Consider the following 57,671-nt stretch of genomic DNA (forward strand, 5'->3'; position numbering starts at 1 on the left):
ACGGCGGGCGGCGCGTCGTGGGTCTCGCTGCACCACGGCGGCGGCGTGGGCATGGGCTTCTCGCAGCACTCGGGCGTGGTGATCGTGGCGGACGGCACGCAGGCGGCGCACGAGCGTCTGGGCCGCGTGCTGCACAACGATCCGGCCACGGGCGTGATGCGCCACGCGGACGCCGGCTACGAACTCGCGCAGCAAACGGCGCGCGAGGCGGGTCTCAAGCTGCCGATGCTCGGCCGATGAGCGGCGCGAAAGCGATAGGCGGCGCGGTGCAGGCCGCCAGGCTCACGCTGTTGCGTGGCGCGGCGCTCGTGGCGTCGCCCTGGAAGAATGGCGGCGGCGTCACGCGCGAAATCGCGGTGGCGCACGTGGCATCGCGTGCTGGCGCGTCACTCGACGCGTTCGCGTGGCGCGTGAGCGTGGCCGATGTCGCGCAGGCGGGGCCGTTCTCGCGTTTCGAGGGCGTCGATCGGACGCTGGTGCTGCTCGACGGCGCGGGCATGCTGCTCGACGAATCGGGTCGCACGCATGTACTCACGCAGCCCCTCGACGTCGCGCATTTCGCGGGGGAAGCCGCGATCGACGCGCGCCTCGTGAACGGCGCCACGCGCGACTTCAACCTGATGGTGCGCCGCGATGCGGCGCGCGGCACGTTCGAAGTATGGCGCGCAAACGAGCGGCGCAGCATGCATGCGCAAACGGTATTGCTCTACTGCGCGCAAGGCGGTCAGGACGTGCGCGTGGATGGCGAACGCCACGTGCGCCTCGAAGCGGGCGACACGCTGCGCATCGATACGCTCGACGCGCAATGCCCCTTGCAGATCGAAACGCGCGGCGCGGGCGCCTTGCTCGCCGTGGCGCTCGATGTGCTGGACGCGCCACGGCAAGACACTACGGAAACGGCATCGCGCGATGCTGTGCACACCTGATGAAACGCACTCTCTGGCAAAACCTCAACGTGTGCCCGCATGGCGATCCGGGCCACGTCGTCGAGAACGCGGCGATTGCCGTAGAAGACGGCAAGATCGCGTGGCTCGGCGCCGCTGGCGGATTGCCCGCGCCGTTCAGCGAGTGGCCGTGCGAGGACCTGGGCGGCGCCTGGGTCACGCCCGGGCTCCTGGATTGCCACACGCACCTCGTCTACGGCGGACAGCGCGCCGATGAATTCGCGCAGCGCCTTGCGGGCGTGAGCTATGAAGAAATCGCGCGGCAGGGTGGCGGCATCGTATCGACGGTGCGCGCCACGCGCGCGGCCGACGAAGCCGCGCTGTTCGCGCAGTCGGCAACGCGGCTCGAAGCGTTGCTTGCCGAAGGCGTAACGGCTGTCGAGATCAAATCGGGCTACGGCCTCGATCTGGCGAGCGAGCGCAAGATGCTGCGCGTCGCGCGTCAGCTTGGCGAGCGTTATCCGGTCACGGTGCGTACGACGTTTCTCGGTGCGCACGCGTTGCCGCCCGAGTTCGCGGGCCGCGCCGACGACTATATCGACGAGGTGTGCGAACGCATGCTGCCCGCGCTCGCCGACGAGGGGCTCGTGGACGCCGTCGATGTGTTCTGCGAACGGATCGGCTTTTCGCTCGCGCAGAGCGAGCGCGTGTTCGAGGCGGCCGCGCGGCGCAAGCTCGCAGTCAAAATGCACGCCGAGCAGCTTTCCAATAGCGGCGGCGCGGCGCTCGCGGCGCGCTACGGCGCGCTGTCCGCCGACCATCTGGAGTTTCTCGACGAAGCGGGCGTCGCCGCCATGAAGAAAGCGGGCACCGTAGCGGTGCTGCTGCCGGGCGCGTACTACTTCATCCGCGAAACGCAGCTTCCGCCGCTCGACTTGCTGCGGCGCTACGAGGTGCCGATCGCCATTTCGACCGACAGCAATCCGGGCACGTCGCCTGCCACCTCGTTGCTGCTCATGATGAACATGGCGACCACGCTGTTCCGCATGACCGTGCCCGAGGTGTTGCAGGGCGTGACGCGGCATGCCGCGCAGGCTTTCGGCGACGCCGGGCGTCATGGCACGCTCGCGGCGGGTCGTCCCGCGGACTTTGCCGTGTGGACGGTGCAGTCGCTCGCGGAACTGGCTTACTGGATCGGCCGTCCGCTCTGCGCACGAGTGGTGCGCGGCGGCGAGACTGTCTTTGAGCGTCGCGCATTTGAGCGTCGCGTTTGAGCGCTATTTTCACGCATGAATCACACCATCGAAACGAATCCGACTTCGCGCGCGCTCTTCGCCGAGCACGCCTGGTTGCCCGACGGCTGGCGCCGCAACGTGCTGCTCGAATGGGACGCTGCGGGAACGCTGCGCACCGTGACGCCCGATCTGGCGCAAGCGCCTCAAGGCGTCGCGCGGGCGCCGGGCCCGATCACGCCTGGCATGCCTAATCTTCATTCGCATGCGTTTCAGCGCGCCATGGCTGGCCTCACCGAATATCGCGCGAACCCCACCGACAGCTTCTGGAGCTGGCGCGACCTCATGTACCGCTTCGCCGCGCGCATCACGCCCGACGATCTCGGGGCGATTGCGCGCTGGCTCTACGTCGAGATGTTGAAAGCGGGCTACACCTCTGTTTGCGAATTCCATTACGTGCATCACGGCAAGGATGGCCAGCGGTATGCGAGCCCCGCCGAACTGGCGCAACGCGTGGTGGACGCAGCGAGCGTGACCGGCATCGGCATGACGATGCTGCCCGTGCTCTATCAATACAGCGGCTTCGGCGCGCAAGCGCCGCGCGACGATCAGCGCCGCTTCATCAACACACCGGAACAGTTGCTCGGCATCGTCGAGGCGTTGCGTGCGTGGCAGCCCGAGCACGGCGCGTTGCGCTACGGCGTAGCGCCACATTCGCTGCGCGCCGTTTCGCACGACTCGTTGCGCGCGCTGCTGGAGGGCCTGGACCGCGCGCTTCCTGGTGCGCCCGTGCATATCCACATCGCCGAGCAGACGGCCGAGGTCGAGGCTTGCATGGCGACCGAAGGCGCGCGGCCGGTGCAATGGCTCCTCGACCGGTTCGACGTGAGCGCGCGCTGGTGCCTCGTTCATGCCACGCATATCGACGAGCGGGAGACCGCCGCGCTCGCACAGAGCGGTGCGATTGCGGGCCTGTGCCTCACGACCGAAGCGAATCTCGGCGATGGTATTTTCCCCACGCGCGAGTATCTCGATGCGGGTGGCGCGTTCGGCGTGGGCTCGGACAGTCATATCGGCGTGGACTGGCGCGCAGAGCTTCGCTTGCTCGAATACGGTCAGCGGCTCGTACGGCGCGAGCGCAATGTATTGGCCGCGACGCATCAGGCGCAGGTTGCCGACCGGCTGTTCGACGCAGCGCTCGCCGGCGGCGCCAGTGCAACCGGGCGCAAGGTCGGCGCATTGAAGGAAGGTGCGCGCGCCGACTGGATCGTGCTCGACGCCGAGCATCCGAACCTCGCCGAGCAAAAGCCGCTCACGTGGCTCTCGTCGGTCGTCTTCTGCGAGCATGGCGAAACGCCGGTGCTCGACGTCTATACCGGCGGCGTCAAAGTGGTGGAAGCGCGCCGCCATCGCGACGAAGCGCGCCTTTACGCCGACTATCGCGCGGCGCTCGCCAGGCTGCTGGCTGATGATTGAACGCGGGCCCGAACGCAAGCGCCATTCACGAGACAAATTTCGATGACCGATATCTTTTCACTGGAACGCGGCAGCGCGCCGCTTATCATTTCGATCCCGCACCTGGGCACGCACATTCCCGCCGCGATGCACGGTGAGTACACGGACGTGGCCCTCACCGTCGCCGATACGGACTGGCATCTAGATCGCCTTTACGCGTTTGCGAAGGAACTGGGCGCGACCGTGCTCGGCGCGCGCGTCTCGCGCTATGTGATCGACCTGAACCGCCCGCCGAACGACGAGAGCCTCTATCCCGGCCAGACCACCACGTCGCTGTGTCCGACCGAGACGTTTCGCGGCGAGCCCATCTACCGCGACGGCTGCGTGCCCGACGCGTCGGAGCGTCAGCGCCGCGTGCAGACGTTCTGGCAGCCGTATCACGACACGCTTTCCGCTGAAGTCAAGCGCCTGCGCTCGACGCACGCTAATGTGCTGCTGTGGGAGGCGCATTCGATCGCGAGCGTGCTGCCGCGCCTGTTCGAGAGCAAACTGCCCGACCTGAACATCGGCACCCAGGACGGCCGCACGGTGAACCCGGCGGCGCAGGCGCTCGCGGAACGCGCGGCGGCGGCAAGCGGCTATACATGGATCGCGAACGGACGCTTCAAGGGCGGCTACATCACGCGCCATTTCGGCGCGCCGCAGGACGGCGTGCACGCGATCCAGCTGGAGATGTGCCAGTCCGTTTATATGAACGAAACTGCGCCGTTCGATTACGTGCCCGCGCTCGCGGAGAAAGTGCAGCCCGTGCTGAGCGGGATGGTGGGCGGCGCGCTTGAGGCCATCGAGGCGATGAACGCGACTGCGGCGTGAGATTTCCCGGCGACCGTTAAGGCTGGGCTCGACGGTACGTCAGGGAACCATTTGCATATCGCCTGGCGCTTGCGGCGGCAGCTTGATAGAAAGGACTTTGAATTCGCCGCTGGTTGGCCCGGATCCCGCATGCACCGTCCCCTTCGGGATGATGATCAGGTCGCCAGGGTGAATCTGACGCTGCTCGTTTCCGAGCCAGAAAGTGCCGCTTCCCGAAATCACGTACTGGATCTCGTCAGAACCGCTATGAGTATGCTTGGGTACGTTACCGGTCTGCCCTGCAACGGTTCCACTCGGCGTGACGACCAGACCCTTCGAGCGCAGGGTGCCCATGTTCGGAATCTGTGGGCCGAGATCGGCGTCGGTCATGGCCGCCAGGTCGATGATCTGCGCCGTCAACGGCCCATCTGACGTTTGCGCTCGTGCTGGCGTGCATCCACTCGGCGGCGCATGCCCCGAATAGTCGCCTCGGCCGCGCGCCAACACTCGTGTCCTGGCGTTATGAAAGCGCCGTCGCACCCTTCCCCTCCCCGTCCCTCCACCGAATGGTGTTTTCCCCTAGCCGAAATCGGTTGCGGTCGAAAATCGGCTGCTCTACGATTCAATCAAATAAATTTTCAATGTGAAAATTTATTTGAAAGGTCTGGATCGAGAAGAGCAGGCGTGCAGCGTAAGCGGGATGGCAATTCAGGCGCTGGGTTAGCGCCGGCGATGGAAAGTCGCGACCTCTCGCGTGGCACTTTCGTATACGCGCTCCATCTGTTCGAGGCAGGCCGTGGCAGCGGCGGCAGCGGACTGGACGCCCGAAGCCGCCTCGGCCATCTTGAGCAGTACGGCGCGGCGTAGCGCTGCGTAGTCTTCGCACACGCGTGCGCCTTCCGGTGTGGTCGAGTAGTAGACGCCGGTGCGCGCCGTGCCGTTTTTTTCTACGAGTCCGGACTTGATCAGCTTACGTAGTTCGTACTGCATATTAGCTACGTCTTGCCGGTTGGTCATATGCAGAAGGTCGCGAATGGTCTTGGGCCGTTCGTGCATGTAAATGACGTGCATCAGTGCGTTTTCCTGTCCGCTCAGCGTGGCACCGGTGACGGCGGCCATGCATTCGGACTGCCAGCGCGAAAACGACTGATCGAGCCGCATGACGGCGTATTCGAGGTCGGTGATCTCGACGCTGAAGTCGTCCGTCGCGAGGTGCCAGCGATGTTCGGACCTGGCGGTGTTTTTCGGGGTTCTGCGTGATTTTTCGGTCATTGCGGAATCGCGCGGTTGCGGCCTGTGCCGTCGACTGGGTGGGGAAGGCGGGGCCGCCGCGAGGCAGCCCGTCGTGTAGACAAATTTTACTGCGACAGGATTGATATGAGACGAATTCTGGACACCAGGGATTTCATTCTCGGCACATTCGCGACGAACTGCTCGGGCGGGATGTCGGTGACGAAGATCGGCGAGCGCTGGGAGAACTCCTGGGAGAACAACGAGAAACTCGCGGTGATGCTCGACGAAGCCGGCATCGATTTCATGCTGCCCATTGCGCGCTGGATCGGCTATGGCGGCGAGACGGATTTCCACGGCTCGGTGCTGGAAACGATGACGTGGGCGGCCGGTCTGCTCGCGAAGACGCGCGACCTCACGGTCTTCGCGACCATCCACACGGCGGCCAACCATCCCGTGGTCGTGGCCAAGCAGATCGCCACGCTCGACCAGATCGGCGCGGGCCGCGCCGGCCTGAACATCGTGGCGGGCTGGAACCGCCCCGAATACGAAGCGCTCGGGCTGCCGCTCGCGGCTGGCCACGACCAGCGCTATGCGTATGCGCAGGAGTGGTTCGATGTGGTGCAGAAGATCTGGACCCACGAAGGCCCGTTCAACTGGGAAGGCGAGAATTTCCAGCTGAAGAATGTGTATGGCCTGCCGCGTCCGTGGAACGGCGAGCGTCCGCCTATCCTGAACGCAGCGGGCTCGGGCGAGGGACGCGCTTTCGCAATCGGCAATGCGAACTTCCTGTTCACGCCGGCGATCGATCTCGAGCGTTCGCGTACGGAAGTCGCCGAGCTCAAGCAGAAAGCCGCATCAGCGAACAAGGCGGTGAACGTGCTGACGTTCTCGCACGTGGTCTGCCGCCCAACCGAGGAGGAGGCGCGTCAGTATCTACAGTACTTCGCACAGGAGAACGCAGACTGGGGCGCGGTCGACAACCTCGTGGCGCTGCAGTTCGCGAATGCGCACTCGTTCCCGCACGACCTGCTCGCGCTGATCCGCGACCGCATGGCGGCGGGACACGGCGGCTACCCGCTCGTCGGCACGCCGCAGCAGGTCGCAGCGGGTCTGATTTCGCTTGCGGAAGCCGGATTCAAAGGCACGACGCTGTCGTTCGTGGACTATGTGAAGGAGTTCCCGTACTTTCGCGACACGGTGCTGCCCATCCTGGAGGCACACGGGTTGCGCAGCCCGCGTGAGACGCGCCGTGCGGCCTGACGACGCGAACGACGCCACGCCGCTCTCCAGGCGCTTCGTGCAGGCCATGCGCGGGTTCGCCGGCGCGGTTTGCGTCGTGACGGTCGTGGACGGCGACGAGCGCAGCGGCTTTACGGCGACCTCGGTGTCCTCGTTTTCGGCGGAGCCGCCCATGGTGGTGGCGTCGCTCAAGGCAACGAGTTCGTCGGCGGGATTGCTGGCGCGAACGCGACGCTTCGGCGTGAACCTGCTGCGCGCGGAGCATCGCGCGATTGCCGAGCGTTTCACCGGCTTTCGCGGCGAGCAGGGCGCCGCGCGCTACGGCGACGACGAGTGGGTGCAGATGACGCCGGACGGTGCTCCGCTCCTCGCCGACAGCGTCGTCGCCATGGACTGCGAGGTGGAGGAAATGCTCGTGCGTCACGGGCATATCCTCATCATCGGTCGCGTGCGCGCACTCGCGCGCGATGAGTCCGCGCCAAGCCCGCTCGTCTACTGGCAAGGACAATACACGGCGCTTGCCGGGCCGCTCGCAGCAGCACGCTGAGGCTTCCGGCAGCACGACAGTGCGCGGGCGCGGCGCGAGCCGGCCTGCCGTGCGATTCCTGATCATGTTGAACGCGCAAGCGCGGTGGGTCGGCTCGCCACCACGTTTGCCGTCCGGCGCCCGCGCGGCCCGTTGTGTACCATCGCAGAAGGGCCGATTTGCAGGGTTAACAATGATTTTGGAAATATTTAGATCTAAAATAAACTTGCCTCGTGCATGACAGTGACGCGTCGTGCGCCACAGGAAGATTACGTAAAGGGACGGTCATGGCAGAGCGGTCGTTTGTCGAGGAAGTGAAGAAGTTGCGCGTCGGCGGAGGCGAGGTATTCAGCGGCGAGGGCATTCTCGCCGTGACCAAGGCGCTGCTGGAGTCGGGCGTGGCCTATGTGGCCGGCTATCAGGGCGCGCCGATCTCGCACCTCATGGACGTGCTGGCCGACGCCCAGGACATCCTCAGCGACCACGGCATCCGATTCGAGAACAGCGCGAGCGAAGCAACGGCAGCCGCCTCGCTCGCCGCCTCGGTCAATTATCCGCTGCGCGGCGCGGTCACGTTCAAGGCGACGGTAGGCACCAACGTTGCATCGGACGCGCTGGCCAATCTCGCCTCGGGCGGAGTGACGGGTGGCGCGCTGATCATCGTCGGCGAGGACTATGGCGAAGGCTCGTCGATCATGCAGGAGCGCAGTCACGCCTTCGCGATGAAGTCGCAGATCTGGCTGCTCGATCCGCGCCCGAATCTGCCCTGCATCGTGCAGGCGGTCAAGGATGGCTTCGATCTTTCCGAGGCGAGCAACACGCCGGTCATGCTGCAATTGCGCATTCGCGCATGCCACGTACACGGCCAGTTCATTGCTTCGGATAACAAACGTTCAGCGTTCACCATCAAGGACGCGCTCGAAAATCCAGCACGCGACGTCAACCGCATCGTGCTGCCGCCCGCGAGCTTCCTGCACGAGCGCGAGAAGATCCATGAGCGCTGGCCGGCTGCCGTGAAATTCATCGAGTCGCGCGGGCTCAACGAATTCTTCGGAGACGACGCCCACGATATCGGCATCGCGGTACAGGGCGGCAGCTACAACACCGTATTGCGCGCGCTCGAACGGCTGGGTCTCGCCGACGTCTACGGCGAATCGCAGATTCCGCTTTACGTCATGAACGTCGCGTACCCACTCATCGACTCCGAATGGGAGCGCTTTTGCGGGGACAAGCGCGCGGTGCTCGTGATCGAAGAGGGGCAGCCGAACTTCGTTGAACAGAACGCGGGTGCGATTCTTCGCCAGTGCGGCGTGCAGGCGGCGCTGCACGGCAAGGACATCCTGCCGCTTGCAGGCGAGTACAACACGGCGACCGTGGTAAAGGGCTTGCGCGCTTTCTTCGAGCGATACGGTGTACTCCAGCCCCAGCCTGCGCCGCGCAAGGTGATTCCGGTGCTGGCCGTGCCGGCGTCTCCCGCAACGCGGAGCGTGACAGAAGCCGCGCAGCCCGTCGCCGATGCATTGCCCGTGCTCGATGACCACGTGCACGCGCGGCCACCTGGCTTTTGCACGGGCTGTCCCGAGCGGCCGATCTTCACGGCGATGAAACTGCTGGAGCGCGAGATCGGCCCGCATCACGTGAGCGCCGACATCGGTTGCCACCTGTTCTCGATTCTGCCGCCGTTCAATCTCGGCGCGACGACGATGGGCTACGGCCTCGGCAGCGCGAGCGCGGCTGCGCTGAACGCGCCAGCGGCCAAGCGCGCGATTTCGGTCATGGGCGATGGCGGTTTCTGGCACAACGGCCTTACGAGCGGCATCGCCAACGCGGTATTCAACAAGAGCGACAACCTGACCGTCGTCGTCGATAACAGCTACACGTCGGCGACGGGCGGCCAGGACATCCTCTCCTCGACGGCGCTCAACCCGACGCGCAGCACGGGACACGAGATCGAAGAAGCGGTGCGCGGTGTTGGCGTGAAATGGGTCAAGACAGTGCGCCGCACCTATGACCTGAAAGCCATGAAAGCCACGCTCAAGGAAGCGCTCACGACGGCCACGAAAGGCCCGAAAGTGTTGATCGCGCAAAGCGAGTGCATGCTCAACAAGCAGCGCCGCGAGAAGCCGAAGCAGCGCAAGGCGATTGCAGCTGGCGAGCGCGTGGTGCGCGAGCGCTTCGGCGTCGATGCCGATACGTGCACGGGCGATCATTCGTGTATTCGCCTCTCGGGGTGCCCTTCGCTGTCGATCAAGCCCAACCCCGACCCGCTGCGCACCGATCCGGTGGCGAGCGTGCTCGACAGCTGCGTGGGCTGCGGTCTGTGCGGAGAGGTCTCGCATGCGGCGGTACTGTGCCCATCTTTCTATCGTGCGCAGATCGTCAGCAATCCTACTCGTATGGACAAGCTGCGCCAGCGCGCACGAGACACGGTGATCGGCTGGCTGCAACGCCGTGGGGCACAGCGCCGCGCGCGCTATGCATTCTGATTCAGGAAATACACGATGAAAGCACAACCGATCAAGATCGCGATTCTCGCCATGGGCGGCGAGGGCGGCGGCGTGCTGGCCGACTGGATCGTCGACCTTGGCGAACACAACGGCTACCACGCCCAGTCCACCTCGGTTCCGGGTGTTGCACAGCGCACCGGCGCCACGATTTACTACGTCGAGTTGTTCCCGCTCGAATCAGGCGAAAGCCGTGCACCCGTGCTCGCACTGATGCCATTGCCAGGCGATGTGGACGTGGTGCTCGCCTCGGAGCTGATGGAAGCGGGGCGTGCGGTGCAGCGCGGCCTCGTGACGCCGGAGCGCACGACGCTCGTCTCTTCCACGCATCGCGTCTACTCGATTGCCGAAAAGGCCGCAATGGGCGATGGCCGCGTGGATAGCGAAGCGCTGATCGCGCACGCGAGCCGGGCCGCGAAGCGATACGTGCGCTTCGACATGGCCGAGGCCGCGCAAGCGAGCGGCAGCGTGATCAGCGCCGTGCTGTTCGGCGCGCTGGCGGGCACCGGCGTGCTGCCATTCAGCCGTCGCCAGTTCGAAGAGACGATCGAGCGCGGCGGCGTGGGCGTGAAGCCGAGCCTGCGGGCGTTTGGGCTCGCCTTCGACCGCGCAGGCGCGCAGGAAGCCGCCGAGACGGCGAGCGCGCCGGTCGACCTCAAACCCGCGCCGCGCGATGTCGCGGTGGCGCGGCTCGTCGAGCGCACACGGAAGGAATTGCCGACTGCGGTTCAGCCGATCGTACTCGAAGGCGTGCGTCGCTTGATCGACTATCAGGACCCCGCCTACGCGCGCCTGTATCTGGACCGTCTCGCCATGCTGCGCGCTGCTTTGCCGGCCACTGAGACCGTCCTGTTGCGCGAGAGCGCGCGTTACCTCGCGCTCTGGATGTCGTATGAAGATACGATACGCGTCGCGGACCTGAAGACGCGCGGCGCGCGTTTCGAGCGCGTGCGCAGCGAAGTGCAGGCGCAGACGGACCAGCTGTTGGCGATCAACGAATTCATGCATCCGCGCATCGAGGAAATCTGCGAGACGCTGCCCGCCGGTTTCGGTCGCTGGCTCGCACGGCCGCATTGGGTCCATCGGCTCGTGCGGCGTTGCACGCAGTCGGGGCGCGTCGTCAAGACCAGTTCGCTGCGGGGCTATCTGATGCTCTACGCCGTCGCGAGCCTGCGCGGCATGCGCCGCCGCACGCTGCGCTACGAGCTGGAAAATGCGCGTGTCGAAGCGTGGCTGGTTCAGATTGTCGGGACTGCAAAACTCAATCCGGCGCTCGCCACCGAAGTCGCGCAATGCCAGCGGCTCGTGAAGGGCTATAGCGATACGCACGCACGCGGACTGAAGAACTACCAGACGCTCATGGCGGCGGTGCAGAAGGCCGGCGCGCGACTCGCGCCAGCGACATTGCGCGAGCTGCGCGATGCAGCGCTGGCCGACGAGCACGGCCACAAGTTGAACGCGGCGCTCGTGCGTCACGCACTGGCTTGAGCGGCCAACGAGCATGGATTGAGCAAAAGGCATGACCAACCACACATTCAAACGCAAACACAAGATCTATTTTTCACTGCGCGCCGCAATCGAGCAGGCCGCAGCGTCGCACAAGGACTGAACAGGAGCACGAGCCTCGCGGCTCGATTGGATCAGGCACTACTGGGTTACTGGAGCAGTTTTTTCAGCGTGTTTAATCATTCGCCGCCTATCCTCGCGTTTTCGAGCGTCGGCCTCAAGGACACGGTGCACAAAGGTCTGCGATGTGAAGCCGCTGCGCCGCGCGGACGGCAGCGCGCTCGACGCCTGGAAAGTGACCGGCGAGTTTGTCGGCGTGCACATTGCCCGCGCGTTGTCAGGCGAGGAGGGCTATGCGACGACGGCCGCGCGCCCGATCATGCGCGGCGCCGGTCCGGCCGACGACTTCGAGATTGGCGAGGCGGCGAAGTTCAGGATGCGCAGGGCGAAAGCCGCTTGAACCTGAACTCGCTGTGCGCGGATCAGGCCGGCGGCCGATGCAGATCGAGGAGCAGACGCAAGGTGGCCTTGAGTTCTTCGGCCTTCGCGTTGCCGAGCGGCGCCAGCACGCGCTCCTCGTGCGCTCTGGCCTGCTTGATGAGTGCGGAAACGAGCTTTTGACCTTGCGGCGTGATGCGTACGAGCGTAACGCGGCGGTCCGTTTCATGCGGGATGCGCTTCACGTAGCCCTGTGCTTCCATGCGATCGAGCAGGCGCGTGACGGTGGGCTGCTTCGTGACGGAGACCTGGGCGAGCTGGCCAATGCTGATCGCCTTGCCCTCTGAGAGCGTGGACAGCACGCGCCAGTCGGACACTTCGAAGCCGGCTGCCTGGACGATCACATGGAACTCGCCGGAGATCAGCTGACTGACTTGCGCGAGCAGCGCAGGCGTGTAGTTATCGACAAAACCGCTGACAGGAGAATGACTCATACGTGGAAAACGCCTGCAATCAATAGGGCTGCAATCGGGCTGTGCCGTTGAAACGCAAACATACCATGCTGGCGCGTCCGCCCCCTTCAAAGGCACAGACGGAAAGGGAAAGGGGGGGGGTTAATCATGATTATGGATTGGTTTAGACATAAAGATAATTAGATACAAACGGCAACCCGGCAGGGCGTGACACGCGCCACGGCGAACCGCAGCGCATTCATTGACGATTGAACCAGGAACGGAGCACAACATGACGAGCAGTCTTGAGCAACTGACCATCGATCTGGCGAGCGGCCGCGTGCGCGTCGTGGACCTGACGCAAACGCTGTCGCCGGAATTCCCGGCCCTACAACTGCCGCCCCAGTTCGGCCAGGTCTGGGCGTTCAAGATGGAGAAAATCAGTCAGTATGACGAACAAGGTCCGGGTTGGTACTGGAACAACTTCTCGTGCGGCGAACATACCGGCACGCACTTCGACGCTCCTGTGCACTGGGTGACGGGTAAAGATCACGCGCGGAATTCCGTGGACACCATCGACGTGAAAAACTTCGTTGCGCAGGCTGTTGTACTCGATGCAAGCGCGGAGGTCTCCGCGAATCCGGACTGGCTGTTGAGCGTCGCATTTCTCGAAGCATGGGAGACGAAGCACGGCCGCATTCCGGCTGGCGCGTGGGTTCTCCTGCGTTCGGACTGGTCGAAGCGCACAGATTCCGCCGCCTTCCTGAACCTGCGTGAGGACGGCGCACACACGCCCGGCCCGACGCAGGAGGCGGTGGAATGGCTCATACACGAGCGCAAGGTTCACGGCTTTGGTGTCGAGACGATCAATACCGATGCAGGCCAGTCTTACGCGTGGCCCGTGCCGTATCCGTGCCACACGCTGATGCACGGCGCGAACCGCTATGGCCTGCAGTGCCTGAAAAATCTGGATCAACTGCCGGCCACGGGGGCGGTCATCGTGGCCGCGCCGCTGAAGATCCAGGGGGGATCGGGCAGCCCGCTGCGCGTACTCGCACTCGTGCAGGAATAAGCGGCGGTGTGCGCTCCGCAACGTAGCGGAGCGCATCTTGCCAAATCGCCGAAGCGAGAACGCGCGCATTGATTATTACGTATTACGAATCAAATTTGAGGGTGGAGATCGCCAATGAAGAAAACATACGCGCTTGCTGCAGCCATCGGCCTTGCAGCCCCGCTTGCGCATGCGCAGAGCAGCGTCAGCATCTTCGGCCTGCTCGATGCGGGCGTGTCGTACATCAGCAATCAGGGTGGCAAGTCGAATTGGCAAATGGCGGACGGCATTGCCGTGCCCAATCTTTTCGGCTTTCAGGGCACGGAAGATCTGGGCGGCGGATTGAAGGCAAAGTTTCGGCTTGTCAACCAGTTTTCGCTGGGCAACGGCTCGATCATCGCCTCGCCCAGCAATAGCTCGATCACGAGCGGCGGTTTGTTCGCCCGCGAGGCATGGGTGGGGCTGTCGAGCGACCGCTATGGCAGCCTGACGATGGGCCGTCAGCAGGACTTCATGGTCGACACGCTGCTCTCCGACGTGGGCGCGGATTCCGCGCTCTACGTGGGCGGCCTCTACAATTTCCGCGACGGCCCGTTTGCCGGTCTCGCCTTGCCGGATTCGCCGCCGAACGAGGCCTACGACTTCGACCATATGAACGGCGCCGAGGCGATCTCGAACTCGGTGAAGTACACGTCGGCCGACTATAGCGGCCTGAAGTTTGGCGGCCTATATGCATTTGGCGGCGCCGCGGGCGACTTCAGCCAGAACAGCGCGTCGAGCTATGGCGTGAGCTATGCGCGGGGGCCGCTCGCCGTGGGCGCCGCGTATACGAACGTGAAATACGCCGTGCTCGAAGGCGACAGCATCCGCAACTGGGGCGCTGGCGCACGCTATGCGCTGGGCGACGCGCTGCTCACGCTGCTCTATACCAACACGCACAACACCCACAACGGAGCGGGCGTCGAGATGGTGGAGGCGGGCAGTACGTACCGCGTGACGCCGGCCTTCGGGCTCGGCGCCAACTACATGTATATGTGGGGCAACGCGGGCGTCGACAATAACCACGCACACCAGGTGAATGCCGTTGCGCAGTACAGCCTCTCCAAGCGCACGATGGTCTATGCGGAAACCTCATTCCAGATCGCGAACGAGGGGGCGAACGCGGCCATCTGCGGCACGTTTGGTCCGTCAAGCAGCAATCATCAGTTTGTGGGGCGGGTAGGCATCCAGACGAAATTCTGATCGAGCCATCGTTACTCCTGCTCGACCGGCAGGATCAGGCGTTCCGGAATGACCGCCGGCGTGAGGCGCATGGCCACGTAGTAGAGCGCGCCCGGCACGATCAGGCCGAGAATCCACGAGATGTCGGTGCCGCCGAGTGCGTCGACGAAGGGGCCCGTATAGAAGTTCGTCGAGATGAACGGCATTTGTACGAGCACGCCGAGCACGTAGATGCCGATGGCCCTGGCGTTCCAGCAGCCGTAGCGGCCATCGGGGTTCGAGAGCGCCGGCACGTCATAGCGCGAGCGCGTGAAGCAGTAGAAGTCCACCAGATTGATCGCGCTCCACGGCGTGAAGAACGCGAGCAGGAACAGGATGAACGCCGTGAATTCCTTGAGAAACGAGTGGCGGCCCGCGAGTGCGACGAGCGTCGAGATGCCCACCATGCCGATGATGTATAGGAAGCGATGGTGCGTGGAGATCGCGCGCTTCGCACGAAACGCGCTCACGATCGTCGCCATCGACATGAAGCTGCCGTAGGCGTTGAGCGTCGTGACGGTGAGCTTGCCGAAGGCGATGCTGAAGTAGAGCATCGCGGCGACCGCGCCGCTCGCGCCAAGGCTCACGATGTACGCCACCTCATGGTGCGCGAACGCGTGGCCCGCGAGCGCCGCCGCAAACACGCCGAACACCATCGCCGCCTGCGCCCCGATCACCGAGCCGAGCCCAACGGCGAGGAACGTGCGCAGGGACGAAGTCGAGTGCGGCAGATAGCGCGAATAGTCGGCAACGTAGGGGCCGAATGCGATCTGCCACGAAGCCGAAAGCGACATGGAGAGCAGGAAGCTGGCGATCGAGAAGTGGCGGTTTGCCAGCAGCGCGCCGATATCGTGATGCGTAAAAAGCTGCGCGAACATGAACACGAACGCGAGCACGCCAATCACGCTGGCAATGCGCCCGACGAAGTGAATCGAGCGATAGCCGAGCAACGTCAGCACGACGATGAGCACCGCGAAAAGGCAGATGCCCGAAGTATCGGAAACGTTGAGCAGTTGCGCGGTGGCCTGACCGGCGAGCACCGTGCCGCTCGCGGAAAAGCCGACATACATGATGCAAACGAGCACGATCGGAATGGCCGCGCCGTAGACGCCGAACTGCACGCGGCTGGAAATCATTTGCGGCAGGCCGAGTTGCGGGCCTTGCGCGCCGTGCAGCGCCATGACCGTGCCGCCGATGAGTTGTCCCGCCAATAGCGCGATCAACGACCAGAAGACGTCCCCGCCAAGCACGACGGCGAGCGCACCGGTAATGATCGCGGTGACCTGCAGGTTCGCGGAAAGCCAGAGCGTGAACTGGCTGAACAGGCTGCCGTGGCGCTCCGCGTCGGGGATGTAATCGATCGAACGCGTTTCCAGGATCTTGCGGCCATCGGTTTCGAGGTTGGCGACGGATTCAGGCATGGCCACGGACGGCTCCGAACGTTGGGGTGAGTGCATGGCGCCCGCGGATCGCGGACGATGGGAATGTCCGCATGATGTTGTATAGACAACTTGGGTGGAATAGGGGATAACCCTCTCGATGGGTGGCTTACAGGAGCCACTCGATCGGCAGGACGGAGAAGAACCAGACGCTCAGTCGCTGGTTCCATGTGGTGTTCGGCTCGGTGTCGTAGCGAATGACCGTATCGTCGGAGAGGCGCGTCCAGTAGAGCCTGCCGTTCTCGTCGAGGTGCGCCTGATACGCGAGCTGCGGCACGCGCGTCCAGAACGCTTTTTCGATCCGGCTGGCGAGCACGGGGCTGTCGATCACGAGCCCGAGTTCGGTGTTGAGGTTGGCCGAGCGCGGGTCGAAATTCACTGAGCCGACGAATACACGCTCCGCATCCACGGCGAAGGTCTTGGCGTGCAGGCTCGACCCCGTGCTGCCGAACGGACCACTGCCTGCGCCCTTGCCCGCGGCTTTGTCCGTAGCCTTGCTGGTGCCCGCCGCGCGTCGCAGTTCGAACAGCTCCACGCCGCCTTTGAGCAGTGCCACGCGGCGCCGCGCGTAGCCGGAATGGACGGCTGACACATCGGTGGCCTCGAGCGAGTTCGTCAGCACGCGCACGGTCACGCCTTGGGCGGCGAGCTGGGTGAAGTATTGCGTGCCGACCTCGCCGGGCACGAAGTACGGCGAAACCAGATCGAGTTCACGGCGCGGATCGCCGATGATCTCGTGGAGTTGACCGAGGATGAGCGTTTCTTTGGGCGCTGTGCCGAGCGCTTTCGCCGGGTCGTCGCTGACCAGTTGCGTCCTGGCCCATTCGAGCGGCAGCGTGCCGTCCAGCAGGCGGCGCACGTCGGTGGTCTTGCGCAGCGATTCGATGTATTGCGCCGCGGCGGGATCGGTGCGCGCGGCAAGCGCGGCGCGATCGAGCGTGGCGAGTGCATCGGGCGCCACATACGGCAGGATTTGCGAAGTGGGGTAAGACGAAGCGCTGGTCCAGTAGCGGTCGAAGTCGTTCGCGACATCGGTGGCGGCGGGGCCGATGGCGAGCACGTCGAGGTCGGCGAACACGACGCCATCGGTCGCGCCGAAATATTCGTCGCCGATATTGCGGCCGCCAAGAATGGTCGCCACGCCGTCAGCCGTGAGCGACTTGTTGTGCATGCGCCGGTTCAGCCGCGAGAAGTCGGTGAGAAAGCCGATGGCTTTGGGCTTGCGCGTGACGAACGGATTGAAGAGCCGAACCTCGATGTTGGGATGTCCATTGAGCGCCGCGAGCGTGGGGTCCAGTGAGGACGGAATGCCGTTGTCGTCGAGCAGCAGGCGCACACGTATGCCGCGGTCGGCGGCCTCGCGCAGTTCTTCGAGCAACAGCGTGCCGGTAAGATCGTCGCGCCAGATGTAGTACTGGACGTCCAGCGTACGCTGGGCGTTGCGCACGAGCGCCACGCGCGAGGCGAAGGCGTCGAGCGGGTTCGCGAGCGGGTCGATGCCGGTGAAGTCGGGGTGGGTGGCGAGTTCGGCCGCTACGGCTTTGCCAAGTTGAGTCGATCGCGCCTCGGCTGACGTGAGCGCCGTGGTTTGCGTGCGCTCGCCGAGCGGGGGTAGCTGCTGACACGCGGCAAGCCCTGTGGCGAGCGCGATTGCGCATAGCGGCAACGCCATGGCGCACAGTTTTCGCGACCCGTTTGCAGCCAGCGCGATGAGCGATCTTTGCATGGAGCGTTCGCTTGTCCGTGTCGATCCCGCTTCGAGGCGCGAAACGCGGGGTTTCGCGAGTGAGCGTGCAACGAGGTTAGCTTACGCGATTGGCGTGGCAGGCACCACGCCAGGCGTACAGCCCCTGGACCCGTTATTCATGTGAACAGACCCGGGAGCGAACGCGTGGGTGGTGCGATCTTAGTGCGCGTCGAGCGCGGCTTGGGCGCGGGCGCGCGAGTCTTGCGCCGACTGGTTGCGCTCGGCCCTGGCGTCACGCGCTTCCTGGTTGAAGGTCTGGCGCGCCTCCGCTGTCCGGGCCCGCTGTTGACGGTTGGCCTCGCGAACTTCCATGCGCTTCTGGACGATCGGGTCGTTATGCGTCACCGTGGTGGCGGGTTGGCCTTCCTTGTTTGCCGGGGCGGGGGGCTGTGCAAACACCTGGCCCGCAAACAGGGCGCTGACCACGATGGCGACGACGGCAACGGTGCGAGTTCTGACTTTCATGAGTTTCTCTCCGGCAAATAACTTTGTATTACTAACTAATGCTCATGCTCCGGTAAGAGCGGGAGCGCGGCCTGTCGAGCGATCAGAGGCGGGTGGCCTCGGCTGCCCTTGTTTTTCAGAGCTTTCATTTTACTTTCGAGTTGAGGCAGGTCAACCCGAGGGAGGCTCTAGCGACGTGGCAGTGCGGCCGCGATGCGCCTATTCATAGGCCATTGAGGAATTTGCATGACAGATGGTCGCAGTTACGCGTTCTGTCACCGACGCAGCATGTCTGCAATCGTTTGTGTGAGCAACGTCTGCTTGTGTGCTTTCCGGTGAATCATCCCCACCGTGCGGATGAATGGCCGCCCGGGGAGCGGCATGAGTCGCAGATTCGGATCGCTCTGCCATTTGCCGCCTTGCAGTACGGGCAACACACTCACGCCCACGTCGTTGCGCACCAGCGAGACGATCGTTTCGATCGAGTTCAGCTCCAGGTATTCGAGCGGTTCGATGCCTAGCTCGCGCAGTGCGTGGTCGATCACGACGCCCGTCGGCACGCGCCGGTCGAAGCGCAGAAAACCGCGCTCGCGCAGGATGCGGCGCGCGTCGTCGCCGGGCGTCGCGCGGCTCGTCACGAGCATGAGGGGCTCTTCGTAGAGCGGCGTCCACGCGAGTGACTCGTGAAGCGAACCGTCTGCACTGCCAACCACGACGGCGAGGTCCACGTCGCCGACTTCCACCATGCGCGCCAGTTCGTTCGAGCGCGCCGAGGTGAGGCGCACTTCGAGTTCCGGGTGGCCCGTTTTCAGATGCGCGACGGCCAGCGAAAGCGCGCCGATCACCGACACCACCGCGCCGATGATGATCGAGCCGTGCATCGTGTCGCCCGCACTGGCGGGCAACTCGTCGATCAGCGCGAGAATGTGCTCGACCTTCGCGCAGACCTCGCGGCCTTCGCGCGTGAGCGCGACCTGGCGTGCGCGGCGATCGAAGATCTGCCGGCCGAGCGCCTCTTCGAGCCCACGCATCTGCAGGCTCACGGCCGCCTGGGTGAGCGCCGTTTTTTCCGCCGCCGTGGCGAACGACCCGCTGCGTGCGACGGCCTGCAAGGTGCGCAGCATGCGTAGGGTTAGCATGTAAATAAAACTTAAGTGTCGAGAATAAAATATTAATATTTTTTTGCCTGATCCTTCAAGATAATCGATAGATCGGCATGAGCCGTGCGCGCCGCAACTGAGTGCGGCGGTGCGCGTGCCGCTGCTTTCGTTCACTACCGGAATCCGGACTTCCATGACGCGCTTCAACTGGCAAAACCCCTATCCGACGCCGCGCCTGCCGGTGTTCGCCCGCAATATCGTTTCGACGTCGCATCCGCTTGCCGCGCAGGCCGGGCTGCGCATGCTCTGGAAAGGCGGGAATGCCGTCGACGCCGCCATCGCCGCCGCGGCCGCCATCACCGTGGTCGAGCCGGTATCGAACGGGCTTGGCAGCGACTGCTTCGCGCTCGTGTGGGACGGCGCGAAGCTGCACGGCCTGAACGCGTCGGGCAATGCGCCGGCGGCGTGGAGCGTCGATTACTTCCGCCGCAAATACGGCGAGGAAAACGGTCTCGCGAAGCAGCCCAAGCGCGGCTGGGACACGGTGACCGTGCCGGGCGCGATCGCGGGCTGGGAAGCGCTGCATGCGAAGTTCGGCAAGCTGCCGTTCGGGGACCTGATGGAGCCGGCCATCGAGATCGCGGAGCGCGGCCATGCGGTGGCCACCATCGTCACGCGCAAGTGGCAGGCGGCGATTCCCGAATTGCACAATCAGCCTGGCTTTGCCGAGACCTTCATGCCGCGCGGCCGTGCGCCTGAAGTGAGCGAGCGCGTGTGCTTCCCCGGCCATGCCGCCACGCTGCGGCGCCTCGCGGAACGCGGCCCGCGCGACTACTACGAAGGCGAACTCGCCGAGCGCATCGCCGCGTTTGCGCGCGAAGGCGGCGCGGCGCTCACGCTGGGCGACCTGCGCAACTATCGCCCGGAATGGGTCGAGCCGATCGGCAAGAACTATCGCGGCTACACGGTTCACGAGATTCCGCCGAACGGGCAGGGCATTGCCGCGCTGATCGCGCTCGGCATTCTCGAACAGTTCGACATGGGCTCGCTCGCACTCGACAGCCTCGAGTCGCAGCATCTGCAGATCGAGGCCATGAAGCTCGCGTTCGCCGACGTTTATCGCTACGTTGCCGATCCGCGTTCGATGGAAGTCACGCCCGAGCAGATGCTCGACGACGCCTACCTGAAAGAACGCGCGAAGCTGATCGACACGAAGCGCGCCACGCAGTTCGACTTCGGCATGCCGCGCTCGGGCGGCACGATCTATCTCTCCGCCGTGGACGAGCGCGGCATGATGGTGAGCTTCATCCAGTCGAACTACATGGGCTTCGGTTCGGGCGTGGTCGTGCCGGGCACGGGCATCGCACTGCAGAACCGCGGCTGCGGCTTTTCGATGGACCCGGCATCGCCGAACGTCGTGGCAGGCGGCAAACGCCCGTTCCACACGATCATTCCGGCGTTCCTCACGCAGCAGGTGGACGGCCGCCAGGAAGCGGTGATGAGTTTCGGCGTGATGGGCGGCGACATGCAGCCGCAAGGGCATCTGCAGTCGGTCGTGCGCATGCTCGACTACGGCCAGCAGCCGCAGGCCGCGTGCGATGCGCCGCGCTGGAAGGTCAATCGCGACTTCACGCTCGATATCGAAGCGACCTTCAATGCGCAGACGGCGCGCGCGCTGCAAGGGCTCGGCCACGAGATCAAGGGCATCGACGATCCGTACATGGACTTCGGCTCGGGCCAGTTCATCTGGAAGCTCGATCGCAACGATCCCGAGCGCGGTTATGTGGCCGCGAGCGACACGCGCCGCGACGGGCTCGCGGCGGGCTTCTAGGCGGCGAGCCGCGTTTGCCGCGAGCGGGAACGCCGCGCTCGCGGTTCACGACAAACAATGAGTAGACCAAATAAAAATGGAGGAGACTGACATGGAGACCGGTTCATCGGCTTCGAGAGCGCCGCTCAGCCGCGGCATGGTGCGCCGCATCGTGTTCTCCTCGTCGATCGGCAATGCGCTGGAGTGGTTCGACTTTCTCGTGTACGGCTACTTCGCGCCGATCATCGCGAAGCAGTTCTTTCCCGTGCACGATGAATGGCTCTCCACGCTGCTGGCGGTCGGCACCTTCGGCATCTCTTTTCTCATGCGTCCGCTTGGCGCGATCGTGCTGGGTATCTACGGAGATCGCGAGGGACGCAAGGCCGCGCTCACGCTCGCCATTGCGCTCATGATGGCGGGCACGCTGGCCATGGCGGTCATGCCGCCGTATGCGTCGATCGGCATCGCCGCGCCGCTCTTGATCCTGCTCGCGCGCCTCGTGCAGGGCTTTGCGGTGGGCGGCGAGTTTGGCAGCGCGACGGCGTTCATGGTCGAGCACAGCCCCGCGAAGCGCGGCTACTACGCGAGCTGGCAGTTCGCGAGCCAGGGCGCGGCCGCGATTCTCGCGGCGTCGTTCGGTGGCGTGCTCGCATGGTGGCTGCCGCCCGAGCAACTGCAGGCGTGGGGCTGGCGCGTGCCGTTCTTCTTCGGGCTCGTGCTCGGGCCGGTGGGCTGGTACATCCGCTCGCATCTGGATGAGACGCCCGAATTCATCGCGAACCAGCAAGCGCACAGCGGACAAGATGCGCGCGCAACGAATGAGCCGGGCCTCGGCCGCCAATGGGTGAACCTGCTGCTCGCGGTGGGTATCGTTGCGCAGTCCACCGTTGGCGTGTACATCCTCCAGCTCTACATGCCGATGTACGCGGTGAAGCAACTCCACATGGCGGCGGCAACCTCGTTCGGCGTGGTTGTGCTCAACGGCGGCCTGCAGTTCGCGCTTTCGCCGGTGATGGGCGCGCTCTCGGACCGCATCGGGCGCATTCGCATCATGCTGACCACGTCGATCCTGCTTGCAGCGCTCACGTATCCCATGTTCGCGCTGTTGCAGCGTCACCCCACGCTCGGCTGGCTGCTCGTGCTCCAGGGCTCGGCGGGCATCTTCAAGGCGGCCTATTCGGGCCCGATGCCCGCTTTGATGTCGGAGATCTTTCCGGTGCACGTGCGCTCGGCGGGGCTTTCCATCGCGTACAGCCTTGGCGTGACGCTCTTTGGCGGCTTCGCGCCGACGATCGCCGAAGTGCTGATTCACGTAACGGGCGATACGCTCGCGCCCGCGTATTACGTTTTGCTCGCGGCCGTGATCTCGGGTGTCTCGCTCGCGATCGTCGGCTGGCGGACTATGCGGCAGGCTTCGATGCGGACCACGCTCGCGAGCTGAAAGTCTGAAGTCCGAACTGACCCGATTGTCATTGTGCCCGCAGAATCTCCCTTTAAAACAGGGCGTGAATGCGGGCGCGGTATTCTTGCACGCCTTCTTCTTGACTTCGTGCAGACCTCGCTGAAGCGTTACGAAAGTGGTGATATAGTCGCCCCCTCACCGCCGTCCGGCGGGGCGAGCATTACGTTTTGTCAGGTTTCCGGAGAGTATATGGCAGTCGAATATCGTGGCTTTCGAGTCACTGTCGAAGCGAAAGCAGACGCGACGGACATGCAATGGCTGTGCCGCGCGGTTTTGGAAGGTGTTGACGCACAAGTGGAAACGGCCAAGCTGCCTTGCGTGGAGCTTGCCATTCCCAAGCTGAAGATCGATGTGCTGATGGCGCTCAGCGTGGTCGAGCAAACGGCGAAGCAGGCCGTCGACGAATGGTGGCAAGCCAAGCAGCCGGAAATGGCCTGATGATTCAGGCGCAGGCAACCCCGCTGCGGTTGCCGCGCCTCGCGCTCAACGCGCACTGACCAGATTGCGCGGCTTGCCTTCGTAAAACGCCGCAATATTTTCAATGATTTGATCCGCAAGCGCCTGCATGGCTTCATCGCTCGCCCACGCAACGTGGGGTGTGAGGATGAACGCCGGATGCGAGACGATGGCCTGAAGCGGATGATCGGCAGGCAGCGGTTCCTGCGTCACGACATCGAAGCCCGCGCCTGAGATCGCGCCGCTTTGCAGGGCGTCCACCAACGCCGCTTCGTTCACGAGTCCCCCACGCGCCGTATTGATCAGCAAGGGCCGCCGCTTCATGCGCGCGAACGCCGTGGCGTCGATCAGATCGCGCGTTTCCGCGGTGAGCGGGCAGTGCAGCGTGATGATGTCGCTTGCTTCGAGCAGCGTTTCGAGCGGCACGTAGCCCGCTTGCGCGTCGTTGCGCGTCTTGCGCGCGGCGAACAGCGCGCGCAGACCCAGCGCGCGTCCCATTTGCGCAACGGCCTGTCCCAATGCGCCGTCGCCGATGACGCCGAGCGTCGATCCCGCGAGATTGCGGATCGGAAAATCAAAGAAGCAGAACTGTCCCGATTCGAGCCAGCGGCCTGCGCGCACGGCATCGCGATACGCGGCCAGGCTAGCGGACGAAGCCGCGTCTGGGGCGCGAGCGTCGCGCGATCGAGAAAAACGAAGTGCATGGTATTTGGCCCTGAGCGAAAGAGGGGCAGTCCATCCATTGTCGCGCACTGTGTGCCCGGTTGGTTTGCTCGATCCGCCAACTGACTTTCCGATGAGGAAATTCGCAGCAACGCCGCGCACGAGATGAAACGACACGTAATACGCAAGCGCGCGAGGCGTTCACAGAGCCTTTCCATTTGCTCAAGCCAGATTGAGCAAGCATCGATTATCAAAGGGTGCGGTCGGGTTCATCATGTCTCCCATAGTCAGTCGCAAACAGTCCGAAATAACCACTTTCATGGGACCAGAGTAAGGAGCTTTGCATGGGATCAGAGTAAGGAGCTTTGCATGGGATCAGAGTAAGCGCTAAAGCGCTAACTCTGATCGACAGCTAAAGCGCTAACTCTGATCGACAGCTTTGCCCCAACTCTGGTCGACAGGAGACACAGCCATGCCACGACCACTCGAAGGAATCCGCGTTCTGGAGCTCGGACAGCTCATCGCGGGTCCGTTTGCCGGCCGCATGCTCGCCGAATTCGGCGCGAGCGTCATCAAGGTGGAGCCGCCCGGCGTGGGCGATCCGCTGCGCAAGTGGCGCCTGCTGCACGACGGCACGTCGGTCTGGTGGGCCGCCCAGTCGCGCAACAAGGAATCCGTCACGCTCGATCTGCGCACGCCCGAAGGGCAGGACGTGATTCGCCGTCTCGTATCGGAAACCGACGTGCTGATCGAAAATTTCCGCCCCGGCACGCTCGAAGGCTGGGGCCTCGGCTGGGACGAACTCAGCGCGATCAATCCCGGCCTCATCATGTTGCGCGTTTCGGGCTACGGGCAGACGGGCCCGTATCGCGACCGGCCCGGTTTCGGCGTGGTCGCCGAAGCGATGGGCGGCCTGCGTCACCTGAGCGGCGAGCCGGAGCGCACACCGGTGCGCGTGGGCATCTCGATCGGCGATTCGCTCTCCGCGCTGCATGGCGTGATCGGCATCCTGCTGGCGCTGCGGCACCGCGAGCAGCAGGGCGGCAAGGGCCAGGTCGTGGACGTCGCGCTCTACGAGTCCGTCTTCAACATGATGGAAAGCCTGCTGCCCGAGTATTCGGTGTTCGGCGCCGTGCGCCAGCCGGCGGGCAGCAGCCTGCCCGGCATCGCGCCGAGCAACGCCTACCGTTGCAGTGACGGCAAGTACGCGCTGATCGCAGGCAACGGCGACAGCATCTATCGCCGCCTGATGGAGCTGATCGGCCGCCCGGACCTGGGCAGCGACCCCGCGCTCGCGCAGAACGACGGACGCGTCGCGCAGGTCGAGCGCATCGACGCCGCGATCGGCGAATGGACCGCACGGCACACGCTCGACCAGGTGCTCGCAGCGCTCAACGAAGCGCGCATTCCGGCGGGCCGCATCTACGATGTCGCGGACATCGCGGCCGATCCGCATTACCACGCCCGCGAGATGATCGTGGACGATACCTTGCCTGACGGCACGGCGGTGCAGGTGCCGGGCGTGGTGCCCAAGCTGTGCGGGACACCCGGCACGATCGAGCGCAGCGCGCCGAAGCTCGGCGAGCATACCGACACGGTGCTGGAATCGATAGGCGTGGACGCCGCAACGCGCGAAGCATGGCGCGCGCGCGGTGTGATCTGAATGGAGAGCGGCAAGATGACGACCGGAAATCAAGCAAACTTCAAGGGCAAGGTGCTGTATCTCAACGAAGTCGCGACGCGCGACGGCTTCCAGAACGAAACCGCCTTCATCGACACCGACGACAAGATCGCGCTGATCAACCGCCTGAGCGCCTGCGGCTACGCGAAGATCGAGGCGACCTCGTTCACGTCGCCCAAGGCGATTCCCGCACTGCGCGACGCCGAGGCGGTGATGCATGGGATCAAGCGCGTGCCGGGCGTCGTCTATACGGTGCTCGTACCGAACGTCCGCGGCGCGGAGCGCGCGCTGTCGTGCAACGTGAATGAAGTGAATCTCGTGATGTCGGTGAGCGAGACCCACAATCGCACCAACCTGCGCATGACGCGCGAGCAGTCCTTCGCGCAGTTGCGCGACGTAATCGACGCGGTGCGCGGCACCGGCGTGGCGATCAATGTTTCGCTGTCCACAGCAATGGGCTGCCCGATGGAAGGCGACGTACCCGTGGAGGACGTGCTCGGCTGGATGCAGCGTTTCGCCGAACTCGGCGTGCAGGGCGTGACGCTTTGCGATACGACCGGCATGGCGCATCCGGCGCAGGTGCGCGTGTTGTGCGAAAGCGCTGCGCAGGCGTTCGGCGCGCTCGAACTGACGCTGCACTTCCATAATACGCGCGGCATGGCGCTTGCCAACACGCTTGCTGCGCTCGATGCGGGCATCGTGCGCTTCGACGCCTCGCTCGGCGGCCTTGGCGGCTGTCCGTACGCGCCGGGCGCGAGCGGCAACGTGTGCACCGAAGAACTCGTGCACATGCTCGAACTCGACGGCTACGACACCGGCGTCAATCTCGCCGCCGTGCTCGATGCCGCCGCGCTGTTGCCCGGCCTGATCGGCCACGACGTGCCCAGCCAGATTCTCAAGGCCGGCCGCCGCCTCGACCTGCATCCGGTGCCGGAACAGGCGCAGGGCATGCCCGTACAACGCGCGTACTCATGACAAGGAGCGAAGCATGGCGTTGATCGACCACCTCGACCATCTGGTGCTGACCTGCGTGGACCCCGAGGCCACGAAGCACTTCTATACGGGAGTGTTGCAAATGCAACTGGAGACCTTCGGCGCGGGGCGGCTCGCGTTTCGCTTCGGCAACCAGAAGATCAATCTGCATGTGCGCGGCGCAGAATTCGAGCCCAAGGCGCATGTGCCGGTGCCGGGTGCCCTCGATCTGTGCTTCATCGCCGCGGTACCGCTCGATGCGGTGATCGTGCACCTCGCAGAGATGAACTGGCCGATCGTCGAAGGTCCGGTCGAGCGCACGGGCGCGACGCAGAAGATTCGCTCCGTCTATGTGCGCGACCCGGATCTGAATCTCATCGAAATTTCCGAGCCGATCTAGAGCGGTTTATCCCTCTCGCCAGTTTTCGCCGTTTTCGCCGTTGAGCCGGGGGGCGCCGGTTGGGCGGCGAGCACGCCGGCCCGCGTGGCCGGCACGCGGGCGTGCATCGCAGCACGTCCGCCTCTCCATTCCCACATCTGCACTTCCTCCCAGGCCCGCGATGCAGGACAATCGTCTCTCGCGCCGGCTTTGCCCCATTCATCATGGTCAATCCACTTCACTTCGATCTGCAGTCGCTGCGGGTCTTTCTGCTCGTCGCGGAACACGGCAGCCTCACCAAGGCCGCCGAGCACGGGCAGCTAACGCTTTCGGCCGTCAGCAAGCGCATTGCCGAACTCGAAAGCGTGACCGACTGCGCCTTGTTCATCCGTCGCGCGCGCGGCGTGGATCTCACGCCCGCGGGGCATGCGCTGCTGGAGCACGCCACGCGCGTGGTCGATCAGGTCAATCGCATGGCCACCGAAATGAGCGATTACGCCGCCGGCGTGCGCGGGCACGTGCGTATGTGGGCGAATACGTCGGCGATCGTGCAGTTTCTGCCCGTCGATCTCGCCTGCTTCCTGAACGAGCATCCGGGCATCAAGGTCAGTCTCGAAGAGCGGCTGAGCCACGAAATCGTCGAGGCGCTCGGCGCGGGCAAGGCCGACCTCGGCGTGTTCGCCGACAACGTGCCTGCGCCCGGCATCGAGCGGCGCCTCTATCGCCGCGACGAACTCGTGCTGCTCGTGCCGCGCAGTCACCGCTTTGCGCAACTCGACGTGATTCGCTTCGCCGATACGCTCGACGAAGACTACGTGGGCCTGAGCGATGGCAGCTCGCTGCTCGCGCGCATGACGGATGCGGCGTTCGCCATCGAGCGATCGCTGAAGCTGCGCATCCAGGCCTCGAACTTCGACGGCGTGTTTCGCATGATCGAAGCGGGGCTGGGGATCGGCGTGCTGCCGCGCGACGCGGTGAGCGACGAGCGCGGCAAGGCCGGCGTCGTCAAGGTCAAGCTGGCGGACTCGTGGGCTACGCGCACGCTTTGGGTCGGTATGAAGGCGGATAGCGCGCCAAGCTCGGACATCGTGAGCCTGTTCGACTACATGTCGGCGCGCGCGGCGCAATGAAAATCGGGGCGACCCCGCATGACGCGGAGGCCGCCCCGTTGATCGAGGGACGCTCGAAGCATCGGCCGGTCAGACCGGATTGATCTCGTCCTGGCTGCGCCGCGTGGTGAGCGGCCCGAGCGCCCGCAGGGTCACGGCGACGATGGCCAGCGCGACGGAGATCACGCCGAACATCGCGATCGGGCCGTGCTGCGTGAGCACCGGCAACAGGATGAACGGCAGGGCGCTGCTCATGATGCGCGAGAGCGAATAGGTGCTGCCGATCGCCGTCGAGCGCACGCTGGCCGGGAAAATCTCGGCCTGGTACACGTGGTAAGCGTTGCTGAACACATTCGACGCGCAGGTCGTCAGCACGCCGAAGCAAACGATCAGCGCAGCCTGTCCCGAGTACGCGAAGCCAAGGCCAAAAATCGCAATGGAGATGAGCGAGGCGATCACGAGCGTGCGGCGCTCGATCCAGTTGAGCAGCGGCACGGAGAGCAGCGAGCCGATCGGGTAGCCGAGAAACGAAAGGGCGACGAACAGCGTGCTGCCCGTCACGTCGATGCCGCGGCTTTTCACGACGACGCCCGCGAGCGTGCCGAAGCCGTAGTAGCCGAAGGCCTGGAACAGGTGAAACACGACGAGCATGATATAGCGCTTGTCATAGGGCGCGCGCCGCAGCACGGCAATGCGCTCGGAGAGGCGCAGCGGGTGCTGGCGCGTTTGCGGCTCGGCAAAGCGCTTCGGCATCGGCGTGCCGGCGCTTTGCGCGAAGCGGCCCAGCATCGCATAGGCTTCGTCGGCGCGGCCTTGCGCCAGCAGCCAGCGCGGGCTTTCCGGCAGGCGATGCTGCACGGCCAGCACGAACAGGGCGCCGAGGCTGCCGATGGCGAGAATGATGCGCCATCCCGCCATGCCGGCAGGATGGATCGGGTTGAGCCAAACCGCGAGGAAGCCGACCAGCGGCACCGCGACATACGAGGTGGTATAGGCCCACGCGGCCATCCTGCCGCGTTTTTCCTTCGGGAGGATTTCCGAAAGGAAGCTATCGGCCACGGGATAGATTGCGCCGACGCCCACGCCGGTCAGAAAGCGGCAGACCACGAGCATGGTGGCGTTCACGGAGAACGCGGCGAGCAGCGAGAACGCGCTGTACCACACGAGCGTGAACAGGAAGGCGCGCCGCCGGCCGATGCGGTCGGCGAGACTGCCTAGGAAGAGCGAGCCGAAAAACATGCCGACGAAGGCCGAGGCGAGCAGGAGCTTGAACGCGAGGCTGTGCGCATCGAGTCCGTATTCGTTCTGCAGTGCGGAGCCGATCGAACTGACGAGGAAGATCTCGTACATGTCGAAGAAGAGGCCAATGCCGATCACCCACACCACGAAGCGGTGCAGCGCGCCCACGGGCATGTCGTCCATGAAGCTGCTGAGCGTGACGCCTTGGGTGCTTTGAAACGGGGCTTCCGCAGCGAGCGGGCGGCGTGGCGCTTCGCCCGGCGCGCTGCCGCCGAGGTCGAGGGGGTGGCTCTTCATGCTGTCTCCAGTATTTTCGATGCCGCGTCACGAGCCACGGTCGGCGCGCAACTCCGTACGAACGGTACGGAACAGGCGTGATGGCAAGTGTGGGAGATTTTCGCGAGCGCGAAAATTGAGGAAGGGTGAAGCGTGCTTTCCCGCCGGGAAAGGCTGGGGCGGGGCGGCGCGTTCGCGGCGCGCCTTTGCGCCCGAACTGCGCCCAACTTTGCGTTTGCGAGCCCCGGACAGGCGCCGGTTCAGATCTGCAGCCGCTCGAGAACTTCGAGGAAGAGCAGCACGGCAATGAGGATGCCGATCCACCTTACCGTCAGCCTGAGGTTGAGGAGGGTCGGTCCCAGCGAGCTCACGGCTTCCGCGACGACCTTCGCCGCTCCCTCCGGGTCGCCGCTCGCCGCCGAGCCACGCAATGAAGCCGTAGCAAAGTCGATCCGCAGATGGGTGACATAGCCAGTCGCTATGTTCGGCCATTCGATCGTGTCGTCGCTTTCAGTGGGACGGAGAAAGAGCCGGGGCTGGCGTGCGGGCTCAGCCGCGGGGTCTTCGGAGGTGTAGAGGCGCCGCATTGCCAGCCCCAGCTCTACCGCGCCAAGCTGGCCGTCCGAGATTGCCTTCGCCAGCATCTGCAGGCAGGCGGGGGGAATGTGGCAGGCGAGCCACCACTGATCGGGCTCTCCGGTCTCGTCATCGGCGGGATTGAAGCCCAGCCGGGCGGTGCCGAGCGCCACATCGGACATCGAATTGCCCAGTTCGTCTTCCAGTGCGCGCAGGCCAAGCCGGTCGGCCGTGCTGACGTCGCGGGCTTCGAAGCTCACCTGAAGCATGCGCGTCGCTTGCTGGGGGACGCCAATGATCGAAAGCTCCTGGCCGTCGAGATGCGCCACCCCGTGGAGCGACGTGGACAGGACCGGCTGCCGGTCCTGGTCCAGCGGCTCGACGAGTTGCTGCGCCACCCGAAGCTGTTCCAGCTTCAACCACATCGACATGGTGGGGTAGTACGTCCGCTTCGCGCTTTCCAGCTCGACGAGTTCAAGAGTGTGATCTTTCCGTTCGACGAGGTTCACCACCGCTCTCTTTACCAGAAAATCCATGTCCCACCCCCGCCGCTAAGTACGCCAAGTTTGCGCGCATGACGTGAATACGCGGGATTGTACCCATCGGAAAGTTCGCTGCTATATGCCAAAGGGCACATAAGAACGACGTTTCAATCCTCAGATTGATTCGACGAGTCATGGCGATCTGAAATACGAATGAAAGAAATGGCGCTGCGCCAGCGTTCCACTTCCACACCGGAATCGCTTCATGACGCGTCGCTTGTGTTGGCCAGGACACACTCCATCGCCCGTCAGGACCACGACCGCGCATCGCGATGGGTTTGCCCTACTGCAAGTGTAGGGAGGTGACCCATCGCAGGCCACGCTGCCCATATCCAAAATCCACATACGGGTCAGTGTGGTGATCGCATCAGCCCGCAATCGCAGTTGAGCGTGACGTTCAGCGCCTGACGCGCTGGTTGACCCCAAGGACGGAGGTCATATGTTCAGCATCCGCATGTGTCGCAATAGCGTGGCAGCCCTGCTATGCATGATGTTTGCGATCCCCTCATTTTCCCAGTCGTTCATGGTTCAATGCCCGAGCACCACGCCGTCCCATCCGACGGCGCTGCCGGCGGGCGCCGGCGAACCGCCGTATACGGGACCGTCCTCCACGGGCCAGACCTCGGCATCGACAGGTGTCGTCAACGGCGCCATCAAGTGCCAGCAGATCTCGGGGGGCGACGGTTACGCGACGATGGCCAATGGTGTGCAGACCTATCTGTTCGCGTTCGGGCCGCTGTCCGGTCTCGCCGACATCAAGGCGGGCCTGCCCGGCACAGAGTTCGCCTCGGTGTTCAACACCGTTGGCGATCCCAGAACCGATCCGACGTATAACGGCGCAGTCGGTCTCACGCCCGATCCGGAATCGACGCCGCCTGGCCAGCTCACGGGCCATGTCGACCCGCGGCCGATCATGGACGTCGGCGTTATGAACGGCAACGAGCCCGCGCCGATGATGGCGATCGACGAGGACGACGAGTTCTTCCTCACGCTCACGAACGTCGGCATGATCATGCGCCCCGACCTGTTCGAGAAGCATACGGTGCACTTCCACGGCTATCCGAATGCCTCGTCGTTCTATGACGGCGTGCCCGACGCGTCGGTCGCGATCAACATCGGCGCAAGCTTTACCTACTACTACCTCGCGCCAGATGCGGGCACCTACTTCTGGCACTGCCACATCACGCCGCCGGAGCACCTGCAGATGGGCATGGTCGGCCAGATCTTCGTGCGTCCGCGTCAGAACCGCGTGCCCGCAGGCAAGTCGCTGTACCAGTCTCTGGTGCTGCAGCAACAGGATCTGCGCACGCGGTGCGGCACCGACATTCTGTGCACGACACCGCTGCCGCCGCAGAACGGCGTGCTGCACGTGAACAATTTGAGCGGGACGCCCACGCTCTACGCCTACAACGACGGCGACGGCTCGACCGCCTACGACGTCGAGTATCCGGTGCAGATACATGGCTTCGATCCGAACTTCCACTTCGTCGGCATGACCTTCAATCCGGAACCGTTCACCGACATGAAAGACAAGTTCTTCATGCTGAATGGCCGCAGCTATCCGGACACGGTCAATCCGAATCCGCTTTCGACGCCCGCGTCGGACGGCGTGCCGCGCTTCTCGCAACCGCTGCCGTCCCTGATCAACATTCCCGTCGGCGGCAAGGTGCTGCTGCGCATCTCCGATCTCGACGTCACCGAATATCAGACGCTCGCCTCGCTCGGCATTCCGATGCACGTGGTTGCGATCAACGCGCGGCTGCTGCGCGACATGGCCGGCAACGACATGACCTACTTCACGAACTCGATCACGCTCGGCGGCGGGGAGTCGCTCGACCTGATCCTCGACGCCAGCGACACGACGAAATATCAGTCAGGGCAGGTCTTCTACCTGTACACGCCGAATCTGGATCATCTGGCGAACGATCAGGAAAACTTCGGAGGGCTGATGACCGAGGTGCACATCTGCAGGTCGGTGGACCCCAAGACGAAGGTTTGCGCGCTATGAAACGCCTCTTGCACTCGCTAAAAACGGTTCACGGCTGCCCTGCCATGGACTCGGCCAGGAAGTCCTGCACTTAGGAGAAGAGCCGTGGGACACATCACTTACCGCATAGGGATCGCGACCCTCGCGCGCCTCGGACGGCTTGCACGGTTCGGCGTGGCGGCGCTCGCGGCGCTCTTCTACATGCCGGTGCATGCGGCCGCACCTGGCATCACGGGCACGCATTTCGATCTGCGCGCCGAGGCGAGCCGCATCAGCCAGCCGGATGGCAATAGCGTCTACTCGTGGGGCTACGGGTGCAATACGGCGCCGGCCGGATTTTCGCCGCCCAACATTGCCGGTGCGAATTGCCCGACCATGCAAATTCCCGGCCCGACGCTGATCGTCAACCAGGGCGACATCGTCACGGTGACGCTCACCAACAATCTGCCGGCAGCGGCGGGTAATACGTCGATTCTCTTTCCCGGGTTCGACGTCTGCATGGGGACCATCGATCCGACGACGAAGCTCTGCTCCGGCGCGCCAACGGGCGTGCAGGGGCTGCTCACGCGCGAGGCGTCCCATACCGTCACGGTCACCTACAGCTTCATCGCCGCCACGCCCGGGACGCACGCCTACTACAGCGGCACGCAGGGCGATCTGCAGATCGAGATGGGGATGTTTGGCGCGATCATCGTGTTGCCGACGTCGTCGCCCGGTACGGTCGCCGTGCCGACCGGCTGTAACCCGATCGGCGGAACGCGCAAGCTGCTGGATGGCCAGCCCGACTTCCGCAACGCCGCCGCGGCCTACAACCACAGCGCGGCGTGCTACGACCGCGAGTATCTGTTCCAGTTCTCCGAAATGGATCCGCGCATTCATGCGCAGGCGGAGCAGCAGGCCAGCAACGCGTGCACGAATCCGACTGGCTGCATGACCGTCGAGACGGAGCCCTATCACCCGGCGTACTTCATGGTGAACGGACGCTCGATGCCGGACGACATGGACCCGAACTACGCGGCGCAGTATCCGAATCAGCCGTACAACGGCAACCCGCACATGCACCCCGGCGAGCTGGTGCTGCTGCGGATCATCGGCACGGGCCGCTGGCAGCATCCGTTCCACGAGCACGGCAATCACGTGCGTGTGCTCGCGCGCGACGGCAACATGCTGCTCGCAAAGACGGACGCGACCAAGGTAGCCGGCCCGCTGCTGTTCACGACCACGACGACACCGGGCCTTGCGATGGACGGGATCTTCTACTGGACGGGCAAGGGGCTGAACTGGGACGTCTATGGGCATTACCCCGGCGACGGCAGCGTCTGCATCCCGGATGCGAACGGCTACTACACGCAGGATCCGACCGCGCCGAACTACTACGAGTGGTGCGCGGATCACAACAAGGCGCTCGAAACGCATCCGTTCGGCAAGGTGGGCAGCGGCGGGCCAGTGACGTTGCCGGACTCGCACGTGCTGACCAACGGCTTCTGGTACGGCGGCAGCCCTTATCTCGGACCCGATGCGACCATGCGCGCGACCTCACCCACGGGCACGACGCCGCCAAGCGGCACATCGGTGAATCCGCCGCAAACAGAAGCCGGCTTCGCATTCATGTGGCACTCGCACAACGAGCGCGAGATCACCACGAACAACATCTTTCCTGGCGGAATGATGATGATGATGCTCGTTGATCCACAGGCGTTCCTGATCGACGAATCGAATTAGAGGCGGGGAGAACGGCGATGAGATCCACCACACTCAAGGCAAATCTGTTAGGTATGCTTAAGGCATCGATTGCGGCTTCCGCGTTGCTGACCGCGAGCGGGATGGCATTCGCCCAGGCGACCGTCAACCTGACCGCGAAGGCCACCACTGCCGTGATGCCGGACGGACAGGCTGTGCCGATGTGGGGTTACACCTGCTCGTCGGCGGCCGTTGCGCCCGCCGCGTGTGCGGCCGCGAACCCCGGGGCGGGAACGAACTGGTCGCCCGTGGTGATCACGGTGCCGCCCGGGCAGCTCACGATCAATCTCACCAACAGCCTGCCGGGCGCCGTGCCGACCTCGCTTGTGATTGTCGGGCAGCTGGGCGGCGGTCTGGGCACGACGGCGACCACCATGCCGAGCCCGACGCACCCCACGCAGACCGCGACTACGTGGCCGACTGCCGCCACCGCGCCCGGCGGCGCGTCCTTTACGCCACCGGCACAAGCGCCCCGCGTGCAGTCGTTCGCGACGGAAGTGGCGCATGGGAGCACCACCGCGCTTTCGTGGAACAACCTGAACCCTGGCACCTACCTGATCGAGTCGGGCACGCACCCGTCGATCCAGGGGCCGATGGGGCTGTATGGCGTCCTGGTGGTCAGAACGGCGGCGAACGGCACGACGCCCGCGCAGGCGTATCCGGGCATCAGCTACGACACCGACGTGCCGCTTGTGCTGAGCGAAATCGATCCGGTGCAGAACGCCGCGGTCGCCGCCGCGGTCGCGACCCCGGGCTTTAGCGAAACCCTGGCCTGGTCCGGGCAGCCGGGCAGCTGCGGCGATTCGAAGTCGACCTCGTTCGGGACCTGCTATCCGCCCACAGTGAACTACGATCCGCGTTACTACCTGATCAACGGCGTCTCGTTCGACCGCACCAATCCTGGCGCTTCGACGTTCGCCGCGACGAGCGCCGCGACCACCGGGCCGGTGATGCTGCGCTTTGTCAACGCGGGTCTGCGCATGCACGTGCCGGCCGTGGTCGGCGCGCAAACGGGCACCACCCCGGTCTCCGGCTTCGCGTTGATCGCCGAGGACGGCAATGTGCTGCCCGGCAATCCGCGGATTCAGTCGGAAGTGTTCATGGCGGCCGGCAAGACGTACGACGCGCTGGTCAACATGCCGGCCGCAAGTGCTTCCGCGCTGCCGGTGTTCGATCGCGAACTGAGCTTGTCGACGAACAACGCGCGTGACGGCGGCATGCAGGGTTACATCAGCGTGAACAACGCTACCGCGGCGTCCGCTGCCGCGGTGGCGAACGCTTCGGTCACCGGTTCCACGTATTTCTTCGTGCCCGGCAAGACGCTGACCGTGGCCGACCCGGCGAGAGGCGTAGCGGCGAAGGACGCCAACGTCTACGGCGTGCAGGTTAAGACGCCACCGACTGGCGGCTCGCTCACGCTGAACCCGGACGGCACGTTCGTGTACACACCGAATCAAGGCACGACGGCTGACAGCTTTGTGTACCAGGCAAACGGCAATCCGAACGCCGCGGCGACGGTGACGCTCACTGCGTGCACGACGGGCAACGGGTGTCAGTCCGGACCGCCCACGGCCGGCAATGCCGCCTATACGAGCAACATCGCCTCGCGGCTGCAGATCTCCGAGCCCGGTGTGCTCACGTATGCCAGCGATCCGAATGGACTGCAGCTTACCGCGACGCTGGTCGGCACCCCGACGGGCGGTTCGGTCACGCTGAATCCGGATGGCTCGTTCACGGCGAGCCCGGCGACAGCGCCTGCGGGCAGCGCGGCGTCCGCCAACGTGACGTTCCAGTATCAGGCGGTGAATGCGCAGAATACGGCGAGCAACACGGCGACCGTGACGGTGACGTTCAAGGGCGGCAGCGGACTCGTGGTCAACGTGCTGGATGCGCCCAGCACGCAGCCAGGCAAAACGCCGGTGAAGATCAGCGACTACCGCTGGATTATCGAGGAAGACCGTACCTTCCAGATCGATCCGGCCTGCCAGGTGAACTCGCCCACGCGTCCAGCGACGTGTCCGCCGCTGCCGGTGCCGAGCCTCGGCGCGAATTTCCACACGAGCTACATGCCGGTGGTGGCAGCGGGCTGTGTCGGCGTCGCCGCGTGTGAAGCGGGCCAGACGGTCTACGATCCGGCGAGCCAGACTCATAAGCCGGCCGTGTGCGACGTCGGCAACGGCGTGTGCCGGACAACGGCGGCGCAACAGGTGCCGGTGGATCCGTCGCAGGTGGCGCTCGATCCGAAGAAGCGCTATTACCTTTCGATCTTGCCGGGCAACGCGTACAACTCGTTCACGAACGGTGGCGGTGTTCCGCAGCCGGTCGATCCGACCAACCCCTCAGGTCCGCAGCGTCAGTTCGACATTTCCAAAGACTGTCCGACCGTCGCGAACTTCGCGCCGGGCACGGGCAAGTGCGGCAACGGCATGGGCGGCGCGCCGATTGCCCCCGGACAGACCTCGGTCAACGTGTTGCTGGAGGAGTCGCCATTCCCGACAGCGAAGGTTTCCGTGTTCGTGTTCGAGGACGATGCACCGCTGAACGGCGAAGTGGACGTGAGCGGCGGCACCGACACCTTCGGCTCGGCCCGCGAGCCGGGACTCGGCGGCTTCGAGATCAAGCTGTGGGACGACGCCGGCGGCAGCGGCCAGCCGACCGGACAGATGACCTACGACATGTTCAACATGCCGCTGTCCAATTCGCTGCAAGGCACGATCGACCCGGTCAGCGGTCTCAACGCGTGCCCGATTTCGACATCGACCGATGGGCTCGTCGGCATGATCCCGACCTGCCCGAAATACGAGTCGGACGGCAAGACGCTATCGCCGCTCGTCGGCCAGGCCATCGTCGCCAACCTGATGCCAGGCAGGTACGGCATTATCGCGACGCCCGCGGCTGACCGCATCGCACGAGGCGAGGAGTGGCTGCAGACGAACACGCTGGACGGAGAGAAGGCCCACGACTCGTTCATCAAGATCGGCGGCCCGGCATACTTCCAGGAATTCGGCCCGGCGGGCTTCCACGTGTCGATCGGGTTTGCGAACCCGAAGATCATCAACGCGCGGCTGCCTTTGCTGTGCGCCACCTCGAGCTGCAACAACGGGCTCAAGGGCCGGGTGACGAACCTGCACTACAGCCGTCCGCCTGACGAGCACCTGTATGGCAGCCAGTCGCGCAAGCCGTTGAGTTTCACGCAATGCTACGTGAGCGTGGGCGATCCGGACGGCGAAGATTACGCGTTCACCAAGTGCAACGCGGACGGCACGTTCAGCTTCACGGGCCTGCCTGCCGGGATTACGCGCATCACGGTGTTCGACCAGTGGAACGACCAGATCGTCGATGGGCTCGCATCGGCCGTGACGCTCGGAGGCGGCGCGACAACGGACGCCGGAGATATCGCGGTGCTTCAGTGGCAGACGAATCTCTATACGCGGACGTTCCTCGACACGAACGGCAACGGCGTGGGGGATTCGAGCAAGCCAGGTCTCGCGCTATTGTCGACCAACATTCGCTTCCGTGACGGCAGCTATTCGGATTTCAATGTCACGGACGGAAACGGCTATGCGTCGTTCAACGAAGAGTTCCCGCTGTTCAACTGGTACGTAGTCGATACCGACCAGACTCGCTTCAAGCAGACGGGCGTGCACGTCGTCTATGACGCGGGCGGTCCGCCCGACGGCACGCCGGGCGGCGGGACGTCCACCATTGCCGCGAACTTCGCCAACACGAAGGAAGCGATCCATCTGCCCACGAACCTGCGGGTGCCGGGCGCGGCGTACTGCAACGACGCGGACTGCAACGACCGCTCGGGCTCGAATCCTTCGACAGGCCGGGTCGATCCGCCGTGGGTGACCACGATGGGCTGGCAAGGCTTCTCGGGTCAGAGCTCGTTCATCGAGTTCGGCAAGACGCAGTACGCGGCGAACGAGAATGGCGGCATCCACGGCGAAGTCGTCTATGCCTCCACGCGCCCGTTCGACGATCCCACGTTGCTGATTCACACGAAGTGGACGCCCGACGTGCCGAACGTCACGGTGAACCTGTACCAGGAAGGCACCGCGGCTGACGGCTCCACGAGCCTGAAGCTCGTCGACACGACGAAGACCGCGAGCTGGGACGACTGGTCCCAGGGCTTCCGTTCGGACGGCGTGCCGAACATGAACTGTCCGGGCCAGAGCACCAGCGATCCGTACTTCTTCACGCTGCAGAACACCAAAAACTGGCTCGACCCGCAGCAGCGTGCGCTGCCCAATAATTCGCAGTTCAAGTGCTATGACGGCATGCACGTGTTCAACCAGGTGCAGCCCGCGCCGTTCGACGGGATGTACCAGTTCCCGAGCGTGACGGGCCGCGATCCGCATAGCGGCCTGCCGACCGGCACCAATTGCACGATCTGCCAGGCGAATCCCACGAAGGACGGCACGCAGATGCTGCCACCCGGCAAGTACGTGGTCGAGATCATCGTGCCGCCGGGCTACGAACTGGTGAAGGAGGAGGACAAGAACATCCTGATCGGCGATAACTACATTGCGCCGGTCACGCAGCAGTTCGGCGGCATCGGCGACATCTACATCCTGCCCGACCAGGCCGCGATGAACTCCACTTACAACCGGAACAACGCGCAGAACATGACCTCGAATCTCGGATCGACCCCGCACGCCGAAGGCGACACCGGCTCCGTCGAACGCTTCTGGCCGTGTGTTGGCGAACTGCGGATCGTGCCGGACTACATCAGCCTGTTCCCGGGTTCGCAGGAAGTCTCGCCGTTCGCGGGGGCTTCGAGGAATCTGTGCGACCGCAAGGAGGTGGAACTCACCGACCAGAGCGCGGTGCTGGCGAAGTTCTGGATCTTCAGCTCGACGCACGTTGCCGCGCACTACACCGGCTTCATGCTGGACGACTTCTCGTCAGAGTTCGACCCGTATTCGCCGCAATTCGGCGAGAAGTTCGCCGTGCCGAACGTGCCGGTGTCGTTCAAGGACTTCGCGGGCAATGAAATCTCGCGCACCTATTCGGATCAGTGGGGCATCTTCAACGGGATGACCTACTCGACCTGGCAAGTCAACCCGCCGAATCCGACGGGCTACGCGCCGACGATGATGGTCGCCTGCATGAACGACCCGTACATGCCTGACCCCGCGCACTCGGGCCAGACCATCAAGGACCCGCTCTTCAACCCGGCATACAGCCAGTTCTGCTATGAGATTCCGTTCATGCCCGGACAGACGCAGTACATGGATACGCCAGTGGTGCCCGTCTCGGCCTTCGCCGACGCGTATAACCAGGTCGACTGCGCCTATCCGGATGGCACGCCGGGAATTGCCTCGGTGACGGGCGACGCGATTGCCGGCAATACGTCCGCGGGCAGCAACGGCGGCGCAGGCCCGTGGGTCAGTGGACCCTTGAAGACGCTGACGATCACCTCGGTCGGCACGCAGCAGGTGCCGAACCACGCGTACACGGGTCCGAGTGCCACCGCCGCGCCGTTCAACCAGAAGTTCATCACGCGCAACTACGGTTTCGGACAGCAACGCGGTGTCGTGACGATCGCGGGCATCCCTGCGCTGGTGACGGCGTGGAGCGACGCGAAGATCACGGTGATCGTGCCGCCTCTGTTCGGCGCCGATGCGGCCTGCACGATGCAGCAGCGCGGGGTGGCGACGCCGACCCAGTGCGGCCAGCTCGTCGTCACCGCAGCCAGCGGCAAGCGCTCGATCGACGCGGTCACCGTTACCGTCGGCGGCAAGGCGCCCACCTACGTGGGTGGCGAGAACACGGCGGGCAATGCGATCCAGACGGCGATCGACCATGCCACCGCAGGCGACATGATCGTCGTCGGTCCGGGCACCTACAAGGAGATGCTGCTCATGTGGAAGCCGGTGCGGCTGCAAGGCGTGGGTGCCACGTCCGTGACGGTCGACGCCAACCCGCATCCGTCGGGCAAGCTCGACCCGTGGCGCAGGCAGGTAGGGTGCCTGTTCGGCGACGCGCTGAACGGCGGGCTGATCTCGGCGAGCAATCCGTACGATCCGACCGGCGGGTACAGTTGCCTCGCTTCGATGCAGCGCAAGATCGACGGAATCCCGTTCGAGCCGACTTCCGGCTGGGATTTCAACCTCAACGGCAACCTCGCGGAGACGCTGATCGAGCCGACGCTGATGGGCGCGTACGAAGGCGCGGCAATTACCGTGCTCGGCAAGGGCGTGAAGGACGTGCTCGTGGGCGGTGTGTTGACACAGGACCAGAACTGCGTGGCGAACGGTATCTGCACGCCGCTCACCAACAGCGCCGCGGACTGCACTACCTATCCGAGCAACTTCCTGTGCAACCCGTCGCGCATCGACGGCATGTCGTTCACGAACAGCTCGCAAGGCGGCGGCGGTATCTACCTGCATGGCTGGAACCACTACACGGAGGTATCGAACAACCGCGTCTTCTCCAACGCGGGAACGCTCACGGGCGGGATCATCGTCGGCCAGGTCGAAGTGCCCGACGGCAACATCGCGGCGGATAACGTGACCCAACTGGCGTTCCAGTACAACGTCCACGTGAACGTGCACAACAACCAGGTCACGTCGAACGCTTCGTATGGCGACGAAATCAATTCGACCACGCCGTCTTCGGCCGGAGGGGTGACGTTCTGCTCGGGCGCCGACTACTACAAGTTCAACTACAACTGGGTATGCGGCAACATCAGCAGTGGTGATGGCGGCGGAGTCGCGCACTTCGGCTTCAGCTACAACGGCGACCTGTCGCACAACTGGATCCTGTTCAACCAGAGCAACAACCCGACGCTGCCGACATACGGCGGCGGGCTGATCGTTCAGGGTGTGCCGCCCGACGGCACCTTCTGCGAGAACTCGACCACGGACGTCGACTGCGCGCCGCAGCTTTCGGATGGCGCGGGCCCGGGCATCACGATCGACGGCAACCTGATCGTCGGCAACACGGCGGAAAGCGGCAAGGGCGGTGGCCTGCGTCTGCAGAACGTCAACGGCACCGACGTGCAACGGAGTCCGAACGACAGCTCCAGGTGGTATCGCGTGAAGGTAATCAACAACATCATCGCGAACAACGTGGCGGGCTGGGCTGGCGGTGGCGTGTCGCTGCAGGATGCGGTGGCCGTGAGCTTCATCAACAACACGGTCATGTCCAACGACACGACAGCGACGGCCGGCGTGCTGTTCAACACAGCCGCCGCGAGCCAGGCCAACGTCGGGCCGCCGAACTGCACGAATTCCGGTTCGGAAACGACGTGCCAGCCGACCACGACGTCGCAGTATGAGCCGGCCGGGCTCGAGACCGCGCGGCATACGCAGAACCTGGTGGCGGCATTCACCGTCCCGAGCGTGACGTGTCCGGCAGGCAACCCGAGCTGCACGACGTTCTCGAACCCGGTGCTGACGAATGACCTGTTCTGGCAGAACCGCACGTTCTACATCACAGTGGGAGGACTGGATCCGGGTATCGCGGGGCTGCAGAACGTGGTCACGCTGAATCCGTCGCTGAATCAGGCCGGGCACGCCTCGGGCTATTGCGATCCGAAGGCGGTCTACTGGGACATCGGCGCGTTCGGCGACACCGGAGCCGCCAACCATGGTTCGGGTCTGACGATGAGCCCGCGCTACTCGATCCTGACCGACGCCGGCGACTATCCGAACGCGAACAACAGCGGATCGAATCCGGGCGTCGTGCATCAGTACTGCAACGGTGCGCGCGTGCCGCCGGAGGCGGGTGGCATCGGCATCGCGGTGCCCCCGGGCATTGCGGACACGGTGCTGCCGAATCCGTTGTTCAGCCTGCTGCCGTCGGCGACGCCAGACGAGGGCAACAACTGGATCAACATGTCGTACGGTCCGCTGTCGCTGTTCAACGAGGCGAGCACGGGCGCGCAACTCAACACGCTGCTCGGCAACTACACGATCCCGGGGACCTCGCCGGCGGTCAACCATGCCACGGCGGCGGGTGCGCCGAATCGCGACATCTTCGGCACGCCGCGGCCGCAGCTGGGTGGCTACGACATCGGCGCAGTCGAGTTCGTGAGGCCTGGCGTGTTCGCCTCGCAGCCGTACCCGCTTGCGCTTGGGGTCAACAATCCGGCGACGCTGCTCGGATTGCTGCAGGGGATCTTGCCGAGCGCCGCGAACAGCGGTGGGCTGCCCGGCGCCGGAGGCGCACAGGGCAACCAGGGCAATCAGGGCCAGCCTGCGCTGCCGGTGGGCACGCCGCCCGCAATCACTACACCGGCGGGTCTGAAGACACTGGGAGCGTTGCCATGAGCCAGCGTTGCCACCGGTCGCCGCGGGGAGTGCTGATGGCCGGCAGTGTCTGCCTCGCCGCGGCCTTGCTTCAGCCCGCGGCGGGCGAGGCCGGTGCGAGCGCGGCGGCGAAGCAGTCGCCGTACTCGCCAGCGAGCCTGCCGCAGCGCGCGAAGGGCTACTACGAGCTGATGCAGGGCATCGACCACCTGAGCGTGCGCCGCACGGCGTCGGGCAACCTGATCCGTTTCAGCTATCGCGTGACGGACCCGGTGGCCGCGCGGCCGCTCGGCGAAAAGACCGCGACTGCCGTGATGTTCGGGCGCACGAGCCATGCGTTGCTCGAAATCCCGGTGATGGACAAGGTCGGGGCGCTGCGCCAGAGCGGTCCGCTGGAAACCGGTCAGGAGTACTGGATGGTGTTCTCGAACAAGGGCGGTCTGATCAAGGCCGGGGAGCGCGTCGACGTATTCGTGGGGTCGTTCCACGTCGACGGGCTGATAGTCGAATGATTGCGCAAGGGCTGTTCGTGCGCAGATGAAGAGGAGATGACTCATGAACCGCTTTCTTTCGCTGGCGATTCGGACCGCCTCGGTGGCGACGCTCCTGGCGAGCGCGCCCGTGGCGCTCGCGGGGTCTTCTGCGGCAAGCGCCCAGACTGCGGGTGCGGCGCACATGAGCGCCGCGCAGATCGTCGAGCGCAACGTCGCGGCGCGCGGCGGCCTGCAGGCGTGGCACGCGGTCAACGCGATGACGATGTCGGGGCAGCTCGAGGCGGGCGGCACGAAGAACACCAGGCTGCCCTTCACGATGACGCTCAAGCGCCCGCGCAAGAGCCGCATCGAGGTCCGTTTCAACGACCAGACGGCATTCCAGGTCTACGACGGCGCGCAGGGCTGGAAGGTCAGGCCGTTCCTCGGCCGCAATGAAGTGGAGCCCTACACGCCCGCGGAGGCCAAAGCGGCCGCATCGTGGGCCGAACTGGACGGTGCGCTCATGGATTATGCGGCGAAGGGTACGCGAATCGACGTGCTCGGCATGGAAATGGTCGAAGGCCATCGCGCGTATGTGCTGAAGCTGACGATGAAAGACGGCACATCGCGCCGTGTATGGATCGATGCGGCCAGCTTTCTCGAACTGAAGATCGACGGCGATCCGCGCAAGCTCGACGGCAAGATGCACAACGTCGCCATCTTCTATCGCGATTACCGCAAGGAGGGCGGCCTCGTCATGCCGCATACGCTCGAGACGGTTGTTGTCGGCGCGAGAGGCACGCACAAGCTGATCATCGACAAAGTCGCACTGAACCCGCAGGCAGACGACACGCTCTTTGCCAAGCCGCAGATCATGGTGGCGAAGGTGACGCACCCCGCGCCGGTCCTCGGCGCGAACCCGGGCCTGAGCCCGCGTCCGGCGGCGAGTACGAGCCCAGGCGCAAGTGCAAATGCCGGCGCGCACGCGAGCCCACGCCAGAGCGCAAGCCACTAGCCGCTGGGTGCCCCCATGAGGTTGACGGCCATGAAACCAGTCGCAGTATGGGTGCTCGCCGGCAGCGTTGCGGCGGTCGTGTTCGCGGGCGAGCAGATGCCCGCGCACGATCTGAGCACCGATGAGATCATCGAGAAGAACGTCGGGGCGAGAGGCGGGCTCGACGCGTGGCGCAAAGTCCAGACCATGATCTGGTCCGGTCACGTGGATAGCCCCAATGCACCTGCGCCGCATCTGCCGTTTGTCCTCGCCATGAAGCGCCCGAACAAGACACGCTTCGAGGTCACCGTGTTCAACCAGAAGTCCATGCGCGTATTCGACGGGAAACAAGGCTGGAGACTGGGCCCGAATGGCATGGGCAGCGCGACGCCGCGTCCGTATTCGATGGAGGAGGCGACCTCGGCGCGCGACGAGCAGGTGATCGACGGGCTCCTGATCGACCATGAAGCGAAGGGCATCACGGTCACGCTCGAGGGCAAGGATCAAGTGGGAGGGCGCGATGCGTATCGCCTTGCCGCGAAGCTGCCTTCCGGCGTGATCCGCCATGTGTGGATCGACGCTCAAACGTTTCTCGACGTGCAGGTCGACCACCAGGTGCGCACGCCGCGTGGGCAGTCGGTCGTCGTGGAGGTGAATTACAGCGACTTCAGAAGCGTCGAGGGGTTGCAGATACCGCTCGAGATCGAGAGCGGCGCAGCGGCGTCCGACAAAAAGGACAAGCTGACAATCGACAAGGTGTCGCTCAATCCGGCGCTGGACGATGGAATCTTCACGAGGCCCGCGGCGCCGCAGATGCACCGCAAATCGGTTTCGATCGACGTCGATGCCTCGCCGGCGCTGCCTGGCGCCGGACATCCGTCGCCCTGACCATGAATCGCGTCGCAAGCGGGCCGGCAGGCCGCACACGGACACCGTCGCTGGCGGCGCGATGGCTTGCTCCATGCGCGTTGCTCGCCGCGCTGATCATGCCCGTGCGCGAGGCGCGCTGCGCGCCTGCCGCGCCGCCGGTCGCGACGTCGAGCGTCGGGCAGGCCCTCTATCAGCAGGGCGTACTGGGTTCGGGCGAAGCGCTCGAGGCGATGCACGACGGAGGCGTGCGCCTGCAAGGCGCTGCCGCGGCCTGTGTGAACTGTCATCGGCGCAGTGGCCTGGGCTCCAGGGAGGGCAACAGCAGCATCCCGCCGATCACCTGGCGCTACCTCGTCGAGCCGCGCGCACAAAACCCGGAAGACGGCGACTTGCCATACGTTCCCGGAATGCGCGCCGAACGTGAACCGTACACGGAGGCGACGGTCGCGCGTGCCATTCGCGAAGGCATCGACTCCGAAGGCAAGCCGCTCAGCAGCCTGATGCCGCAGTACGCGCTGAACGACGCCGAGATGCAGGCGCTGATCGGCTATCTGAAACAGCTCGATCGGCGCAGGCCGACGGGCGTCACGGATACCGTGCTGCACTTCGCGACGATCATCACCCCCGATGCGGACCCGGTGAAACGCGCGGGCATGCTCGATGTGCTTACGCATTACTTCGCCGACAAGAACGTCTTTCCGCTCGGTGCGGTGCCGCCGTTGCGTGCGTCGCGCAAGATGATGTTCATGGTGAATCGCCGCTGGGAACTGCACGTGTGGGAGCTCAAAGGTCCGCCGGAGACCTGGCGCGGGCAGCTTACGCAGTTTCTGGCCCGGCAGCCTGTGTTCGCGGTCGTGTCGGGGCTCGGAGGGAAAAACTGGGCGCCGATTCACGACTTCTGCGAGCAGGAGGCCGTGCCGTGCCTCTTTCCCAACGTGGAGGTGCCGGTCGAAGACGATCGCGACTTCTATTCCGTGTACTTCTCGAAGGGCGTGCTGCTCGAGTCTGAGCTGATTGCGGCGCGCATTGTCGATGAAGCTGGCGCGCCGCCGCAGGCGCAGGGCACGAAAGAGGCGAACGCGCGGACGCACGTCTGGCAGGTCTATCGCACGGGCGACAACGGCGCACGCGGAGCGCAGTCGCTCGCCACGGCACTGGCGGCTCACGGCATTACGGTATCGAACCGCGCGCTCGCCGCCGGCGAGGGCGTTGCCAGTGCGATGCATGGAATACCGCGCTCGGATGTGCTTGTGCTGTGGCTGCGTCCGCCCGATGTTGCGGCGCTCGCGAGAATCCCTCCGGCGACGCATACGGTATTCATGTCGGGCCTCATGGGCGGGCTGGATAGCACCCCCCTGCCGACGAGCTGGCGTGGCGTCACGCGCCTTGCGTATCCGTTCGATTTGCCGGAAGGGCGGCGCGTGCGCGTCGACTACGCGTTCGGCTGGTTCTCGATCAGACAGATTCCGATGGTGGCTCCCCAGGTGCAGGCGGACACCTACCTTGCCTGCGGTCTGCTCGCCGAGACCCTGAGCCATATGGTCGATGCGTTCGTGAGGGACTATCTGGTGGAGCGGATTCAGGACATGCTCGAACGCCGCATCCTGACGGGCTACTATCCGCGCCTGACGCTGGCGCCGGGGCAGACATTCGCGTCCAAGGGCGGCTATATCGTCCGCTTTGCCGGGCCGGACCATATCAAGCTCGTGGCCGACGGGGACTGGATCGTGCCGTGAGATCGACTGCGTTTTGCGGGAGCGTGTCTCATGCATCTGCGCACTCACGACGGGAAGCTGGAATGGCTCAAATGCGACGCGTCTATTTTCTGCTGCCCACCCCACAGCGCGCACGGGCGGTCGTCGGCGAACTGCTGATGCATCGGGTCGAGTGGCGGCATATGCATGTCATCGCCAACGAGAATGTGTCGATCGACGGCTTGCCGCAGGCATCGCTCGCCCAACGCAGCGATCTGCTCGCTTCGCTGGCACGTGGCACTGCAGCAGGCTGTACGGCCGGATTGCTGATGGCGCTGGTTGCCCTTTTCTGTCCGTCCGAAGACGTTCGGATCGCCGGCGGCACTGTGGTGATCCTCACGCTTTCGGGCGCAGGATTCGGCGCAGGGGTAGCGGCGATGATCGGCGTCGAAATGCCGAATACGCGATTGAAGCGCTTCGAAGAGGCGATCCTTCGGGGCGAGCTTTTGATGATGATCGACGTCCCGAAGGAGCGCGTGGAGGAGATCGAGCAGATGATCGAGCTTCACTGTGCCCAGGCGCACAGCGAGGGAACGGGCAAGACCATTCCCTTGTTCCGGTGACGTGCGCCGGCTCGGAGTCGACACCGGTGGGAGGGCATAGGACGCAGCACCCCTGCAAGTGTTCGCGTTCTATGTCGCAGAGGGCGTCCGGCCGACTGTACTGGTCCCCAGTCGGCCGGTTCGCTATGCATGCCGTTTGGGGCGCGCAATCAGGCGATCAGCTGGCCGCGAGAAGTTGCTTGTAGCGCGCCAGCACGCGCGGAACGTACAGACGTGTTTCCGGCAGCGACGGCACACGATAGCCGGCGCGAATCACCGCGTTCTCACCGGCGTTGTAGGCGGCCAGCGTGAGTTCTACATCGTCCTTGAACAGATCGAGAAGAAAGCGCAGATAGCGGGCGCCGGCCAGCACGTTGTCTCGCGGATTGAACATGTCGCCCTGCGAGAATCGCGCGGCGGTGTCCGGCATCAACTGCATCAATCCCAGCGCGCCTTTCTCCGACACCGCCTTCGGGTTGTATCCCGACTCGATGTCGATCACCGCGCGAAGCAGTTCGGGTTGAACGCGAAAGGAGCGGCTCGCTTCATCAATCACGTCCGCGTACAAGGGAGAGTCGGCGCCGCCTGGTGACTTGCGGGACTGGCGCCTGGCGCCTGGTGCGGCAATCGGCTCGCCCGCAACGATCACCTTCAATCCGGGCTTGCCCCGCACGTTCGTCAGAACGATCGCTCCGTCGCTGCCGACCGTGCCAAAAATTTGCGCGCAGGCCGTTTCCGGCAACACCGCACCGAGCATCGCGAATGCGGCAATGATCGCGTTTCCGAAGCTGGATGAAGGGTGGCAATGCATTGTTTTTTCTCCTGCACCTGAATTGTGGTGGAAGAAAAAACCGCTCGGCAATGGGGCACCTCCCTACACTTTGAGACGCGAAAGAGCGGCAAAAAAGCCCATTGCAAAAACTTAACATTCGAAACAAATGGTAAGAGACGGTAATCAACGGAAACAACTCAGCCGTCATGCACAGTGTCTTCGTTCTTCTCACTGGATGCAATTTTTATGGAACAATTTTCATCCAATGATAAAAATGAACGAGTTTCCCCTATCCATTGCGATAGCTAACCTTCTGGAGATTTCAAAAGGGTTCGAATTTGAAACATTTTTGGGTGCTTGATGCGCTCCCGAAATGACCCGGCAAGTGGAGACGCGCGCCGTTGCGTGCTCTGCGGGAAGTGGCGTGAACCTTGCGGTGGGCAGGCGTACACAGTACCCCGAAAATAACATAAAGCTAACAGTTAGGAATTCGAATGTAAAGAGTGAAAGCTTTGCGGAAGGAAAGAATTTTCGTCAAATAGTGAATGCGGTAATGACGGCCGAGGGCACGGGCACTGGGAGACAAGACGTGAATACCAAATGTCGCGTTGTAATCGCAGAGGATCACGATCTGCTGCGAAATGGTCTACGTTCGATGTTGTGTGCGCAAGCCGACTACGACGTCGTCGGCGAAGCGCGGGACGGCAAGGAAGCCTGCCAGCAGGCGATGACGCTCGCCCCCCATCTGATCCTGATGGATCTGTCGATGCGGGGGATGAACGGTATCGACGCCAGCGCGACAATCAAACGGCGATCGCCGGGCATACGGATCATCGCGCTCACAGTGCATCAAAGCGAGGAGTACGTGAGGGAAGCGCTGCGTGCTGGCGTAGACGGTTACGTGCTGAAAGACGTCTCGTTCGAGGAACTGCTGGTCGCGATGCGCTCAGTCATGCAGGGAAAGAAACATCTGAGCGCAGACGTGTACGGCTACATGGTCGACTCGTTCGTCAGCGGCCGCGAAGCGCCCGCGCCGAAGCATGCCTGGGACGTGTTGACGGCGCGCGAGCGCAGCGTGCTCAAACTGATCGCGGAAGGACGCACCAACCGGCAGGTCGGACAATATCTGAACCTGAGTCCGAAGACGATCGAGAAGTATCGCGCGAGCATGATGCACAAACTCCATATCGCCAACCTGACCGAACTGGTTCTCGTCGCGATGAGCATGGGTTTGCTGACCTCGCTCGCCGCCAAGTGCGCTGAGCCGAACGTTGACGATGCGCACTTGCCGGAACGCACCGATCCGGCTCCGGGCTCGGGCCCAGGAGGCGAACTGCCCGAATACCGCCTGGGCGAAACGGGAACCTGAGTGCGACGAAGGCTTCACTAGCGCGTCCAGCTCGCGCAGACGCGCGTACCGGTCGCGGCGGACGACCCGATCGAAAACGCGCCGCCGTGCATCTCCACGCGGTGCTGCATGCCGATGAGGCCCAATCCGGTCGAATAGGCGTCTTCTGTAGCGAACGGGTGGTTCTCGTAGCCGATGCCGTTGTCCTGAATCGTCAACAGCAGGCCGCCCGCGTCACTCCGCAGGCTGAGGGAAATTTCCGTCGCCTCGGCATGCTTGACGGCATTGTTCAGCGCCTCCTGAGCGACTCTGAACATGTCCGCTTTCAGATGCTCGGGTACGTCCTTGTCCGCGACATCGCAGTCGAACAAGACTGAGATCGCCTCCGTGCCATGTTCGATGCGCCGGCACAGCGAACCCAATGCTGCGGGCAGCCCCAGCTTGTCCAGCATGAGCGGCCTCAGTTCACCGCATATCTGCCGCACGTCGCCGATCGTTTCGCGGACCCTGAACACGGTCGCATCCAGCAGCTGTACCGCATCGTCGACCTGCCCGCGGCGTATGCGCATCAGTGCGTCCTCTGTCATCAGTTTGACGAGGGTTAGCGCCTGGCCGAGGCCGTCGTGCAACTCCGCAGCAAGACGCTGGCGTTCCTTCTGCTGGCCCATCATCAGATACATCTGGCACATCCGCTCGCTTGCATCGAACGTGTCGGCCGGGTCGGCAGACCTGGGCTCGAAGATCAGCGGCTCTTCGAAAAGCGTCAGCAAGACGCGCGCCTCCATCTGTTTCGTGGGGACCCATTGCTGATGCAGCGCCAGCCGCGTTGGATGACCCGTTCGGCCGGTGAGGACGGCGCTGAACGAATGAAACTCGCGAGCCTTGCTCGCGGACAATTCGTCTGCCAGGTCGCTATGAGAGTCGTCGGGCGCGAGGTCGGCGAGACCCTTGCCGACGAGCTCGGCGCTCGAATAGCCGAGCAGCGCGGCGGCGCTGCGGTTTGCCGACACGAAGGTCCCATCGGGCGTGAGAATCGCGAGCGCTGCGCCGCGCGCGTCGGTGACGACGCCGGCGTCGGGTTGGCTGGCGTAGGCCGCGCTGCGAAGTTTGCGCATTGCTTCGATCAGATCGAGCAATCTAACCTGCGGTCCCCCTGGCTGGCTTTCATCCATTGGAGCTCCCCGATGCGTCGAAATAATCAAATCGTAAGACTATCGGGATTGTAGGCCGTGGTCGACGCAAGCTGCAACGGGGAATTTGTGGGGTCGTAGTGTGGGGACACCCCCCATTGCACGGTGCGGGTTTTCCATCAAGCGGGCATACCCTACCGCCGTTTGGGGTCCCTCATCCAATGACGCTTGTAGGCAAATTCATGACACTGAACTTGCGAGGAAGTGAAAGCGCCGCAACCTGCGCATCGCTAGAAGCGACCTTTTTCCTCATTTCTGGAGACCGGTATGAACAGGACTGCAAAATTAAGGATCGGGGTGCTGACGGGCATGGCGCTCGCGGCAACGGCGGCATGGTGCGCACCTTCCGACGACGCTGCGGCCGTTGCCGATCCTCACATGCATCATCACATGATGGCGGGCATGACGACGCGCACGACGGCACAATACACGCTGCCTTCGGTCGACCTCGTGCGCGATGACGGCAAGACTGTTTCGCTCGTCGACGAGTTGAACGATGGTCGTCCGGTGATCGTGACCTTCATCTATACGACCTGCACGACGATCTGCCCGATGACCAGCCAGACGCTGGAGAAATTTCAGAGCGATCTGGGCAGCGACCGGGACAAGGTCCATATCGTCTCGATCTCGATCGATCCGGAAGAGGACACGCCTGCGCGCCTCAAGGCCTATGCGGCCAGGTTCGAAGCCGGCCCCGAGTGGCAGCACTACACCGGCACGGTCGAGGCGAGCATTGCGGCGCAGCGCGCGTTCAACGTCTATCGGGGCGACAAGATGAATCACACGCCGGTTGCCTTCCTGCGCGCCGCGCCGGGCAAGCCATGGCTGCGCATCGACGGCTTCGCCACGCCGTCGGAACTGCTCGCCGCCTATCACGACGTCGTCGCTTCCAACTAGGCCTGCAGCGTCCCGCAAGGAGCGACGAAATTGGAAAAACGACATCGTGTGCTGATTGCCGAGGACCAGCATCTATTGCGCAGCGGCCTGTGTCGCATGGTTTCCGAACTGGACGACTGCTGCATCGTCGGCGAGGCGAGCGGCGGGCTCGAAGCTCATCGCCTCGCCAGGGAGACGCTGCCCGATCTGATCCTGATGGATCTGACGATGCCCGGCGGCAGCGGCTTCGAAGCGATCACCGCCATCAAGCGCGAGTCCCCGCGCGTCCGGATCATCGTCCTCACCGTTCACTGGAGCGAAGACCATGTGCGGGAGGCGTTCGCCGCGGGTGCCGACGGCTACGTGGTCAAGGACGCGTCGTTCGATCAACTGGTCCGGGAAATGCGCTTCGTGATGCAGGGCAAGCGCGCGGCCGGCGCGAACCGGATCAGTGCAGGGGCGCACGGATCGCAGGAGGACATCGCGCACAAGGCGCAGCTCTGGAACGCGTTGACGGGCCGCGAACGCACGGTGTTGCGGCTCGTGGTCGAAGGGCACACCAACCGTCAGGTTGGCGCGTGCCTGAGTCTCAGCCCCAAGACCATCGAAAAGCATCGCGCGAACCTGATGCGCAAGCTCGGCATCAGGAACCTGAATGGCCTCGTGCGCATTGCGATCGACATGGGCGTGCTGTCGTTGCCCGACGACGAACATGTGTGAAATCCCTCCAGACGGGAAGTTGCAACTGGAGGGTCTTTACCCATGTCTTTGGACGGCACTCCCTACTTCTTGCCCGTATCGACCTGAACAAAAATGCATTCAACGGCTTCAGCGGCGCTGAAGCGGTGAGTCGATACAGGGGGGAGCCGTGCATAGCGAATCGACCTCTTTCCAACCCGGTGTGCAGATGCCCGAGCCAGAGGCGCCGCGGCATTGCGCCGGTTTTGCGGCACCGGCACGCACGTATGCGCGGCGCGGCTTCACGCTGCTCGAACTGCTCGTCGTGATGGTCATCATCGGCTTGCTGGCCGGTCTCGTTGCGCCCCGATATTTCGAACAGGTCGGCAAGTCGAACGTCAAGATCGCGCGTGCGCAGATCGTGTCGCTCGGCCAGGCGCTCGATCAATACCGGCTCGACGTCGGCGCGTATCCGACGACCGAAGAAGGCCTGGAGGCGCTCGTGGAGAAGCCGCAGAATGCCGCGCACTGGAGCGGGCCGTATCTGCAGAAGGCGGTGCCCGTGGATCCGTGGGATCGCGCGTATCAGTATCGTTCGCCGGGCGAACACGGCGACTACGACCTGTATTCGCTCGGCAAGAACGGGCGCGGTGACGGCGCGGGCGAGAACGTCACGATCTCGTCGTGGTAGGGGCGCGCGGCGGGGCCGCCGCGCCGCTGGTGGGTTGTCTGCAAGGAGAGTCGACGTGAAGTACGTGCTGCGTGTCTTCGATACGAATGGCTCGGTCCAGACGCTTCGCATCGACAGCGAAACGCCCGCGGCAGCCACGGCACTCGCGCGTTCCCGCGGTCTGCGCGTCGTCTCGGTGCGCGCCGAGGGCGGCCGTCGGCGGCATCGTGCGAACCGGCTGGGGATTCCCGGAGGCCGGTTCAACGTCGAGCTCTTTGCGCGCGAGCTCGCCGCGCTGCTCGATGCGGGCGTGGGTGTTGTCGACGCGTTGCGCACGCTTGGCGGCAACGAGCGCCGCGAGACGTCGGCGCAAGTGTATCGCGACCTCTTGCGCCAGCTCGAAGAAGGGCACTCGCTATCCGCGGCGCTCGAGCACGCAAGCCATATCTTCCCGCTGGTTCTGGTCGCGTGCGTGAAGGCGAGCGAGCAAACCGGCGGTCTCGCCGACAGCCTCACGCGTTACTCGCGCAACAGCGCGACGCTCCACGAGCTGCGTGCACGCGTGGTGTCCGCGGCCATCTATCCGACGGTCCTGCTGTTCGTCGGCGCGGCGGTCGTTCTGTTCCTGCTCGGTTTCGTGGTGCCGCGCTTCGCGAGCCTGCTTGAACACAGCGGGCGCGAGTTGCCGCTGCTGTCGCGCATGCTGATGGCCTGGGGCGGGTTGGTACACGCGCACGGGTCCGGGCTGTCCGTGAGCGTCGCGGTGCTGGCCGTGGCGACCGGCTTCGCGTTGCGCCGCCCGTTCGTGCGTAACTGGATCGCCGATCGCATGCTGGCACTGCCCGGTATCGGGCGACACTTTCGCGTGTTTCGCCAGTCGCAGTTCTATCGCACGACGGCCATGCTCGTCGACGGCGGCATTCCCGCCGTGAAGGCCTTCGACCTCGCACAGGGCCTCGTTGGACGAGCTGACCAGACAGCGCTCGCGGGCGCACTGCACCAGGTTCGCAACGGCGCGAAGGTTTCGGACGCGTTTCAGGAGGCAGGGCTCGCCAACGCGATCGCGTACCGCCTGTTGACGGTGGCCGAGAAGACAGGCGGTCTCGGCCCCGTGCTCGACCGCATCGCGGCGTTCCAGGAGGCGCAGGTGTCGCGCACGATCGATCTGATTTCGCGCTTGATCGAGCCCGCGATGATGATCTTCATCGGCGTGGTGATAGGCGGCATCGTGGTGCTGATGTACATGCCGATTTTCGAAATTGCGTCGAGCATTCAGTAGACCGAATCGGGGAAGCGCGTGGATACACTCATCGCCCAGCCGGATGGCACACAAGCCGAAGCGCGCGCAGATCTGCGCGACGCACTGAGAGCGCTCGGCGAGCGGCATGGTTCCGGCATTCGCGCGCTCGAAGAGCTGATGGCGCAAACCTCGCTCAGCGCGGACGAACTGCGCGTGCAACTGGCAGCGCTGTTCCGCATGAAGTCGATCGGTATGCGCGAGCTGAATCAGCTCGAACCGGATTTCGAAGTGGTTTCGTTCGTCGAAGCGACGACTCGCCTCTGCGTGTGCTTCCACGATCCCGACGCCAATCACGGGCTGCTGTTCGCGATCGCCGATCCGCTCGATGCGCGCACGCGCGGCTGGATCGAGCATCGGATGCGCTCGCAGCCGGGCGTGCCGTATAGCTGGGCGCTCGCGAGCGCGGGAGACATCAATGCGTATTTGACCGTGCGCGAAAAGGACGTGCGCGCGATGGACTCCCTCGCGTTCGACGACCCGATCCAGAACACAGTCGATCCGGCCTCGCTGGCGTTGACGCTGCAGGGCATCAGCAGCGACGACAGTCCTGTGGTCAGACTCCTCAACTCGACGATCTACGACGCGCTCAAGATGATGGCGAGCGACATTCACCTCGAATGCCGCGCGAACGGCCTGATGATCAAGTGCCGCCTAGACGGCGTGCTCACCGTGGTCGGCCGTGCCGAGGGTCGCGACGTCGCGGACCAGGTGCTCTCGCGCGTGAAAGTGATCTCCGAGCTCGACATCGCCGAGCGGCGTGTGCCGCAGGACGGCCGTTTCAAGGCGCAGTACGCGGGGCGTGAAATCGACTTCCGCGTGTCGATCATGCCGAACCAGTTCGGCGAGGATGCGGTGCTGCGGATCCTCGACCGCTATCAGCTATCGCAATCGGCGGGCGGCCTGACGCTCGAGGCACTCGGCTTTCAGGAGGGCGATACGCGCTTCATGCGCAAGCTCGCGTCGATGCCATACGGCATGCTGCTCGTCACGGGGCCGACCGGCAGCGGCAAGACGACGACGCTCTACGCGATTCTCACGGAAATCAACAACGGTCTCGAGAAGATCGTGACGATCGAGGATCCGGTCGAATACCAGCTGGGCGAAATCCTGCAGATCCCGGTGAACGAGGCGAAAGGGCTCACGTTCGCACGCGGACTGCGCTCGATTCTGCGGCATGACCCGGACAAGATCATGGTAGGGGAAATCCGCGATCCGGAAACGGCGCAGATCGCCGTGCAGGCCGCACTGACCGGGCACCAGGTATTCACGACCGTGCACGCGAACAACGTGTTCGACGTGATCGGCCGGTTCACCAACATGGAGGTCGACCCGTACAGCTTCGTTTCCGCGCTCAATGGCGTAGTCGCGCAGCGCCTGTTGCGGCAATGCTGCCCGGACTGCGTGACCGAAGACAGGATCGACACGGAAACGCTCATGCGCTCGGGCATCGACCCGGACGCAGCGGGCGGCTACCTCTTCCGCCGCGGCGCCGGCTGTGGCGCCTGCCGTGGCAGCGGCTATCGCGGACGGCGTGCGATCGCCGAGGCGCTGCGCATGAACGACGAACTTCGGCAACTGCTGTCGGAGCGCGCGCCGCTCGGTCACATCAAGGCTGCGGCGATGCGCTACGGCATGCAGACGCTGCGCGTGGCCGCAATCGATCTGGTGAAGCGCGGCGAAACGACACTCGAGGAGATCAATCGTGTCACGATGGTCGAATAGTCCGGTTGCGATCGGAGTCGGCACACGCGAGATCGTCGTCGGCGCACGCGCGCCCCGGCTGTGGCGCACCCGCAAGCATCTGCCACCAGCGGAGCCCGCCAGCTTCACGATTCCCGATGACCAGTACGGTACCGAGTCGGGTCTGCTCGACGCGCTGCGCGCGGCGCTCGTCACCACGCCCGGCGCCGATGCAGGCGATGCGGATGAAGCGGCGCCCCGCGAGGCGAAGCCGTCGACGCGCAACGCGCATGTGGTGCTGGACGACTTCTGGGGCATCCACGCGATATTGCGCGGCGACTTCCGCACGCTGCGGGCGCGCGAGCTCGAAGAGGTCGCGCTGGCCCATTTCACCGACACCTACGGGATCGACGGCGCCACGCTGCTAGTGCGCTTTTGCGTGCAGCAGGGCGGCCGTGCGCTGTTTGCGAGCGCCATGTCCCGCGCGCTTCATGACGGCATTCATGAGGTCGGTGCCTCCGGACATGTGCGGATTTCGCGCCTGAAACTGGGACTGCCCGAAATGCTCAATTGCATCGACGTGGCGGCGGGCGGCGACGCACTGCTGATGTTCGTCGCCGAGGAGCTGATGCAGGCCGTGATGATCGAGCGGCGCGGCTGGGCCGCCTACGATGCGCAACGCCTGTTTCCCGGCGACGCGGGCAATGCGTCACGGCTTGCCGAACTGGCCGAGCAGCTGTTCGAACGCTCGGCGACGCGAGCGGGCCTCAAGCGGGACGACTGCACGATCTATCTGTTCGGCAACGACACCGACCCGGCGCCGTTCGAAGCGCGCTTTGCGGCTGCGATCCGGCCGGCACAGCCGGCGACGGACAACTCGCCCGCGCGGCGCTTGATGGAGTATGCGCAATGATCCAGGTCCTCGATATCGACTTCGGCAGGCGGCGCGCACGCACCGGGACGAGCGGCCTGATCCTGCTGTGCGTCGCCGTTCTGCTGCTGCTCGCGTGCGGCGCGCGGCTCTGGCGTGCGTATGCCGAGAACGATCGCGTGCAGGCGCAGCTCGACGCCATGCGCCATCCGACGTTCGCGCAGAGACACGCGGTGACGCCGCCGCCCACACCGGCCGCCAGGCTGGCGGAAAAGCAGAGCCTGTCGATACTGCGCGAACTGACCGTGCCGTGGCAAGACCTCTTTTCGATCGTGGAGGATTATCCGGACCATGACGTCGCGCTGATCGGCATCGACCAGAACCCTGCGCAGAGCCAGATTCGCATCACGGCCGAAGCGAAGAATATCGACGCGATGATCGCGTACCTGAAGTATCTGCAGACGAGCGTGCTGCTTCGCGAGGCCGTGCTCAACGATCACCTGGTCGAGAACAATGTGCCGGGCAAGCCGGTTCGTTTCCAGATCACCGCTGTCTGGAGGAAGTCATGAATGTGGACCAGTTGCGCGACCGGCTGCTGACACTGCGGTTCGAGCTGCGGCGCCTGTTCGGCCTGCCTGGATTCGTCGGTATCCTGATGATTGGCGCGGCGGCCCTCATGTGCGCCGAGATTTCCAGCGTGGAAGCCGATACGAAGGAGATGCGGGCCCCGGCTCATGTCGTCCAGGCGGCCAGGACGCGCCATGCAGCTGGCAAGCACGATGCGCAAGTCGATGCGATAGCGCTCGAGGCGTTGCCGGAACTGTTCCCGCACTTTTCTCAAAGTGCGGATGATATCGCGTCCATATTCGAGCAGGCCCGCGGCAGCAATCTGACACTCGGGTCTGCCGAGTACCAGGTGAGCACGGATGCGGGCGCGCGCTTTACCCGCTATCAGGTGATGCTGCCCGTCAAGGATCAGTACGGCGCGATCAGGCATTTCCTTGCACTGGTGCTCAACAAGGTGCCGAATGCAGCGCTACGGGAAATCCATGTGGAACGTCCCGCGGTGGACGGCAATATTCTCGATGCGCGGGTGCGCATCGAACTGATTTACCGGAGCGCCCAGCCATGAGACCCGCTC

47 protein-coding genes and 2 pseudogenes (1 of these 49 running past the window's edge) are annotated in these 57,671 nt (G+C 64.4%); 37 read left to right on the forward strand and 12 right to left on the reverse strand.

All coding sequences use genetic code 11. The features are described from left to right. The 5 genes and pseudogenes from M3I56_RS20710 to hutG all read left to right on the forward strand — a co-directional run. A pseudogene (locus tag M3I56_RS20710) lies at nt 1–240 on the forward strand (urocanate hydratase); the annotation flags it as partial. Continuing rightward, complete coding sequence (locus M3I56_RS20715) at nt 237–926, forward strand: HutD family protein (RefSeq protein WP_254355600.1); 690 nt, start codon at nt 237–239, stop codon at nt 924–926. The pseudogene M3I56_RS20710 and the gene M3I56_RS20715, both read left to right, overlap by 4 nt. Then, nucleotides 926–2,158 carry an imidazolonepropionase gene (gene hutI, locus M3I56_RS20720; protein ID WP_254355601.1) on the forward strand — a complete coding sequence of 411 codons (1,233 nt, stop codon included), beginning with the start codon at nt 926–928 and terminating at the stop codon, nt 2,156–2,158. Before M3I56_RS20715 ends, hutI begins: the two co-directional genes overlap by 1 nt. Nucleotides 2,159–2,173: 15 nt before the next feature. Continuing rightward, nucleotides 2,174–3,592, forward strand: coding sequence for a formimidoylglutamate deiminase (locus M3I56_RS20725; protein WP_254355602.1), 1,419 nt, complete (start codon nt 2,174–2,176; stop codon nt 3,590–3,592). Nucleotides 3,593–3,634: 42 nt separating this feature from the next. Then, nucleotides 3,635–4,444 (forward strand): N-formylglutamate deformylase, encoded by an 810-nt coding sequence (gene hutG / locus M3I56_RS20730; protein ID WP_254355603.1) that lies wholly within the window; start codon nt 3,635–3,637, stop codon nt 4,442–4,444. A gap of 39 nt (nt 4,445–4,483) precedes the next feature. On the opposite strand, the gene M3I56_RS20735 is transcribed toward hutG, so the two are convergent. Both M3I56_RS20735 and M3I56_RS20740 read right to left on the reverse strand, forming a co-directional pair. After that, nucleotides 4,484–4,930: a cupin domain-containing protein gene (locus tag M3I56_RS20735; RefSeq protein WP_375541760.1), complete on the reverse strand. Its 447-nt coding sequence runs from the start codon at nt 4,928–4,930 to the stop codon at nt 4,484–4,486. A gap of 213 nt (nt 4,931–5,143) precedes the next feature. Continuing rightward, nucleotides 5,144–5,695, reverse strand: coding sequence for a winged helix DNA-binding protein (locus M3I56_RS20740; protein ID WP_254355604.1), 552 nt, complete (start codon nt 5,693–5,695; stop codon nt 5,144–5,146). Between the two features lie 105 nt (nt 5,696–5,800). Here M3I56_RS20740 and M3I56_RS20745 point away from each other — a divergent pair, with 105 nt between their 5' ends. The 5 genes from M3I56_RS20745 (at nt 5,801) to M3I56_RS20765 (ending at nt 11,891) form a co-directional block, all read left to right on the forward strand. Continuing rightward, entirely contained in the window at nt 5,801–6,916 is a 1,116-nt protein-coding gene (locus M3I56_RS20745; RefSeq protein WP_254355605.1) for an LLM class flavin-dependent oxidoreductase, read from the forward strand. Next, nucleotides 6,906–7,442: a flavin reductase family protein gene (locus M3I56_RS20750; protein WP_254355606.1), complete on the forward strand. Its 537-nt coding sequence runs from the start codon at nt 6,906–6,908 to the stop codon at nt 7,440–7,442. The genes M3I56_RS20745 and M3I56_RS20750 overlap by 11 nt, the downstream gene beginning before the upstream one ends. A 266-nt stretch (nt 7,443–7,708) precedes the next feature. Further along, nucleotides 7,709–9,907 (forward strand): indolepyruvate ferredoxin oxidoreductase subunit alpha, encoded by a 2,199-nt coding sequence (locus M3I56_RS20755; RefSeq protein ID WP_254355607.1) that lies wholly within the window; start codon nt 7,709–7,711, stop codon nt 9,905–9,907. Nucleotides 9,908–9,922: 15 nt separating this feature from the next. Continuing rightward, nucleotides 9,923–11,413 (forward strand): indolepyruvate oxidoreductase subunit beta family protein, encoded by a 1,491-nt coding sequence (locus M3I56_RS20760; protein WP_254355608.1) that lies wholly within the window; start codon nt 9,923–9,925, stop codon nt 11,411–11,413. Between the two features lie 265 nt (nt 11,414–11,678). After that, entirely contained in the window at nt 11,679–11,891 is a 213-nt protein-coding gene (locus M3I56_RS20765) for a hypothetical protein (RefSeq protein WP_254355609.1), read from the forward strand. A gap of 22 nt (nt 11,892–11,913) precedes the next feature. Here M3I56_RS20765 and M3I56_RS20770 read toward each other — a convergent pair whose 3' ends face one another. Beyond that, entirely contained in the window at nt 11,914–12,363 is a 450-nt protein-coding gene (locus tag M3I56_RS20770) for a MarR family winged helix-turn-helix transcriptional regulator (RefSeq protein WP_254355610.1), read from the reverse strand. A 250-nt stretch (nt 12,364–12,613) separates the two neighbouring features. Here M3I56_RS20770 and M3I56_RS20775 point away from each other — a divergent pair, with 250 nt between their 5' ends. Continuing rightward, nucleotides 12,614–13,393, forward strand: coding sequence for a cyclase family protein (locus M3I56_RS20775; RefSeq protein WP_254355611.1), 780 nt, complete (start codon nt 12,614–12,616; stop codon nt 13,391–13,393). Between the two features lie 114 nt (nt 13,394–13,507). Next, on the forward strand, nt 13,508–14,614 hold the full coding sequence (locus tag M3I56_RS20780) for a porin (RefSeq protein WP_254355612.1): 1,107 nt from the start codon (nt 13,508–13,510) through the stop codon (nt 14,612–14,614). A gap of 11 nt (nt 14,615–14,625) precedes the next feature. Here the strand turns inward: M3I56_RS20780 and M3I56_RS20785 are convergent, their stop codons facing one another. The 4 genes from M3I56_RS20785 to M3I56_RS20800 form a co-directional block, all read right to left on the reverse strand. Continuing rightward, nucleotides 14,626–16,053, reverse strand: coding sequence for a cytosine permease (locus M3I56_RS20785; RefSeq protein WP_254355613.1), 1,428 nt, complete (start codon nt 16,051–16,053; stop codon nt 14,626–14,628). A gap of 127 nt (nt 16,054–16,180) precedes the next feature. Then, nucleotides 16,181–17,797 (reverse strand): phospholipase D family protein, encoded by a 1,617-nt coding sequence (locus M3I56_RS20790; protein WP_375541761.1) that lies wholly within the window; start codon nt 17,795–17,797, stop codon nt 16,181–16,183. Between the two features lie 180 nt (nt 17,798–17,977). After that, complete coding sequence (locus M3I56_RS20795; protein WP_254355614.1) at nt 17,978–18,283, reverse strand: hypothetical protein; 306 nt, start codon at nt 18,281–18,283, stop codon at nt 17,978–17,980. A gap of 254 nt (nt 18,284–18,537) precedes the next feature. Continuing rightward, on the reverse strand, nt 18,538–19,401 hold the full coding sequence (locus M3I56_RS20800; protein ID WP_254355615.1) for a LysR family transcriptional regulator: 864 nt from the start codon (nt 19,399–19,401) through the stop codon (nt 18,538–18,540). Between the two features lie 154 nt (nt 19,402–19,555). Between M3I56_RS20800 and M3I56_RS20805 the strand changes: the two genes are divergently transcribed. From M3I56_RS20805 to M3I56_RS20815, 3 genes are all read left to right on the forward strand, one after another. Next, on the forward strand, nt 19,556–21,193 hold the full coding sequence (locus M3I56_RS20805) for a gamma-glutamyltransferase family protein (RefSeq protein WP_254355616.1): 1,638 nt from the start codon (nt 19,556–19,558) through the stop codon (nt 21,191–21,193). A 91-nt stretch (nt 21,194–21,284) separates the two neighbouring features. Continuing rightward, complete coding sequence (locus M3I56_RS20810; protein ID WP_254355617.1) at nt 21,285–22,613, forward strand: MFS transporter; 1,329 nt, start codon at nt 21,285–21,287, stop codon at nt 22,611–22,613. Between the two features lie 210 nt (nt 22,614–22,823). Beyond that, nucleotides 22,824–23,072, forward strand: coding sequence for a hypothetical protein (locus M3I56_RS20815; RefSeq protein ID WP_254355618.1), 249 nt, complete (start codon nt 22,824–22,826; stop codon nt 23,070–23,072). Between the two features lie 45 nt (nt 23,073–23,117). Here the strand turns inward: M3I56_RS20815 and M3I56_RS20820 are convergent. Next, nucleotides 23,118–23,735, reverse strand: a pseudogene (locus M3I56_RS20820) (NAD(P)-dependent oxidoreductase); the annotation flags it as partial. A gap of 490 nt (nt 23,736–24,225) precedes the next feature. On the opposite strand from M3I56_RS20820, the gene M3I56_RS20825 reads away from it, so the two are divergent. The 4 genes from M3I56_RS20825 (at nt 24,226) to M3I56_RS20840 (ending at nt 27,915) form a co-directional block, all read left to right on the forward strand. Then, nucleotides 24,226–25,416: a CaiB/BaiF CoA-transferase family protein gene (locus tag M3I56_RS20825; protein ID WP_254355619.1), complete on the forward strand. Its 1,191-nt coding sequence runs from the start codon at nt 24,226–24,228 to the stop codon at nt 25,414–25,416. Nucleotides 25,417–25,431: 15 nt separating this feature from the next. Further along, nucleotides 25,432–26,409, forward strand: coding sequence for a hydroxymethylglutaryl-CoA lyase (locus tag M3I56_RS20830; RefSeq protein WP_254355620.1), 978 nt, complete (start codon nt 25,432–25,434; stop codon nt 26,407–26,409). A gap of 13 nt (nt 26,410–26,422) precedes the next feature. Further along, on the forward strand, nt 26,423–26,806 hold the full coding sequence (locus M3I56_RS20835; protein WP_254355621.1) for a VOC family protein: 384 nt from the start codon (nt 26,423–26,425) through the stop codon (nt 26,804–26,806). A gap of 203 nt (nt 26,807–27,009) precedes the next feature. Then, a complete protein-coding gene (locus M3I56_RS20840) occupies nt 27,010–27,915 on the forward strand; it encodes a LysR family transcriptional regulator (protein ID WP_254355622.1) in 906 nt (301 codons plus the stop codon). A gap of 69 nt (nt 27,916–27,984) precedes the next feature. Here the strand turns inward: M3I56_RS20840 and M3I56_RS20845 are convergent, their stop codons facing one another. Both M3I56_RS20845 and M3I56_RS20850 read right to left on the reverse strand, forming a co-directional pair. Beyond that, nucleotides 27,985–29,430: an MFS transporter gene (locus M3I56_RS20845; protein WP_254355623.1), complete on the reverse strand. Its 1,446-nt coding sequence runs from the start codon at nt 29,428–29,430 to the stop codon at nt 27,985–27,987. A gap of 239 nt (nt 29,431–29,669) precedes the next feature. Continuing rightward, nucleotides 29,670–30,521 carry a hypothetical protein gene (locus M3I56_RS20850; protein ID WP_254355624.1) on the reverse strand — a complete coding sequence of 284 codons (852 nt, stop codon included), beginning with the start codon at nt 30,519–30,521 and terminating at the stop codon, nt 29,670–29,672. 445 nt (nt 30,522–30,966) lie between these two features. Here M3I56_RS20850 and M3I56_RS20855 point away from each other — a divergent pair, with 445 nt between their 5' ends. From M3I56_RS20855 to M3I56_RS20890, 8 genes are all read left to right on the forward strand, one after another. Continuing rightward, complete coding sequence (locus M3I56_RS20855; RefSeq protein ID WP_254355625.1) at nt 30,967–32,535, forward strand: multicopper oxidase domain-containing protein; 1,569 nt, start codon at nt 30,967–30,969, stop codon at nt 32,533–32,535. Nucleotides 32,536–32,619: 84 nt separating this feature from the next. Continuing rightward, the gene (locus M3I56_RS20860) at nt 32,620–34,236 is read left to right on the forward strand and encodes a multicopper oxidase domain-containing protein (RefSeq protein ID WP_375541762.1); all 1,617 of its coding nucleotides are present in this window, start codon (nt 32,620–32,622) and stop codon (nt 34,234–34,236) included. Between the two features lie 17 nt (nt 34,237–34,253). Then, nucleotides 34,254–42,533, forward strand: a complete 8,280-nt coding sequence (locus M3I56_RS20865) for an Ig-like domain-containing protein (protein ID WP_254355626.1) — start codon at nt 34,254–34,256, stop codon at nt 42,531–42,533. Between the two features lie 35 nt (nt 42,534–42,568). Further along, nucleotides 42,569–43,024, forward strand: coding sequence for a hypothetical protein (locus tag M3I56_RS20870; RefSeq protein WP_254355627.1), 456 nt, complete (start codon nt 42,569–42,571; stop codon nt 43,022–43,024). A gap of 43 nt (nt 43,025–43,067) precedes the next feature. After that, entirely contained in the window at nt 43,068–44,000 is a 933-nt protein-coding gene (locus M3I56_RS20875) for an outer membrane lipoprotein-sorting protein (RefSeq protein ID WP_254355628.1), read from the forward strand. Nucleotides 44,001–44,030: 30 nt separating this feature from the next. After that, nucleotides 44,031–44,867 carry a hypothetical protein gene (locus M3I56_RS20880; RefSeq protein WP_254355629.1) on the forward strand — a complete coding sequence of 279 codons (837 nt, stop codon included), beginning with the start codon at nt 44,031–44,033 and terminating at the stop codon, nt 44,865–44,867. A gap of 2 nt (nt 44,868–44,869) precedes the next feature. Continuing rightward, on the forward strand, nt 44,870–46,585 hold the full coding sequence (locus M3I56_RS20885) for a c-type cytochrome (protein ID WP_375541763.1): 1,716 nt from the start codon (nt 44,870–44,872) through the stop codon (nt 46,583–46,585). A gap of 71 nt (nt 46,586–46,656) precedes the next feature. Then, the gene (locus M3I56_RS20890) at nt 46,657–47,166 is read left to right on the forward strand and encodes a DUF1269 domain-containing protein (RefSeq protein WP_254355630.1); all 510 of its coding nucleotides are present in this window, start codon (nt 46,657–46,659) and stop codon (nt 47,164–47,166) included. Between the two features lie 157 nt (nt 47,167–47,323). Here M3I56_RS20890 and M3I56_RS20895 read toward each other — a convergent pair whose 3' ends face one another. Continuing rightward, nucleotides 47,324–47,956, reverse strand: a complete 633-nt coding sequence (locus M3I56_RS20895) for a lytic transglycosylase domain-containing protein (protein WP_375541765.1) — start codon at nt 47,954–47,956, stop codon at nt 47,324–47,326. Between the two features lie 550 nt (nt 47,957–48,506). On the opposite strand from M3I56_RS20895, the gene M3I56_RS20900 reads away from it, so the two are divergent. Beyond that, nucleotides 48,507–49,286, forward strand: coding sequence for a response regulator transcription factor (locus tag M3I56_RS20900; protein WP_254355686.1), 780 nt, complete (start codon nt 48,507–48,509; stop codon nt 49,284–49,286). Nucleotides 49,287–49,303: 17 nt separating this feature from the next. Here the strand turns inward: M3I56_RS20900 and M3I56_RS20905 are convergent, their stop codons facing one another. Next, the gene (locus tag M3I56_RS20905; protein WP_309249175.1) at nt 49,304–50,401 is read right to left on the reverse strand and encodes an ATP-binding protein; all 1,098 of its coding nucleotides are present in this window, start codon (nt 50,399–50,401) and stop codon (nt 49,304–49,306) included. Nucleotides 50,402–50,722: 321 nt separating this feature from the next. Here M3I56_RS20905 and M3I56_RS20910 point away from each other — a divergent pair, with 321 nt between their 5' ends. The 9 genes from M3I56_RS20910 to M3I56_RS20950 form a co-directional block, all read left to right on the forward strand. After that, nucleotides 50,723–51,352: an SCO family protein gene (locus M3I56_RS20910; RefSeq protein WP_375541764.1), complete on the forward strand. Its 630-nt coding sequence runs from the start codon at nt 50,723–50,725 to the stop codon at nt 51,350–51,352. A 30-nt stretch (nt 51,353–51,382) separates the two neighbouring features. Then, entirely contained in the window at nt 51,383–52,051 is a 669-nt protein-coding gene (locus M3I56_RS20915; RefSeq protein WP_254355632.1) for a response regulator transcription factor, read from the forward strand. Nucleotides 52,052–52,238: 187 nt separating this feature from the next. After that, nucleotides 52,239–52,700 carry a type II secretion system major pseudopilin GspG gene (gene gspG / locus M3I56_RS20920; RefSeq protein ID WP_254355633.1) on the forward strand — a complete coding sequence of 154 codons (462 nt, stop codon included), beginning with the start codon at nt 52,239–52,241 and terminating at the stop codon, nt 52,698–52,700. Between the two features lie 55 nt (nt 52,701–52,755). Further along, nucleotides 52,756–53,958, forward strand: coding sequence for a type II secretion system F family protein (locus M3I56_RS20925; protein ID WP_254355634.1), 1,203 nt, complete (start codon nt 52,756–52,758; stop codon nt 53,956–53,958). Nucleotides 53,959–53,976: 18 nt separating this feature from the next. Further along, nucleotides 53,977–55,701, forward strand: a complete 1,725-nt coding sequence (locus tag M3I56_RS20930) for a GspE/PulE family protein (protein WP_254355635.1) — start codon at nt 53,977–53,979, stop codon at nt 55,699–55,701. Continuing rightward, the gene (locus M3I56_RS20935; RefSeq protein ID WP_254355636.1) at nt 55,682–56,572 is read left to right on the forward strand and encodes a hypothetical protein; all 891 of its coding nucleotides are present in this window, start codon (nt 55,682–55,684) and stop codon (nt 56,570–56,572) included. The genes M3I56_RS20930 and M3I56_RS20935 overlap by 20 nt, the downstream gene beginning before the upstream one ends. Further along, on the forward strand, nt 56,569–57,099 hold the full coding sequence (locus M3I56_RS20940; protein WP_254355637.1) for a hypothetical protein: 531 nt from the start codon (nt 56,569–56,571) through the stop codon (nt 57,097–57,099). The genes M3I56_RS20935 and M3I56_RS20940 overlap by 4 nt, the downstream gene beginning before the upstream one ends. Beyond that, the gene (locus M3I56_RS20945; RefSeq protein ID WP_254355638.1) at nt 57,096–57,662 is read left to right on the forward strand and encodes a hypothetical protein; all 567 of its coding nucleotides are present in this window, start codon (nt 57,096–57,098) and stop codon (nt 57,660–57,662) included. Before M3I56_RS20940 ends, M3I56_RS20945 begins: the two co-directional genes overlap by 4 nt. Continuing rightward, nucleotides 57,659–57,671 carry the 5' portion of a hypothetical protein gene (locus M3I56_RS20950; protein WP_254355639.1) on the forward strand. The gene runs 578 nt beyond the window's last position, so 13 of the gene's 591 nt are visible here — the first part of the coding sequence; the start codon lies at nt 57,659–57,661; its stop codon lies off the right edge, out of view. Before M3I56_RS20945 ends, M3I56_RS20950 begins: the two co-directional genes overlap by 4 nt.

This window comes from Paraburkholderia sp. CNPSo 3281, assembly GCF_024206515.1.
Classification (GTDB): Bacteria; Pseudomonadota; Gammaproteobacteria; order Burkholderiales; family Burkholderiaceae; genus Paraburkholderia; species Paraburkholderia nodosa.

Excerpts from the sequence above, each read along its gene's own strand:
- M3I56_RS20875 (WP_254355628.1), top strand. The coding sequence starts at position 43,068 with ATGAACCGCTTTCTTTCGCTGGCGATTCGGACCGCCTCGGTGGCGACG.
- M3I56_RS20835 (WP_254355621.1), top strand. The coding sequence starts at position 26,423 with ATGGCGTTGATCGACCACCTCGACCATCTGGTGCTGACCTGCGTGGAC.
- M3I56_RS20895 (WP_375541765.1), bottom strand. The coding sequence starts at position 47,956 with ATGCATTGCCACCCTTCATCCAGCTTCGGAAACGCGATCATTGCCGCA.
- M3I56_RS20815 (WP_254355618.1), top strand. The coding sequence starts at position 22,824 with ATGGCAGTCGAATATCGTGGCTTTCGAGTCACTGTCGAAGCGAAAGCA.
- M3I56_RS20830 (WP_254355620.1), top strand. The coding sequence starts at position 25,432 with ATGACGACCGGAAATCAAGCAAACTTCAAGGGCAAGGTGCTGTATCTC.
- M3I56_RS20770 (WP_254355610.1), bottom strand. The coding sequence starts at position 12,363 with ATGAGTCATTCTCCTGTCAGCGGTTTTGTCGATAACTACACGCCTGCG.
- M3I56_RS20855 (WP_254355625.1), top strand. The coding sequence starts at position 30,967 with ATGTTCAGCATCCGCATGTGTCGCAATAGCGTGGCAGCCCTGCTATGC.
- M3I56_RS20775 (WP_254355611.1), top strand. The coding sequence starts at position 12,614 with ATGACGAGCAGTCTTGAGCAACTGACCATCGATCTGGCGAGCGGCCGC.
- M3I56_RS20840 (WP_254355622.1), top strand. The coding sequence starts at position 27,010 with ATGGTCAATCCACTTCACTTCGATCTGCAGTCGCTGCGGGTCTTTCTG.
- M3I56_RS20870 (WP_254355627.1), top strand. The coding sequence starts at position 42,569 with ATGGCCGGCAGTGTCTGCCTCGCCGCGGCCTTGCTTCAGCCCGCGGCG.
- hutI (WP_254355601.1), top strand. The coding sequence starts at position 926 with ATGAAACGCACTCTCTGGCAAAACCTCAACGTGTGCCCGCATGGCGAT.
- M3I56_RS20725 (WP_254355602.1), top strand. The coding sequence starts at position 2,174 with ATGAATCACACCATCGAAACGAATCCGACTTCGCGCGCGCTCTTCGCC.
- M3I56_RS20885 (WP_375541763.1), top strand. The coding sequence starts at position 44,870 with ATGAATCGCGTCGCAAGCGGGCCGGCAGGCCGCACACGGACACCGTCG.
- M3I56_RS20755 (WP_254355607.1), top strand. The coding sequence starts at position 7,709 with ATGGCAGAGCGGTCGTTTGTCGAGGAAGTGAAGAAGTTGCGCGTCGGC.
- M3I56_RS20790 (WP_375541761.1), bottom strand. The coding sequence starts at position 17,797 with ATGCAAAGATCGCTCATCGCGCTGGCTGCAAACGGGTCGCGAAAACTG.
- hutG (WP_254355603.1), top strand. The coding sequence starts at position 3,635 with ATGACCGATATCTTTTCACTGGAACGCGGCAGCGCGCCGCTTATCATT.
- gspG (WP_254355633.1), top strand. The coding sequence starts at position 52,239 with ATGCCCGAGCCAGAGGCGCCGCGGCATTGCGCCGGTTTTGCGGCACCG.
- M3I56_RS20805 (WP_254355616.1), top strand. The coding sequence starts at position 19,556 with ATGACGCGCTTCAACTGGCAAAACCCCTATCCGACGCCGCGCCTGCCG.
- M3I56_RS20865 (WP_254355626.1), top strand. The coding sequence starts at position 34,254 with ATGAGATCCACCACACTCAAGGCAAATCTGTTAGGTATGCTTAAGGCA.
- M3I56_RS20760 (WP_254355608.1), top strand. The coding sequence starts at position 9,923 with ATGAAAGCACAACCGATCAAGATCGCGATTCTCGCCATGGGCGGCGAG.
- M3I56_RS20945 (WP_254355638.1), top strand. The coding sequence starts at position 57,096 with ATGAATGTGGACCAGTTGCGCGACCGGCTGCTGACACTGCGGTTCGAG.
- M3I56_RS20845 (WP_254355623.1), bottom strand. The coding sequence starts at position 29,430 with ATGAAGAGCCACCCCCTCGACCTCGGCGGCAGCGCGCCGGGCGAAGCG.
- M3I56_RS20940 (WP_254355637.1), top strand. The coding sequence starts at position 56,569 with ATGATCCAGGTCCTCGATATCGACTTCGGCAGGCGGCGCGCACGCACC.
- M3I56_RS20810 (WP_254355617.1), top strand. The coding sequence starts at position 21,285 with ATGGAGACCGGTTCATCGGCTTCGAGAGCGCCGCTCAGCCGCGGCATG.
- M3I56_RS20880 (WP_254355629.1), top strand. The coding sequence starts at position 44,031 with ATGAAACCAGTCGCAGTATGGGTGCTCGCCGGCAGCGTTGCGGCGGTC.
- M3I56_RS20785 (WP_254355613.1), bottom strand. The coding sequence starts at position 16,053 with ATGCCTGAATCCGTCGCCAACCTCGAAACCGATGGCCGCAAGATCCTG.
- M3I56_RS20850 (WP_254355624.1), bottom strand. The coding sequence starts at position 30,521 with ATGGATTTTCTGGTAAAGAGAGCGGTGGTGAACCTCGTCGAACGGAAA.
- M3I56_RS20910 (WP_375541764.1), top strand. The coding sequence starts at position 50,723 with ATGAACAGGACTGCAAAATTAAGGATCGGGGTGCTGACGGGCATGGCG.
- M3I56_RS20800 (WP_254355615.1), bottom strand. The coding sequence starts at position 19,401 with ATGCTAACCCTACGCATGCTGCGCACCTTGCAGGCCGTCGCACGCAGC.
- M3I56_RS20740 (WP_254355604.1), bottom strand. The coding sequence starts at position 5,695 with ATGACCGAAAAATCACGCAGAACCCCGAAAAACACCGCCAGGTCCGAA.
- M3I56_RS20795 (WP_254355614.1), bottom strand. The coding sequence starts at position 18,283 with ATGAAAGTCAGAACTCGCACCGTTGCCGTCGTCGCCATCGTGGTCAGC.
- M3I56_RS20825 (WP_254355619.1), top strand. The coding sequence starts at position 24,226 with ATGCCACGACCACTCGAAGGAATCCGCGTTCTGGAGCTCGGACAGCTC.
- M3I56_RS20890 (WP_254355630.1), top strand. The coding sequence starts at position 46,657 with ATGCGACGCGTCTATTTTCTGCTGCCCACCCCACAGCGCGCACGGGCG.
- M3I56_RS20745 (WP_254355605.1), top strand. The coding sequence starts at position 5,801 with ATGAGACGAATTCTGGACACCAGGGATTTCATTCTCGGCACATTCGCG.
- M3I56_RS20715 (WP_254355600.1), top strand. The coding sequence starts at position 237 with ATGAGCGGCGCGAAAGCGATAGGCGGCGCGGTGCAGGCCGCCAGGCTC.
- M3I56_RS20780 (WP_254355612.1), top strand. The coding sequence starts at position 13,508 with ATGAAGAAAACATACGCGCTTGCTGCAGCCATCGGCCTTGCAGCCCCG.